The organism is Halopseudomonas pelagia (assembly GCF_009497895.1).
GTDB lineage: Bacteria > Pseudomonadota > Gammaproteobacteria > Pseudomonadales > Pseudomonadaceae > Halopseudomonas > Halopseudomonas pelagia_A.
The window spans coordinates 2,871,509-2,927,185 of the sequence record NZ_CP033116.1 but is presented as its reverse complement, the minus strand read 5'-3'; the positions used below and the strand labels follow the sequence as shown (position 1 = coordinate 2,927,185).

At 57.3% G+C, this 55,677-nt stretch carries 58 protein-coding genes (2 of these 58 only partly in view); 25 read left to right on the top strand and 33 right to left on the bottom strand.

Features of this window, described 5'->3' with window-relative positions; all coding sequences use genetic code 11:
* Window positions 1-1,198, bottom strand: the 5' portion of a protein-coding gene (locus EAO82_RS13705; protein WP_096348129.1) for a DUF1302 domain-containing protein. 617 nt of this gene lie to the left of the window's left edge; only the first 1,198 of its 1,815 coding nucleotides appear in the window; it begins with the start codon at window positions 1,196-1,198; its stop codon lies beyond the left edge, outside the window.
* Between the two features lie 193 nt (window positions 1,199-1,391).
* On the opposite strand from EAO82_RS13705, the gene rmuC reads away from it, so the two are divergent.
* The 10 genes from rmuC to EAO82_RS13655 all read left to right on the top strand — a co-directional run bounded on the left by rmuC (window position 1,392) and on the right by EAO82_RS13655 (window position 10,504).
* Window positions 1,392-2,984, top strand: coding sequence for a DNA recombination protein RmuC (gene rmuC / locus EAO82_RS13700; protein ID WP_096348130.1), 1,593 nt, complete (start codon window positions 1,392-1,394; stop codon window positions 2,982-2,984).
* Window positions 2,985-3,165: 181 nt separating this feature from the next.
* A complete protein-coding gene (locus EAO82_RS13695; protein ID WP_096348131.1) occupies window positions 3,166-4,023 on the top strand; it encodes an urease accessory protein UreD in 858 nt (285 codons plus the stop codon).
* A 13-nt stretch (window positions 4,024-4,036) separates the two neighbouring features.
* Window positions 4,037-4,339 (top strand): urease subunit gamma, encoded by a 303-nt coding sequence (gene ureA, locus EAO82_RS13690; protein ID WP_022962440.1) that lies wholly within the window; start codon window positions 4,037-4,039, stop codon window positions 4,337-4,339.
* A gap of 12 nt (window positions 4,340-4,351) precedes the next feature.
* Complete coding sequence (locus EAO82_RS13685; RefSeq protein ID WP_096348132.1) at window positions 4,352-4,657, top strand: urease subunit beta; 306 nt, start codon at window positions 4,352-4,354, stop codon at window positions 4,655-4,657.
* Between the two features lie 28 nt (window positions 4,658-4,685).
* Window positions 4,686-6,386 carry an urease subunit alpha gene (gene ureC, locus EAO82_RS13680; RefSeq protein WP_096348133.1) on the top strand — a complete coding sequence of 567 codons (1,701 nt, stop codon included), beginning with the start codon at window positions 4,686-4,688 and terminating at the stop codon, window positions 6,384-6,386.
* 9 nt (window positions 6,387-6,395) lie between these two features.
* Window positions 6,396-6,896, top strand: a complete 501-nt coding sequence (ureE, locus tag EAO82_RS13675; protein ID WP_096348134.1) for an urease accessory protein UreE — start codon at window positions 6,396-6,398, stop codon at window positions 6,894-6,896.
* Window positions 6,889-7,569: an urease accessory protein UreF gene (locus tag EAO82_RS13670; protein WP_096348135.1), complete on the top strand. Its 681-nt coding sequence runs from the start codon at window positions 6,889-6,891 to the stop codon at window positions 7,567-7,569. The genes ureE and EAO82_RS13670 overlap by 8 nt, the downstream gene beginning before the upstream one ends.
* A 39-nt stretch (window positions 7,570-7,608) precedes the next feature.
* Window positions 7,609-8,256, top strand: a complete 648-nt coding sequence (gene ureG / locus EAO82_RS13665; protein ID WP_096348136.1) for an urease accessory protein UreG — start codon at window positions 7,609-7,611, stop codon at window positions 8,254-8,256.
* Between the two features lie 2 nt (window positions 8,257-8,258).
* Complete coding sequence (locus EAO82_RS13660; protein ID WP_096348137.1) at window positions 8,259-8,846, top strand: HupE/UreJ family protein; 588 nt, start codon at window positions 8,259-8,261, stop codon at window positions 8,844-8,846.
* Between the two features lie 161 nt (window positions 8,847-9,007).
* Window positions 9,008-10,504, top strand: coding sequence for a TAXI family TRAP transporter solute-binding subunit (locus EAO82_RS13655; protein ID WP_096347736.1), 1,497 nt, complete (start codon window positions 9,008-9,010; stop codon window positions 10,502-10,504).
* On the opposite strand, the gene EAO82_RS13650 is transcribed toward EAO82_RS13655, so the two are convergent.
* Window positions 10,474-11,355, bottom strand: coding sequence for an alpha/beta hydrolase (locus EAO82_RS13650; RefSeq protein WP_410402949.1), 882 nt, complete (start codon window positions 11,353-11,355; stop codon window positions 10,474-10,476). The two genes, EAO82_RS13655 and EAO82_RS13650, sit on opposite strands and share 31 nt — an antisense overlap.
* A gap of 163 nt (window positions 11,356-11,518) precedes the next feature.
* Between EAO82_RS13650 and EAO82_RS13645 the strand changes: the two genes are divergently transcribed.
* The 4 genes from EAO82_RS13645 (at window position 11,519) to EAO82_RS13630 (ending at window position 16,011) form a co-directional block, all read left to right on the top strand.
* Window positions 11,519-12,436, top strand: a complete 918-nt coding sequence (locus EAO82_RS13645) for an AAA family ATPase (RefSeq protein WP_096347737.1) — start codon at window positions 11,519-11,521, stop codon at window positions 12,434-12,436.
* Window positions 12,436-13,407 carry a DUF58 domain-containing protein gene (locus tag EAO82_RS13640; protein ID WP_096347738.1) on the top strand — a complete coding sequence of 324 codons (972 nt, stop codon included), beginning with the start codon at window positions 12,436-12,438 and terminating at the stop codon, window positions 13,405-13,407. Before EAO82_RS13645 ends, EAO82_RS13640 begins: the two co-directional genes overlap by 1 nt.
* Window positions 13,404-15,428, top strand: a complete 2,025-nt coding sequence (locus tag EAO82_RS13635) for a transglutaminaseTgpA domain-containing protein (protein ID WP_096347772.1) — start codon at window positions 13,404-13,406, stop codon at window positions 15,426-15,428. The genes EAO82_RS13640 and EAO82_RS13635 overlap by 4 nt, the downstream gene beginning before the upstream one ends.
* Window positions 15,429-15,546: 118 nt before the next feature.
* The gene (locus EAO82_RS13630; RefSeq protein WP_096347739.1) at window positions 15,547-16,011 is read left to right on the top strand and encodes a DUF3429 domain-containing protein; all 465 of its coding nucleotides are present in this window, start codon (window positions 15,547-15,549) and stop codon (window positions 16,009-16,011) included.
* Window positions 16,012-16,017: 6 nt separating this feature from the next.
* Here EAO82_RS13630 and EAO82_RS13625 read toward each other — a convergent pair whose 3' ends face one another.
* A complete protein-coding gene (locus EAO82_RS13625) occupies window positions 16,018-16,356 on the bottom strand; it encodes a zinc ribbon domain-containing protein YjdM (RefSeq protein WP_096347740.1) in 339 nt (112 codons plus the stop codon).
* Between the two features lie 75 nt (window positions 16,357-16,431).
* Complete coding sequence (locus tag EAO82_RS13620) at window positions 16,432-17,037, bottom strand: DJ-1/PfpI family protein (RefSeq protein WP_096347741.1); 606 nt, start codon at window positions 17,035-17,037, stop codon at window positions 16,432-16,434.
* Window positions 17,038-17,138: 101 nt separating this feature from the next.
* Here EAO82_RS13620 and EAO82_RS13615 point away from each other — a divergent pair, with 101 nt between their 5' ends.
* Entirely contained in the window at window positions 17,139-17,474 is a 336-nt protein-coding gene (locus EAO82_RS13615; protein ID WP_143520367.1) for a hypothetical protein, read from the top strand.
* 58 nt (window positions 17,475-17,532) lie between these two features.
* Here EAO82_RS13615 and EAO82_RS13610 read toward each other — a convergent pair whose 3' ends face one another.
* Window positions 17,533-17,727: a DUF3185 family protein gene (locus EAO82_RS13610; protein ID WP_096347742.1), complete on the bottom strand. Its 195-nt coding sequence runs from the start codon at window positions 17,725-17,727 to the stop codon at window positions 17,533-17,535.
* A gap of 51 nt (window positions 17,728-17,778) precedes the next feature.
* Window positions 17,779-18,570 (bottom strand): pseudouridine synthase, encoded by a 792-nt coding sequence (locus tag EAO82_RS13605; RefSeq protein ID WP_218838662.1) that lies wholly within the window; start codon window positions 18,568-18,570, stop codon window positions 17,779-17,781.
* A gap of 211 nt (window positions 18,571-18,781) precedes the next feature.
* On the opposite strand from EAO82_RS13605, the gene fusA reads away from it, so the two are divergent.
* A complete protein-coding gene (fusA, locus tag EAO82_RS13600; RefSeq protein ID WP_096347743.1) occupies window positions 18,782-20,869 on the top strand; it encodes an elongation factor G in 2,088 nt (695 codons plus the stop codon).
* Window positions 20,870-21,046: 177 nt separating this feature from the next.
* Window positions 21,047-21,910 (top strand): oxaloacetate decarboxylase, encoded by an 864-nt coding sequence (locus EAO82_RS13595; RefSeq protein ID WP_096347744.1) that lies wholly within the window; start codon window positions 21,047-21,049, stop codon window positions 21,908-21,910.
* A gap of 31 nt (window positions 21,911-21,941) precedes the next feature.
* Here EAO82_RS13595 and EAO82_RS13590 read toward each other — a convergent pair whose 3' ends face one another.
* The 8 genes from EAO82_RS13590 to EAO82_RS13555 all read right to left on the bottom strand — a co-directional run bounded on the left by EAO82_RS13590 (window position 21,942) and on the right by EAO82_RS13555 (window position 30,473).
* Complete coding sequence (locus EAO82_RS13590) at window positions 21,942-23,438, bottom strand: tripartite tricarboxylate transporter permease (RefSeq protein WP_096347745.1); 1,497 nt, start codon at window positions 23,436-23,438, stop codon at window positions 21,942-21,944.
* 15 nt (window positions 23,439-23,453) lie between these two features.
* On the bottom strand, window positions 23,454-23,903 hold the full coding sequence (locus EAO82_RS13585) for a tripartite tricarboxylate transporter TctB family protein (protein WP_096347746.1): 450 nt from the start codon (window positions 23,901-23,903) through the stop codon (window positions 23,454-23,456).
* A gap of 17 nt (window positions 23,904-23,920) precedes the next feature.
* Window positions 23,921-24,889 (bottom strand): tripartite tricarboxylate transporter substrate binding protein, encoded by a 969-nt coding sequence (locus EAO82_RS13580; RefSeq protein WP_174958876.1) that lies wholly within the window; start codon window positions 24,887-24,889, stop codon window positions 23,921-23,923.
* Window positions 24,890-24,926: 37 nt separating this feature from the next.
* The gene (locus EAO82_RS13575; RefSeq protein WP_096347748.1) at window positions 24,927-25,235 is read right to left on the bottom strand and encodes a DUF202 domain-containing protein; all 309 of its coding nucleotides are present in this window, start codon (window positions 25,233-25,235) and stop codon (window positions 24,927-24,929) included.
* Window positions 25,232-25,618 carry a YidH family protein gene (locus EAO82_RS13570; RefSeq protein WP_096347749.1) on the bottom strand — a complete coding sequence of 129 codons (387 nt, stop codon included), beginning with the start codon at window positions 25,616-25,618 and terminating at the stop codon, window positions 25,232-25,234. The genes EAO82_RS13575 and EAO82_RS13570 overlap by 4 nt, the downstream gene beginning before the upstream one ends.
* 187 nt (window positions 25,619-25,805) lie before the next feature.
* Window positions 25,806-27,152: a serine hydrolase domain-containing protein gene (locus EAO82_RS13565; RefSeq protein WP_231703209.1), complete on the bottom strand. Its 1,347-nt coding sequence runs from the start codon at window positions 27,150-27,152 to the stop codon at window positions 25,806-25,808.
* Window positions 27,153-27,324: 172 nt separating this feature from the next.
* On the bottom strand, window positions 27,325-28,692 hold the full coding sequence (locus tag EAO82_RS13560; RefSeq protein WP_096347750.1) for a DUF1329 domain-containing protein: 1,368 nt from the start codon (window positions 28,690-28,692) through the stop codon (window positions 27,325-27,327).
* Window positions 28,693-28,706: 14 nt separating this feature from the next.
* A complete protein-coding gene (locus tag EAO82_RS13555) occupies window positions 28,707-30,473 on the bottom strand; it encodes a DUF1302 domain-containing protein (protein ID WP_096347751.1) in 1,767 nt (588 codons plus the stop codon).
* A gap of 172 nt (window positions 30,474-30,645) precedes the next feature.
* On the opposite strand from EAO82_RS13555, the gene EAO82_RS13550 reads away from it, so the two are divergent.
* Entirely contained in the window at window positions 30,646-31,581 is a 936-nt protein-coding gene (locus tag EAO82_RS13550; protein ID WP_096347752.1) for a LysR family transcriptional regulator, read from the top strand.
* Between the two features lie 34 nt (window positions 31,582-31,615).
* Here EAO82_RS13550 and EAO82_RS13545 read toward each other — a convergent pair whose 3' ends face one another.
* On the bottom strand, window positions 31,616-32,776 hold the full coding sequence (locus EAO82_RS13545; RefSeq protein ID WP_096347753.1) for an acyl-CoA dehydrogenase family protein: 1,161 nt from the start codon (window positions 32,774-32,776) through the stop codon (window positions 31,616-31,618).
* Between the two features lie 15 nt (window positions 32,777-32,791).
* The gene (locus tag EAO82_RS13540) at window positions 32,792-34,342 is read right to left on the bottom strand and encodes a class I adenylate-forming enzyme family protein (protein ID WP_096347754.1); all 1,551 of its coding nucleotides are present in this window, start codon (window positions 34,340-34,342) and stop codon (window positions 32,792-32,794) included.
* A gap of 328 nt (window positions 34,343-34,670) precedes the next feature.
* Here EAO82_RS13540 and EAO82_RS13535 point away from each other — a divergent pair, with 328 nt between their 5' ends.
* Both EAO82_RS13535 and EAO82_RS13530 read left to right on the top strand, forming a co-directional pair.
* Window positions 34,671-36,596 (top strand): alpha/beta fold hydrolase, encoded by a 1,926-nt coding sequence (locus tag EAO82_RS13535; protein ID WP_174958873.1) that lies wholly within the window; start codon window positions 34,671-34,673, stop codon window positions 36,594-36,596.
* Window positions 36,597-36,756: 160 nt separating this feature from the next.
* On the top strand, window positions 36,757-37,515 hold the full coding sequence (locus EAO82_RS13530; RefSeq protein ID WP_096347756.1) for an alpha/beta fold hydrolase: 759 nt from the start codon (window positions 36,757-36,759) through the stop codon (window positions 37,513-37,515).
* 20 nt (window positions 37,516-37,535) lie between these two features.
* On the opposite strand, the gene EAO82_RS13525 is transcribed toward EAO82_RS13530, so the two are convergent.
* The 3 genes from EAO82_RS13525 to EAO82_RS13515 form a co-directional block, all read right to left on the bottom strand.
* A complete protein-coding gene (locus EAO82_RS13525; RefSeq protein ID WP_096347757.1) occupies window positions 37,536-38,456 on the bottom strand; it encodes a transglutaminase-like domain-containing protein in 921 nt (306 codons plus the stop codon).
* A gap of 177 nt (window positions 38,457-38,633) precedes the next feature.
* Window positions 38,634-39,782: an endonuclease/exonuclease/phosphatase family protein gene (locus EAO82_RS13520; protein ID WP_096347758.1), complete on the bottom strand. Its 1,149-nt coding sequence runs from the start codon at window positions 39,780-39,782 to the stop codon at window positions 38,634-38,636.
* Between the two features lie 150 nt (window positions 39,783-39,932).
* The gene (locus tag EAO82_RS13515; protein ID WP_096347759.1) at window positions 39,933-40,592 is read right to left on the bottom strand and encodes a glutathione S-transferase family protein; all 660 of its coding nucleotides are present in this window, start codon (window positions 40,590-40,592) and stop codon (window positions 39,933-39,935) included.
* A gap of 162 nt (window positions 40,593-40,754) precedes the next feature.
* Between EAO82_RS13515 and rarD the strand changes: the two genes are divergently transcribed.
* Complete coding sequence (rarD, locus tag EAO82_RS13510; protein WP_096347760.1) at window positions 40,755-41,663, top strand: EamA family transporter RarD; 909 nt, start codon at window positions 40,755-40,757, stop codon at window positions 41,661-41,663.
* Here the strand turns inward: rarD and EAO82_RS13505 are convergent.
* The 3 genes from EAO82_RS13505 to EAO82_RS13495 are packed head-to-tail and all read right to left on the bottom strand — an operon-like array spanning window position 41,658 to window position 44,947.
* Window positions 41,658-42,608: an alpha/beta fold hydrolase gene (locus EAO82_RS13505; RefSeq protein WP_218838663.1), complete on the bottom strand. Its 951-nt coding sequence runs from the start codon at window positions 42,606-42,608 to the stop codon at window positions 41,658-41,660. The two genes, rarD and EAO82_RS13505, sit on opposite strands and share 6 nt — an antisense overlap.
* A 31-nt stretch (window positions 42,609-42,639) precedes the next feature.
* The gene (locus EAO82_RS13500; RefSeq protein WP_096347761.1) at window positions 42,640-43,458 is read right to left on the bottom strand and encodes an SDR family NAD(P)-dependent oxidoreductase; all 819 of its coding nucleotides are present in this window, start codon (window positions 43,456-43,458) and stop codon (window positions 42,640-42,642) included.
* 13 nt (window positions 43,459-43,471) lie between these two features.
* Window positions 43,472-44,947, bottom strand: a complete 1,476-nt coding sequence (locus EAO82_RS13495) for a flavin-containing monooxygenase (protein WP_096347762.1) — start codon at window positions 44,945-44,947, stop codon at window positions 43,472-43,474.
* Between the two features lie 82 nt (window positions 44,948-45,029).
* Between EAO82_RS13495 and EAO82_RS13490 the strand changes: the two genes are divergently transcribed.
* Complete coding sequence (locus EAO82_RS13490; RefSeq protein WP_096347763.1) at window positions 45,030-45,713, top strand: TetR/AcrR family transcriptional regulator; 684 nt, start codon at window positions 45,030-45,032, stop codon at window positions 45,711-45,713.
* Between the two features lie 146 nt (window positions 45,714-45,859).
* The gene (locus EAO82_RS13485; RefSeq protein ID WP_096347764.1) at window positions 45,860-46,453 is read left to right on the top strand and encodes a LysE family translocator; all 594 of its coding nucleotides are present in this window, start codon (window positions 45,860-45,862) and stop codon (window positions 46,451-46,453) included.
* Here the strand turns inward: EAO82_RS13485 and EAO82_RS13480 are convergent.
* The 5 genes from EAO82_RS13480 to EAO82_RS13460 all read right to left on the bottom strand — a co-directional run bounded on the left by EAO82_RS13480 (window position 46,439) and on the right by EAO82_RS13460 (window position 49,293).
* The gene (locus EAO82_RS13480) at window positions 46,439-47,272 is read right to left on the bottom strand and encodes an AraC family transcriptional regulator (RefSeq protein WP_096347765.1); all 834 of its coding nucleotides are present in this window, start codon (window positions 47,270-47,272) and stop codon (window positions 46,439-46,441) included. The two genes, EAO82_RS13485 and EAO82_RS13480, sit on opposite strands and share 15 nt — an antisense overlap.
* 142 nt (window positions 47,273-47,414) lie before the next feature.
* Window positions 47,415-47,747 (bottom strand): SMR family transporter, encoded by a 333-nt coding sequence (locus tag EAO82_RS13475; RefSeq protein WP_096347766.1) that lies wholly within the window; start codon window positions 47,745-47,747, stop codon window positions 47,415-47,417.
* A 66-nt stretch (window positions 47,748-47,813) separates the two neighbouring features.
* The gene (locus EAO82_RS13470) at window positions 47,814-48,251 is read right to left on the bottom strand and encodes an HIT family protein (protein ID WP_096347767.1); all 438 of its coding nucleotides are present in this window, start codon (window positions 48,249-48,251) and stop codon (window positions 47,814-47,816) included.
* Between the two features lie 33 nt (window positions 48,252-48,284).
* Window positions 48,285-48,680 carry a VOC family protein gene (locus EAO82_RS13465; protein WP_096347768.1) on the bottom strand — a complete coding sequence of 132 codons (396 nt, stop codon included), beginning with the start codon at window positions 48,678-48,680 and terminating at the stop codon, window positions 48,285-48,287.
* A 133-nt stretch (window positions 48,681-48,813) separates the two neighbouring features.
* Window positions 48,814-49,293 (bottom strand): DUF2243 domain-containing protein, encoded by a 480-nt coding sequence (locus EAO82_RS13460; protein WP_096347769.1) that lies wholly within the window; start codon window positions 49,291-49,293, stop codon window positions 48,814-48,816.
* A 414-nt stretch (window positions 49,294-49,707) separates the two neighbouring features.
* On the opposite strand from EAO82_RS13460, the gene katG reads away from it, so the two are divergent.
* The gene (gene katG, locus EAO82_RS13455) at window positions 49,708-51,939 is read left to right on the top strand and encodes a catalase/peroxidase HPI (protein WP_096347770.1); all 2,232 of its coding nucleotides are present in this window, start codon (window positions 49,708-49,710) and stop codon (window positions 51,937-51,939) included.
* Window positions 51,940-51,980: 41 nt separating this feature from the next.
* On the opposite strand, the gene EAO82_RS13450 is transcribed toward katG, so the two are convergent.
* Together EAO82_RS13450 and EAO82_RS13445 are read right to left on the bottom strand one after the other, a co-directional pair.
* On the bottom strand, window positions 51,981-52,463 hold the full coding sequence (locus EAO82_RS13450; protein ID WP_096346389.1) for a DUF1456 family protein: 483 nt from the start codon (window positions 52,461-52,463) through the stop codon (window positions 51,981-51,983).
* A 63-nt stretch (window positions 52,464-52,526) separates the two neighbouring features.
* Window positions 52,527-52,775, bottom strand: coding sequence for a DUF3297 family protein (locus EAO82_RS13445; RefSeq protein ID WP_096346390.1), 249 nt, complete (start codon window positions 52,773-52,775; stop codon window positions 52,527-52,529).
* Window positions 52,776-52,923: 148 nt separating this feature from the next.
* Here EAO82_RS13445 and EAO82_RS13440 point away from each other — a divergent pair, with 148 nt between their 5' ends.
* On the top strand, window positions 52,924-53,400 hold the full coding sequence (locus EAO82_RS13440; protein ID WP_218838598.1) for a DUF3010 family protein: 477 nt from the start codon (window positions 52,924-52,926) through the stop codon (window positions 53,398-53,400).
* A gap of 80 nt (window positions 53,401-53,480) precedes the next feature.
* Here the strand turns inward: EAO82_RS13440 and EAO82_RS13435 are convergent, their stop codons facing one another.
* The 4 genes from EAO82_RS13435 to rho all read right to left on the bottom strand — a co-directional run.
* Window positions 53,481-53,972: a GNAT family N-acetyltransferase gene (locus tag EAO82_RS13435; RefSeq protein WP_096346392.1), complete on the bottom strand. Its 492-nt coding sequence runs from the start codon at window positions 53,970-53,972 to the stop codon at window positions 53,481-53,483.
* A gap of 12 nt (window positions 53,973-53,984) precedes the next feature.
* Window positions 53,985-54,638: an SDR family oxidoreductase gene (locus EAO82_RS13430; RefSeq protein ID WP_096346393.1), complete on the bottom strand. Its 654-nt coding sequence runs from the start codon at window positions 54,636-54,638 to the stop codon at window positions 53,985-53,987.
* A 61-nt stretch (window positions 54,639-54,699) separates the two neighbouring features.
* Entirely contained in the window at window positions 54,700-55,317 is a 618-nt protein-coding gene (locus EAO82_RS13425; protein ID WP_096346394.1) for a hypothetical protein, read from the bottom strand.
* Window positions 55,318-55,569: 252 nt separating this feature from the next.
* Window positions 55,570-55,677 carry the end of a transcription termination factor Rho gene (gene rho / locus EAO82_RS13420; RefSeq protein WP_218838599.1) on the bottom strand. 912 nt of this gene lie beyond the right edge of the window, so 108 of the gene's 1,020 nt are visible here — the last part of the coding sequence; its start codon lies beyond the right edge, outside the window; the stop codon is at window positions 55,570-55,572.

The window sequence follows — 55,677 nt, the reverse complement described above, 5'->3', positions numbered from 1 at the left end:
CGCCAAGGGCGGCGCCGACCAGATCATTGGTGCTGATCTGCAGCGGCTGGTTCGGGCGGTAGCTGACTTCACCCGAGACTGACATGCCGCCCAGGTTGGTCTGGAAGCTGACCCCATACAGGCGAATATCCTCGGGATATTCAACGTAGTAGCCGGCATCCACCGGGAGGTCGAATACGTTGGTGTCGTTGTTGAAGCCGAAGCCGGCGAAATTCGGCGCCCCGGTGCCTGCAGTGGTGCTGAAAACAGGATTGCGGCTGTGATAGTTCATTGCGAACAGGCCGAATTCAGTCTGGTTCAGACTGTCTACGTAGAGTCGGAAGGCAACGCCGAACTGGCCGCTGTCGCGGGCTTCACGATTGTCCGTGCGGGGTACGTGAACAAAGGGATTGGCTGCTGAGTTGGCATCCGTTTGTGAGCCGCCAATGCCGACCTGTCCGCAACCCTTGGCGACCGAGTCGGTAAAGGAAAAAAAGGTGCCGCAGTTATCCAGTACGGTCGGATCCCACTCCAGCTGATAGAAGGCTTCCATACCCAGGTTGTCGGTCAGGCTCTGGGAGACAAAGAGCATATTGACCGGGATCAGGCCTTCCTTGATTTCAGCACCTGGACGGCGGAATGCCGCTACGTCGATCGGGTTGATGCTGTTGATACTGTTCTGGATGAAGGTACTCTCACCCCAACTGACTACCTGCTTGCCCACCCGGACCGAGCCGGGGAGGTTGCCGATGTTGTAGTTGTGATAAATGAAAGCGTCGAGTATCTGGCCACCTGAGGATTTGGCGGCCTGGCGCCGGCCACTGTCATTGATGTCGTAGAGCTCGCGGCTGCCGTCCTTGGTTTCGAAGTCGTACCAGTACTTGCCGCGGACGAACACACCGGTGTCCTCATACTGCAGGGACAGGTCATGGGTACCCTTGAAGATGGTGGAGAAGGCTTCACCCTTCTTGAAGTTCAGTCGTCCATCGTCCGAGTTGGCGGCGTTGGCGTTCCCGCCGTTATTCACCCAGACCAGGTCATCGTCGATTTCGCTGGTGCCGATACTGGTGCCGACCGAGATCTGCGAGTCAAACTGGCCCTGGATTTCACCTATATCAAAGCGGGCGGCATTCGCGGGAAAGCTGGCCAATACCGCGACGGCTACGGCCAGCGGCTTGAGCAGCGTATTCAATGGAGGGTTTGTTATTATTCTGGTCATGGTATTCCTCGCGCGCCTGCGCTTTGTTGTTATTGGGAATCCTTGGCTGATGCAGATGGCCAGCATTGCACCCCGACCGACACTATTCCCCTGCAACCAAATGATGCACCCCCCTAATGGGGGAGAGCCCGCTGCGGGTTACAAAGCATCGCCAACAAAGCGATAATGCCGCATCACTGAAAGGAGAGATTTAATGCCCGTATCTGACGTGCAAACCTTGTTGGCCGGTATTTCGCTGGTGTTGTTGCTGGGCTGGGCCGTGACCGCCTGGTTGGCGGTGCGCCGCGCTAACCAATTGCAGCAGGAGCTGGCTCTGAGCCGCCAACTGCTTGAGTCACAGCGACATGAAACTCAGCAGCTGCAACAGGTAATACATCAGCAGCAGGCACGTCATGCCGGTTTGGAAGTGCGCATGGAGCATCAACAGGAGAGCCTGGATACTCTGCGCCAGCAGCTTGAACAACGCAGCACTCAGCTGACCCAGTTTGAACAGCAGAGCCATGATTGGCAGCTGAAAGCCGAGCGAGCGCAGACGCTGAGTCAGGAGCAGGCGCGGCAGATCGATGAACTGCGTCAAGAGCGGCAGGGGCTGAACGAACGCCTGCTTAGCTTGCAGGGCACCCATGAGCAGCTCGGGCTGGAGCACAGCACGCTGAAAAACACACTGGAGCACCGCCAGCAGCATTTCACCGAGCAGCAACAGCTGCTGAAAGACAGCCGTGATCAGTTGAAGATGGAATTCGAGCAACTGGCCAGCAAGATTTTCGAGGCCAAAGGGCAGGCGTTCTCGCAGCAGAGCCAGCAGTCGCTGGATAGTCTGCTGAAACCTTTCCGCGAGCAGATCGATCAGTTCCGCGCCAAGGTCGAGGATATTCACCACAAGGACACGCAGCAGCAGGCGACATTGGCCAGCGAACTTAATCACCTCAAGGAGCTGAATCGACAGATTACCCAGGAAGCGCACGACCTGAGCACCGCCCTGCGTGGCCAGAAGAAAACCCAGGGCAACTGGGGCGAGCTGATTCTGGAGAATGTGCTCGAGCGCTCCGGTCTGATTGCCGGCAAGGACTTCAAGCGCGAGGTCAGCATGACCACCGCCGATGGCCAGCGTCAGCGGCCAGACGTGCTGGTGTACCTGCCGCAGGAAAAGCATCTGATCATCGACGCCAAGGTCTCGCTGAATGCCTATACACGCTACATCAACAGCGAAGACGAGACCGAGCGCCGGGTTGCGCTGGCCGAGCATGTGCAGGCCATCAGTCAGCGGATTCGGGAGCTGTCAGATCGCAACTACTTCGAGTTGCCGGGGCTGAATGCACCGGAAATGGTCTTTATGTTCATCCCGATCGAATCTGCCTTTGTCGAAGCCTTGAAGGCAGATGAGGGCCTGTTCCAGAAGGCCATCGAGCAGAACGTGCTGGTTGCCACTCCCACGACCTTGCTGACCAGCCTGAACATTGTCCGCCAGCTCTGGCGCTTTGAAGATCAGAACAAGCATACCGCTGAACTGGCGGAGCGTGCTGGCAAGGTCTATGACAAGTTGCGCACCTTTCTGGGTAGCATGGATGGCATCGAGAAGAGTCTGGAGAAGGCCACCGATGCTTATCAAAAAGCGCGCGATCAACTGGTTAACGGGCGTGGAAATCTAGTTAAACAGATCACTGATTTCAAGGATTTAGGCGTATCTGTTAAAGCAGAGTTGAACGAAGACTGGACCGATCGCGCAGCGCTGGAACTAGGGCATCAGCGCAGCGATACGGCCGACCTGCCAACCGAGGATCGCTAGAGCCTCTCACGGATTGCGCTCATCGCAAATGCACCATAAAAGCGCACTTATTTGATTGATCTTGATCGGCGCCCTGAAACAGGGCGCTCGATTGCGGTGCATCCCCCTAACTCCGTTGGTCCATGCTGGCACGTCATTTGCTCAGGTTTTACCAGATAAACCGGTAAAGGATAGGCAGAGCATGACTGCCGCTTGGCATCTTGAACAGCATGACAGCGCCATCAACTGGCAGGCAGGTCTGAACCTTGGCGTGGTCCGTCGGGGTGGCCGCTCTGTGCTTGAGCATGTCAGTCACCGTGGACCTTTGCGCATTCAGCGGCCGCTGCTCCCTGAAGGGGCAGACTGCCCGCATTTGTACATTCTGCATCCCCCAGGAGGCATGGTCAGCGGCGATTCATTACGCCTGCAGGTCTCAGCCGGCGAGGGCAGCTGCGTGCTGCTGACCACGCCGTCGTCCGGCAAATTCTATCGAGCGCGCGACAACGGCACTCTGCAGGTGCAGCACAACCGTTTCAGCGTCGGCTCTGGTGCCAGCCTGGAGTATCTACCGCAGGACACGATCGCTTTCGAAGGCTGCAACGCACGGATGATTACCCGCATCGATATGGCCAAGGACTCACGCTTCTGCGCTTGGGATCTACTTTGCCTGGGCCGACCGGCGTCCGGCGAAGGCTTCCAGCGCGGCCGGGTAGATCAGCACCTGGATGTGTGGCGTGACGGCAGGCCGCTGTATATCGAGCGCAATCGTTTCGAAGGCGGTGACGCGCTGTTATCTGCTCGCTGGGGTTTGGGTAACGCCGGTGTCAGCGGCACCTGGCTGGCCACGCTGACACTGGATCGCGATCAGCTCGACAGGCTGCGCGAGGATTTTGCAGACTACCCGCAACTGGCTTTTACCCAACGCCATGGTTTGTTGATCGCTCGTTATATCGGGCAACACGCCGAACATGCGCGAAACAGTTTTATTCGTCTGTGGCAGCAGCTGCGACCGTTGATCAACGGCCGGGAAACCTGCTTGCCGCGTATCTGGACTACCTGACAGGAGTGTTTGCATGGAGTTGACTCCCCGCGAAAAAGACAAGCTGCTGCTGTTTACCGCAGCACTGGTGGCCGAGCGGCGGCTGGCTCGAGGCGTGATCCTCAACTACCCGGAAGCCGTGGCCTATATCAGTGCCGCGATCATGGAGGGCGCCCGTGACGGCCGCAGCGTGGCGGAAATGATGAGCTATGGCCGCACGCTGCTGACCCGTGAACAGGTAATGCCAGGCGTACCGGAAATGGTCGCCGAAGTGCAGGTGGAAGCGACTTTCCCGGACGGTACCAAGCTGGTCACCGTTCACAACCCGATTCCCTGAGAGGAGCTGACCATGATTCCCGGAGAAATCCAGACCCGCCCCGGTAGCCTGACGCTCAACGAGGGGCGCGAAACTATCACTATCAGTGTGGCCAACAGTGGCGACCGGCCGATCCAGGTCGGCTCGCATTACCATTTTGCTGAAACCAACGCCGCCTTGCACTTCGATCGCGATGCCGCGCATGGCTTTCGCCTGAATATTGCCGCCGGCACCGCGGTACGCTTCGAGCCCGGCCAGAGCCGCGAGATCGAGCTGGTGGCCCTGGCCGGCGAGCGCAAGGTCTACGGTTTTCGCGGCCTGGTTATGGGCAGCCTGTGAAGTGCGAACAGTGAATAAGGAGCGCTAGATGGAGATCAGCAGAGAAGCCTATGCCGAGATGTACGGCCCGACCACGGGCGACCGCGTGCGCCTGGGCGATACCGAGCTGTGGATCAGCGTCGAGAAAGACCTGACCCGCTACGGTGAAGAGGTCAAGTTCGGCGGCGGCAAAGTGATTCGTGACGGGATGGGTCAAAGCCAGCGAGTACGCGCAGAGACGCCGGACACCCTGATAACCAACGCCCTGATTCTGGACTGGTGGGGCGTGATCAAGGCCGATGTGGCGATCAAGGACGGCATGATCAGCCAGATCGGCAAAGCCGGTAATCCGGATATTCAGCCGGGCGTGGACATCATCGTCGGGCCCGGTACCGAAGTCATCGCCGGGGAGGGCATGATTCTCACTGCCGGCGGCATTGATGCGCATATCCATTTTATCTGTCCGCAGCAGATTGAAGAGGCGCTTACCTCCGGCGTTACCACCATGCTTGGCGGCGGCACTGGGCCGGCGACAGGCACCAATGCGACTACCTGCACACCAGGCGCCTGGCATATCGCCCGGATGCTGCAGTCGGCTGAATCCTTCCCGATGAATCTGGGTTTTCTCGGCAAGGGTAATGCCAGCCTGCCGGATGCGCTCGAGGAGCAGTTGGAAGCGGGAGCGATGGGTCTCAAATTGCACGAGGACTGGGGTACCACACCGGCAGCCATCGATTGCTGCCTGAGTGTGGCCGAAGCCTATGATGTGCAGGTGGCGATCCATACCGACACCTTGAACGAGTCCGGTTTTGTTGAAGATACCCTGGCGGCGATCAAGGGCCGGGTAATCCACACCTACCACACCGAGGGCGCTGGCGGCGGTCACGCACCGGACATCATCAAGGCCTGTGGCGAGCCGAATGTACTGCCCTCGTCAACCAATCCGACCCGGCCCTACACCATCAATACCGTGGACGAGCATCTGGATATGCTGATGGTCTGCCACCACCTGGACCCGGCGATTGCAGAAGACGTGGCCTTTGCCGACTCACGCATTCGCCGCGAAACCATTGCCGCCGAAGACATCCTGCACGATCTGGGCGCCTTCAGCATGATCTCGTCCGACTCCCAGGCCATGGGCCGGGTCGGTGAGGTGGTCACCCGTACCTGGCAAACCGCGCACAAGATGAAAGTGCAGCGTGGGCCGTTACCCGAGGACGACGATTGGTCGGACAACTTCCGCGCTAAACGCTACATCGCCAAGTACACCATCAATCCGGCGATCACCATGGGTATTTCTCATGTGGTCGGCTCGATCGAGGTCGGCAAACTGGCTGATCTGGTGCTGTGGAAGCCAGCCTTCTTCGCCACTAAACCCAGCCTGATTCTAAAGGGCGGCTCGATTGCTGCGGCGCCCATGGGTGATCCGAATGCGTCCATTCCCACGCCGCAGCCGGTGCATTACCGTCCGATGTTCGGCGCCTTCGGCAGCGCCATGAACAGCACCTGCGTCACCTTCGTCAGCCAGGCTGCGCTGGATGCCGACATTGGTGGCAAACTCGGGTTGAAGCGCAGATTGGAAGCCGTCAGCAAGACGCGCACCATCAGCAAGGCGGATATGAAACTCAACGATTACCAGCCAGTGATCAGCGTTGATTCGCAAACCTATGTGGTCAAGGCCGATGGCGTCGAGCTGCTATGCGAGCCGGCCGAATCCCTGCCGCTGGCCCAGCGTTATTACCTGTTTTAGGAGTATTTGATGATCGAATGCCATCAATGGCTGGATGAGCCAGGCCCAGCCCAGCATGTGCTTGAGCTGACCTATGAGTTGCGCACTCGCAGCCGCTTGCTTGCGCAGACCCAGGGCGGCGTCGAGATTGGCCTGTTTCTGCCGCGCGGACGAGTACTTGCCGAAGGTGACCGGCTACAGGGTGACGACGGCAGCGTGGTGGTAATCCACGCCGAATCCGAGTCGCTGTCGCGGGTGTTCTGTGATGACGCCTTGCTGTTGTCCCGTGCGGCCTATCACATGGGCAACCGCCATGTGCCGCTGGAGATCCAGCCGGGTCAGTTGCGCTATCTGCGTGACCACGTACTGGAAAGCATGCTGCGCGGCTTTGGTCTGGAGGTGGAAGAAATCTTTGCGCCTTTCAATCCCGAGCCCGGTGCTTATCACAGCCACGGGCACAGCGTTGCAACGCCAGCAGGCCCACTACAGTCGGCACCCTTTCTGCGCCTCGGTGGCCACGAGCATGGCTGATATTGCCGATGCAGCACTGTTGAGAGTGCTGCAACTGGCCAGCCCGGCGTTGCCGATTGGCGGCTATGCGTATTCCCAGGGACTGGAGTACGCCATCGAGCAGGACTGGGTGACCGACCTGGACTCCGCCGCTGGCTGGCTGACGGCCCTGGCCTCGCGCTCGCTCGGACGACTGGACATTCCGCTGTTGCTGCGGCAATACGCGGCGCTCGAGCAGCAGGATGCAACCGGTTTTGCCGCCTGGAATGACTGGTTGCTGGCCAGCCGCGAAACCGCCGAGCTGTATCTGGAAGACAGTCAGCAGGGCGGGGCGCTGCTGCGCTTGATGAAGTCGCTGCTGATCCCGGCGGCGCAGGACTGGCCAACCGGTGAGCCGCTGGCGCTGATCAGCGCCTTCGCCATGGCCGGGCAGCATTGGCGTACCGGGCCCAGCGCGCTGGCGCTCGGGGTGCTCTGGAGTTGGCTGGAGAACCAGACCGGCGCTGCGACAAAACTGATTCCGCTGGGCCAGACCGACGCCCAGCGTTTGCTTGACCGCTTGCTGCCGGCGCTGCCGCCGATCGTCGAACTGGCTGCCGGCCTGGCTGATGAGGAGCTGGGTGCGGGCCTGCCGGGGCTGGCCTTTGCCAGCGCCCGGCATGAACACCAATACACACGATTGTTTCGATCCTGATCCGATTTACTTATTCGATTTTCAACAAGGAGTACCACAATGAGTTCCAAACCAGCCCTGCGCGTCGGCATCGGCGGCCCGGTCGGCTCCGGCAAGACCGCATTGGTGCGCATACTCTGCGAGCGCCTGTACCCGCACTACGATCTGGCGGTAATTACCAACGACATCTACACCCGCGAGGATGCCGACTTTCTGCTGCGCCATGAGGCATTGCCGGCAGACCGTATTCTCGGCGTGGAAACCGGCGGCTGCCCGCATACCGCGATCCGCGAAGACGCTTCGATGAATCTTGCGGCGATCGCCGAACTGCAGGAGCGCTTTCCGGCGGTGGAGCTGATCTTCGTCGAAAGCGGCGGCGACAACCTGGCGGCGACCTTCAGTCCCGAACTCTCGGACCTGACTCTTTATGTTATCGACGTGTCCGCCGGCGACAAGATTCCGCGCAAGGGCGGGCCGGGCATTACCCGCTCGGATCTGCTGATCATCAACAAGACTGATCTGGCACCACTGGTGGGAGCTGATCTGGGCGTGATGGACCGCGACGCAGCGAAGATGCGCGGCGAGCGGCCGTTCGTGTTTTCCAATCTGAAAAGCGGCAAGGGTGTCGAGGACATCATTGCCTTTATCGTTCGTCAGGGCATGCTCAAACCGCTGCCCGAGAACACTCAACAGGCGAAAGGAGTTTGAGCATGCACGGGTTTTCAAGTCGTTTGATGTTACTGGTCGGCGTGTTCGCCATCCCGGGGCTGGCCCACGCGCATCCGGGGCATGAGAACGTGAGCGGGCTGCTCAGTGGCTTGGGTCATCCGCTGTTTGGTCTTGACCATCTGCTGGCGATGGTCGCCGTCGGCCTGTGGGGCGCACAGCTGGGCGGCAAGGCTCGCTGGTTACTACCGGCGCTGTTTGTTGGCGTCATGCTGGTAGGTGGTGGCCTGGCCATGATTGGCCTGTCCGTGCCTGCGGTGGAGCCGGGTATTGTCGCCTCTGTTGTAGTGCTGGGTTTGTTCCTGCTCTGGGCGCGCCAGGTTCCGCTGCTGATCAGCGCCGCCCTGGTATCGATCTTTGCGCTCTTCCATGGTGTTGCACACGGTGCGGAAATGCCCCTCGCTGCCAGCGCCTTGACCTATGCGCTCGGCTTCGCCGTTGCTACTGCTGCCTTGCATCTGTCGGGTCTGCTGGCCGGTGCCTGGCTGCAACAGCGCTCCTTGCCGGTGGTTTCCCGGGTCATGGGCGCAGTCATCGGTGCTATCGGTTTGAGCATGGTTGCAGGTATGTAAGAGCTGTCTCAGTAATGTGGGAGCGCCGGCCCCGGCGCGAATGCGGTGCAAGCACTTCGCGCCGAGGCCGGCGCTCCCATAAATTGGTGTAAGTCCTTACATAGCTATGAACTCTTCCGCCGTTTAGACTCAAAGTAGTATTACAACGTCGGAGGATCCGCATGCATGTTCTGAAACAGGCCGGTCTGTTTGTTCGCGCCAATCTATGGATAATCCCGCTGGTCGCCCTGTTTGTCTGGGTACTGTTTCGCTTCCTTGATCCCGCGCCGCCACGCTCGATAGTCATGACTACCGGCACCGAGAACGGTGGCTATCACCAATTCGGCTTGGCGCTAAAGGAACGTCTGGCTGAAGAGGGGCTGGAGGTAAAGCTGGTGACCAGCCGCGGTTCGCTGGATAACATCGAGCGGTTGACTGACGGTTCCGGGGATGTGCAGCTGGGTATCATTCAGAGTGGCATTGAGAAACTGGTCGACCGGCGCGAGCGCGATCAACTGGAAGGCCTGGCAACGCTTTATCACGAGCCGCTGTGGCTGTTTCAGCGCACTGACGCGGAGCCGGTTTCCAGCTCGCAGACTGATGCTCAGGCCGATGTTGTAGAGGACCAGAATAGCAGCGATGAAACGACTGACGGCGACGCCGATACTGCCAATAGTACTGCTAGTACCAGTACTACTAGCAACGTTACCGAAATCCGTCGCCTGACTGATCTGGTCGGCCGACGCGTGTCCTTGGGTAGTGAGGGCAGCGGCACCTGGGCGGTGGTCAGAAGCCTGTTCCAGGTCCAGGGCGATATGGCCAGCTGGGATTCCCAAGGTGACGGGCAATGGCAAACACTGGCTGGTCGCGCTGCGGCGGATGCGCTTTATGCCGGTGAGCTGGACGCAGCCTTCTTCGTATTGCCAGCGGACAATGCGCTGATTCGCGAGCTGATCAACGCACCGAACGTGGAGCTGGTGCATTTGAGCCAGGCGCGCGCCTTCGCCGCACGCTTGCCCTACCTTGAAGACCTGACCATCCCCGAAGGTTTGCTGAATATCCGCCGCAACGTGCCCGATCAGGACATCAGCCTGCTGTCGCCGGTCGCGACCCTGGTGGGTAACGAACATTTCCATCCGGCCCTGACCGCGCTGGTGCTCAGCGCGGCCAAGGAAGTGCTGCGTGACGGCAATCTGCTGGACGCGCCTGGTCAGTATCCTGCGGCCTTGCCGATGGATCTGGATATGAGCGCCGAAGCCGAGTATTACCATGAGAGTGGCACGCCGTTTCTGCAGCGTTATCTGCCCTTCTGGATTGCTTCCATCGTCGACCGCTACATCGTGCTGGTGATCCCGCTGATCGTGATCATGATGCCGCTGATACGCAGCATGGGCCCGATCTATATCTGGCGCATTCGTTCGCGGGTGTACCGCTGGTACGAACAACTACGACGCATTGATCATCTGATCGTCAAGGGCGAGATCAAGGACCGCCTGGACCAGGAGATTCAGGGCCTGCATGAGCTTGAAGACGAGCTGACTCGTGTCGACGTGCCCTTGTCATACGCCCACGAGCTGTATGAGCTGCACCTGCATATCCGCTACATGATCAACCGCCTCGAGGCGATGCGTCCCGAGGGGCAGGATGATCAGTCAGACGGCACTGTGGTGCCGGTCTGACCGAAGGTGAACGCCTGTACGCGCTGGACGATTGGCTCCCAACCCTGAAAGGGCCGAGCCATCGCCAGCAGTATGGTGTAGTGGTTGAGAGACTCGAAGGTATCCGTTTCTACACTGACGCCGTCATCGCGAAGTTTGTTCGCCAGTTGCAAAGTGTTGCGCTGCGGGTCGACCAGTTTGTCCGGCGTCCCGGCCAGCAACAGCGCTGACGGGCTATTGGCGCTGGCATGAAACAGCGGCTGTGAATCTTCAGGGGTGTCCGGGTGGTGAAATACCGGCTTTACCTGCGGGTTAACAATCGGCAGGAAGTCATAGGGGCCGGACAGACCGATCCAACCGTTGAGAATATCCCTCGACAGACCCTGCTCCACCAGCCAGCGGTCGTCCAGCGCCAGCATGGCGGCATTGTAAGCGCCGGCGCTGTGGCCCATCACGAACAGCGGCTGCGGTTGGTCTTGCCACTGCTGGCGCTCTTTCTCTACCCAGGCAACCGCTGCGGCGCTATCCTGCAGAAAGGCCGGGTAGGTGATCTCCGGGTAGACGCGGTAGTCCACCACCACCGCGATCATGCCATGCGCAGCCAGGGCCTCGCCGACAAAGGCATAATTGCCGCGTTCACCGCCGCGCCAACTGCCACCGTAGTAGAACACCACCACCGGCGCGCTCTGGATATTCTCTTTTGGAAAGTACACGTCCAGCTTCTGACGCTGGTTGTCGCCATAGGCCTGGTCCGCCAGCAAGGTGTAATGCTTGTCGGAAATCACGAAGTTCAATGGCGCCAGCGGCGAACAACCCACCAGAGCGAATGCCATCGCGGCGAGAATCAGACTCTGTTTTACAGACGGCACGATAAAAGGCATGGGCTGGGTTCCAGAAAAGTAAGCATCGATGATGCCGTAAGCGCCGGCGAGTAAAAACCACAAGCTGTTACAAGTCGTTGCATTTCGCTTTCGTGCGCGCGCCGTAGAACCTAACATGCCTGCATAAGCTGTTAAGAGCAGACAAGGGGAAAACATGAAGGATGTGCTCAATCGTGCATTGGACGCAGTGGATCAGGTTCTGCTGGGCAAACATCACGCGGTCAAGCTCGCGGTAGCCTGCATTCTGGCACGGGGGCATTTGTTGATTGAGGACTTGCCGGGTATGGGCAAGACCACTCTCTCGCAAGCGCTGGCGCGGGTCATGGGTATGAGCTACCAGCGTATTCAATTTACCAGTGATCTGCTGCCCGGCGACATTCTGGGTACCTCGGTATTCGATCGCAACACGGCACAGTTCGTGTTTCACCCGGGTCCTATCTTTGCCGAGTTGATCCTCGCGGACGAGATCAACCGCGCCACACCGAAAAGCCAGAGTGCGCTGCTGGAAGCGATGGAGGAGGGCCAGGTCACCGTCGACGGCTCCACCCGACCGCTACCTAATCCATTCTTTGTTATTGCCACGCAGAACCCGGTGTCCCAGGCGGGTACTTTTGCGTTGCCCGAGTCGCAACTGGACCGTTTCCTGATGCGCCTGTCGCTGGGCTATCCGTCACCGGCCGCCGAGAAATCACTGCTGATGGGCGAAGACCGCAATACCCGGCTGGATGGCATCGAGGCCGTGCTTAATCGCGATAACCTGCAGGCGTTGCAGAAGGGTGTGCCGGAGATCACCGCCAGTCCGGCGATCATCGATTACATCCTGCGTCTGGTTAACCGCACGCGGGAGAGCCAGGTCTGCGCCTGGGGTTTGTCACCGCGTGCCAGTTTGGGCCTGCTGGCCGCTGCGCGAGCCTGGGCGATGTTGGAACACCGGCATTATGTGATACCCGAAGATGTGCAGGCGGTCTTGCCCGCGGTAGTCAGCCATCGCCTGCGTGCCAGTGAGGATCCCGCCGGCCACGGTGGTGGCGGCCTGGCGCAGTGGCTGCTCAACGAGGTAGAGGCGGTCTGATGAGGCCGTCCGGCGTGCAAGCAGGCGGTCGCGCCTCCGGCCTGTTTCAGCGCTGGCTCAAACGCCGGATCCCGGCGGCGAGCCAGGTGCGCCTGAATCACCGACAGATCTTCATCATTCCTAGCCGCGCCGGCCTGGCGCTGCTGCTTTTACTCGGCGTGATGCTGATCGGCGCGATAAACTATCAGAACAGCCTGGTTTACGCAGTGACCTTCCTGCTGGGAAGTCTGTTCTGGGTATCTCTGCATCACACCTATCGCAACCTCGCTAGCCTGGAACTGCATGCGTCCGGCAGCCACGCGGTATTCGCCGGCGAAGCTGCGCCTCTGCATATTCGCCTGTTGGCTCCGCGCCATGAACACCAGGCGCTGACCCTCGGTTGGCCGCAGACCCAGCCGCAAAGGCTGGATGTGGGCAAGGACAGCGACACTCGCGTGGATCTCTATCACCCCACGCAGCAGCGGGGCTGGTTCAGCCCTGGGCGCCTGAGGATAGAAACCCGCTATCCGCTGGGCTGGTTTGTTGCCTGGAGCCTGGTGGATCTGGATTGGAAAGTGCTGGTCTACCCCAAGCCGTTAAGTGTGCCGCTACCGCCGAGACGCCGAGCGGGTGCCGAGGAGGGCGACCAGCCGTTGGGTGAGGGTGTGGATGACTTTCAAGGGCTGCGCAATTACCAGCCGGGCGATTCACGCAGGCGTCTGGACTGGCGCGCCTATTCCCGCGGTCAGGGCCTGCACAGTAAAGTTTTTGCCGAACCGGTCCAGGACACCCTGTGGCTGGATCTGGAGCAGACGCCGGGAGCTGACCTGGAGCAGCGTCTGAGCTACCTGTGTGGATGGGTGATGCAGCTTGAGCAACAGTCGCGGCCCTATGGATTGGTGATTGGCGGCACCAGCTTCGGCCCGGCAGTCGGTGAGCAGCAGCGGGATCAATGCCTGCGCGCACTGGCGCTGTACGGCAGGCCAGCATGAGCGCGAACGCACTGATTCCGCGCAACAGCCTGGCCTGGCTGTTGATAGCGCAGATTGTGGTGTTGCTGCCACAACTGCCGCGGCTGCCGATCTGGGTCGCGGTCCTGTGGCTTAGCTGCGCGCTATGGCGCGTACAGATTCAGCGCATGCGCTGGCGCTACCCGGGCACGATATTTAAAGCCGCAGCCATTGGCCTGACGGTATTGGGCGTATTCACCTCCCAGGGCACGTTGATTGGTCTTGATGCGGCGGTAATGCTGCTGCTACTGCTGTTCATGCTCAAGCTATTGGAAATGCGCAACCCGCGTGACGCCATGGTCGTGATCTACCTGGGCTTTTTTATCGTCGCGACCGCTTTTCTGTTCGACCAGAGCATCGTGCTCGCGCTCTATCAGTGTTTTTCCCTGCTGGTGCTGGTTGCGGCGCTGGTCGGTTTGCATCAGACGCCGGGGCGCAATGATCCGGCTCGTGCATTCAAAACCGGTAGCGTACTGCTTATGCAAGCGGTGCCGCTGATGCTGGTGCTGTTCCTGCTGTTTCCGCGCATCGGGCCGCTGTGGTCGGTCAACGCGCCCGGCCAGAATGCCGCGACCGGGTTGGCAGAGAGCATGGCCCCGGCGGATATCGCCAACCTGGCACGCTCCGGCGAGTTGGCCTTCCGGGCCAGTTTTAGCGGGGACATCCCAGCCCACAGCGATCTTTACTGGCGCGCGCTGACGTTGAGCAACTTCGATGGCCGGCGCTGGAGCCATTCCAGCCTGGCATCCAATGGCGGCGCTGGCGAATGGACCCAGCAGGGTGAGGCGGTCGAGTATCAGGTCATGACCCGAGCCACCCAACAGCCCTGGGTTTTCAGCTTGCGCGGCGCGACTACCGAAGATGAAGACTTGTGGCTCACGCGCGACTTCATGCTGCAGTCCAAGCGCCCAGTGAGCCAGACCACCAGCTATACGGCGGTTTCCTATCCTGACAGCCTGATGCAACCCAGCGAACTGGATCCGCTGCAGTTCAGGCTATATACCGGGCTACCCGAAGGCTTTGACCCGCGTAGCCGTGCCTGGGCTGCGGAACTGCGCGCGGAATACCCGAACGATAGCGATCTGGTTCAGGCGCTGCTGCAGCATTTCAACCGTGAGCCTTTCCATTACACCCTGCGTCCGCCGACTCTGGGTGAGCACAGTAATGATGAGTTTCTGTTTGATAGTCAGCGTGGCTTCTGCGCGCACTTTGCCGGCGCCATGACCTTTGTGCTGCGCGCCGCCGGTATTCCTTCTCGCGTGGTGGCGGGGTACCAGGGTGGCGAGTTGAACCCGCGCGGCAACTATGTACTGGTGCATCAGTTCGATGCCCATGCCTGGGTCGAAGCCTGGTTGCCGGGACAGGGTTGGGTCTCGGTGGATCCGACCTTTCAGGTGGCACCGGAGCGCATCGAACGCGGCTTGCAGGCCGCCATGCAGGAAGAGGGCAGCTTTCTTGAAGACTCGTTGATGTCTTCGGCGCGCTATCGCAACATCAGTTGGATCAATGCATTGCGCCTGGGATGGGATGATGTGAACTACCAATGGCAGCTGCGCGTGCTCGGCTTTGAAAGCGAGCGGCAGATGGCATTCTTCCAGCGCTGGCTGGGTACCACTGACTGGCAGCGTGTTGGCGTTATTCTTCTGCTTGCGGCAGCGCTGGTGATGATTCCGCTGGCGCTCTGGACCTTGCGGCCGGGCCGGATGCATCGCGACCCGCGTCAGCGTGCCTGGCAGTTACTGGATCGCAGGTTGTTACGTCTGGGGCTGAATGCCCAACGTGGCGAAGGCCCGCGTGCCTGGCAGGCGCGTCTGGAAATCGCCTTGCCCAACCAGCGTACAGCCTTGGCCGCATTCTTTGACGAGTATGTCGAGCAGATGTATGTGCTGGGCGCTGAATTGCCTGATCGTCAACAGCAGGTTCGATTACGCGGTCATCTGCAGACCCTGATCCGGCAACTGCCGCGCAAACGCCCAGCCAGAGCGGGGGTATTGCTGGAATAGCTGGTTTGTCGGGCGCATCAGTACGCCTATAATGACCGTGCCAGACTGGCTGTGGCTATACTGACATCGCCGGTAGCCCTGATTAACGCTTTTTTACCCTGACAGTCACGGAGTTTCCATGCATCCTTTCAGCGCAATTCGACCACCCCCTCTGGCTGTGGGTCTTGGCATTGCAGGATTGGTGCCCTTTGTTGGCGGCGCTCTGGGCTTGTGGGTAATACCCGATGCCTGGCGTGGACGCGTGATGGAAGAACTGCTGAGCTACGCCGCGGTGATTCTGGCATTTATGGGCGCCATCCACTGGGGGCTGGCCATGCGCGCCGATGAGTCGAGTGACAAGGCGCCGATACAGCTGGGCTTGTCGGTTATTCCGCCATTGCTGGGTTGGTTTGCACTCAGTCTGCCGATCAATCTGGGCTTGCCAGTATTTTTTCTGGCCTTTGCCTGTCTGTATTTCGCTGATCTGTGGGCGGTAAACCACGGTCTGGCGCCGGTCTGGTATCCGGCATTGCGCAAACCGCTCAGTATTGTCGTAGTGCTCTCGCTGGCGGTGGCCTGGGTGGCCACCTGGATCGAGCACTGAGCGGGTTCAGGATTTCTTGACGAATTCCGATTTGAGCTTCATTGCCCCGATGCCATCGATCTTGCAATCGATGTCATGGTCGCCATCCACCAGGCGGATGCTTTTGACCTTGGTGCCAACCTTGACCACCAAAGACGAGCCTTTGACTTTCAGATCCTTGATCACGGTGACGCTGTCGCCGTCCTGCAACGAATTGCCATTGGCGTCCGTTACCACCTTGGCGTCACCGGTGGTTTCAGCCTCGCCAGATTTTGCCCACTCGTTGGCGCATTCCGGGCAGACGAACATCTCGCCGTCCTCATAGGTAAATTCCGAGTTGCATTCGGGGCAGTGGGGCAATGTCATAACGAGGCCTTGTTTGAATTACAGTTGAATGTTGATTTCACGTGGTTGATCAGCAAGGCGCGGAATGATGCCGCCTCAGTGATTCTCTGTCCAATCAAACTCCATCTGTCGTGCGGTCAGTTCGGCCAGTTCGCGACTCGCCAGCCGCTCTACCAGGTGCAAACTCATGTCGATGCCGGCGGAGATGCCGGCAGAGGTCACTATTGCATCCTGGTCCACCCAGCGTACACCCGTGACCACCTTGACGTTGGTGAACATGCTCTGCAGTTCCGCGGTGTCTTCCCAGTGGGTGGTAGCACTAAGCCCGTCCAGCAAGCCAGCCTTGCCCAACAGCATGGAACCGGTACACACCGACGCCGTCAACTGGGTACCGGCGTTGGTACGCTGAATCCATTTGATCACCTTCGGGCGCGCCAACTCGGCTGAGACCACGCCGCCGGGAATCAGCAGCACATCAATCAGTGGCTGATTGTCAAAGCTGTAATCCGGTTGCACTACCAGTCCAGCCCTCGCTTTGATGGGTTTGCCGTCGCGGCTGATGGTAAATACTTCGAACACCCGGGAATTTTCGCCCTGGCTCGCCTTGGCTACGCGGGTAGCGGTAGTGAATACCTCATAGGGCCCGGCAAAATCGAGTACTTCCACTTGATCGAATACATAGATGCCAATGCTGATGGTCATGAGGTCTTCCTGTATGAACTTTGTGGCGGGCTATTTATCAGAACTATTACCAGGCAGGTATAAGACAAGCTACAAGCTGATATTACTCCAGGGAGCACATAATGAAGCGCATTCGATTATTACCTTCAATTCTCATGTCCGCCACGCTGGCTGTCGCCACACCAGCGGTGCTGGCCGCCGACAATCCCGCAGCAGGCTCCAACAGCCCACGTCCTTCAGCAGGGCAGCCTACGGGGCAGCAGGGCACAGCGGCCAGTACCGGGAGCTCAATGCGTAGCACTCCGCGCACCAGCCCGAGTAGTAATAATGATGGTGGTTACAGCAATGACTCCACCGTGCACCGCACGGGGCAGGAGAAACGGACTAATGCCGACGGGAGTGATTTCGAGACGGGGCAGGATGACGGACCGGATAACACTACTTATCCAGGAGACTGATTCGAATTCAGCGCCGGGCATTAGACTGCCCGGCGCTGCGTCAATCAGCGATGACAGTTTACTTGCGAACAAAGGTCATGAACGCGCCAGCGGCAAGGGCGGCAGCACCGCCAATGATCATGAACATGGTCCCGTCAGTAAAACGACCAGTGAAGGTTTCAGTTACCTGGTCACCCAGTGACTGGGACGACTGAAAGCCAAACACCAACAGCAACACACCTACTACCAGTAATACGATCCCGAGTGGTTTCATAGCATCTCCTTGTTATCTTCTTATTGTTCCGCACTGCCAGAGTAATCCCCTCTACAGTACAAAATCCAGTTTTGCGCTTGTCAGGTCGGCATCGTCAAAAGCTGACAGAACGCGCATAAAACTGACCTCCGGTTTTGCCCGCAGTTCCAGAGCCTCGCCCGTAACCGGGTGGGTAAAGGCCATGGCTGTGGCGGCCAGCATCAACCGGCCTTGGTCAAACCGCAGAGCAAAATAATGATTGTGTTTGGTCCGCCCATAATTGGTGTCGCCAATAATAGGGTGGCTGATGTGCTGCATATGCCGACGCAATTGGTGTTTGCGCCCGGTTGCCGGGTGCAAGGCGACCAGGCTGTAGCGGCTGACCGGGTAGCCCTCTATCGCCACCGGAATTTCCGTGGTCGCCAGCCGGTGGTAATGGGTAAGCGCCTCGCGAATCGGCTGCGGCTCATCCTTGCAGCGCTTGTCCGTCGGGTGTTCGCGCAGCGGGTGGTCAATCACACCTTCTTCTTGCGGCCAGCCGCGCACCATCGCCAGGTAGGTCTTGCGCACTTCACCGGCCATCAGCGCTTTGCCGAGGATGCTCGCCGTGCCTGGGTCGCGGGCAAAGACCAGTAGGCCTGAGGTGGGCCGGTCCAGCCGATGTACGGGGTAGACATGCTCTCCGCCATTCAATGCCCGCGCGTACTGCAGCGCAAACTCGGTTTCATGCCGGTCGATCGGGCTGCGGTGTACCAGCAGGCCTGCGGGCTTGTGAACCGCCAGCAACCATTGGTCGCGGTAGATCTCGGTCAGCGGATTGGCAGCATGAGCAGGGCAGGGTGCGGGCAGATCTGGATCGGACACTGGAGCTCCTGAGAAGGCTGCTGTTTGCCGTATTTATGCGGCCAGATGGGCTTTATACCAGTTAGCGAAGGCACCGCAGTACCAGTAACTGCTGCAGGCGCAACATTATCCGGCGATGCTGGCCATTTTCGCTGCTTATTCTTTGGCCAAATCCAGCCACAATCCTGTATAGTAGCGGCCTATTTCCAACCCGGCTTATGCAGAGAGCGCTATGACTGACCTTAATCTTTACAGAAACATCGGTATCTTCGCCCACGTTGATGCTGGCAAGACCACCACAACCGAGCGTATCCTCAAGCTGACCGGGCGTATTCACAAACTCGGCGAAGTTCACGAAGGCGAATCCACCACCGACTTCATGGAACAGGAAGCCGAGCGCGGTATTACCATTCAGTCAGCGGCCGTTAGCTGCTTCTGGAAAGGCCACCGCTTCAACGTCATCGACACCCCCGGTCACGTTGACTTCACCGTAGAAGTTTATCGTTCGCTGAAAGTACTCGACGGCGGCATCGGCGTATTCTGTGGTTCTGGCGGTGTTGAGCCCCAGTCAGAAACCAACTGGCGTTACGCGAACGACTCGAAAGTATCCCGTCTGATCTTCGTCAACAAGCTGGACCGTATCGGTGCCGACTTCCTGCGTGTAACCGCTCAGGTCGAAAAAGTACTGGGCGCCAAGCCGCTGATCATGACTCTGCCCATCGGCCGTGAAGACACCTTCTCCGGCGTTGTCGATCTGCTGACCCGTAAAGCCTACATCTGGGACGAAACCGGGCAGCCAGAGAATTACACCATCACTGACGTACCAGCCGATATGGTTGACGACGTAGAGACCTACCGCGACCGTATGGTCGAAGGCGCTCTGGAGATGGACGACGAGCTGTTGATGGCCTACATGGAAGGCGAAGAAGCTTCCATTGAAGACATTCAGCGTTGCATTCGTAAAGGTACTCTGGAACTGGCATTCTTCCCGACTTACTGTGGTTCTGCGTTCAAGAACAAAGGCATGCAGCTATTGCTGGACGCCGTTGTCGATTACCTGCCTGCGCCACACGAAGTTAACCCGCAGCCGCTGACCGACGAAGAAGGCAACGCCAATGGCGAATACGCTATCGTCTCCGCTGAAGAGCCCTTCCGCGCGTTGGCGTTCAAGATCATGGATGACCGTTTCGGCGCCCTGACCTTCGTTCGTATCTACTCCGGTACCTTGAGCAAGGGTGACACCATCCTCAACTCGTTTACCGGCAAATCCGAGCGTGTCGGCCGTATGGTTGAGATGCAGGCCAACGAGCGTAACGAACTGAGTTTCGCTACCGCGGGCGACATTATCGCCATCGTCGGCATGAAGAACGTGCAGACCGGTCACACCCTGTGTGATCCCAAGCACCCTTGTACTCTGGAAGCGATGGTATTCCCTGAGCCCGTTATCTCCATCTCGGTTACCCCGAAAGACAAGGGTTCCACTGAGAAGATGGGCGTTGCTATCGGCAAGATGGTTGCTGAAGATCCTACCTTCCGCGTTGAAACCGATATCGATTCCGGCGAAACCATCCTGCGCGGCATGGGCGAACTGCACCTGGACATCAAGGTCGACATCCTGCGTCGCACCTACGGTGTTGATCTGCTGGTTGGTCAGCCACAGGTTGCCTACCGCGAAACTATCACCAAGGATGTGGAAGACAGCTACACGCACAAGAAGCAGTCTGGTGGTTCCGGTCAGTACGGTAAGATCGACTACGTCATCAAGCCCGGCGAGCCGAACACTGGCTTCACCTTCAAGTCCACTGTTACTGGCGGCAACGTTCCCAAGGAATTCTTCCCGGCCATCGAGAAGGGCTTTGCCTCGATGATGGGCATCGGTCCTCTGGCTGGCTTCCCTGTACTGGACGTTGTAGTCGAGCTGAAAGACGGTGGCTTCCACGCCGTTGACTCCTCGGCCATCGCGTTTGAAATCGCGGCCAAGGGTGCCTTCCGTCAAACCATGCCAAAAGCGGGTCCACAGCTGCTGGAGCCAATGATGAAGGTTGACGTTTATGCGCCGGAAGATCACGTAGGTGATGTGATCGGTGACCTGAACCGTCGTCGCGGCATCATCCTGGGTCAGGAAATCAGCGCCACTGGCGTACGCGTCAAGGCCGATGTTCCGCTGGCAGAAATGTTCGGCTACATCAGCACCTTGCGTACCATGACTTCAGGCCGTGGTCAGTTCTCGATGGAGTTTGCTCACTATGCGCCTTGCCCGGCGAACGTGGCTGAAACTGTAATTGCCAAAGAGAAAGAGAAGAAAGCTGCCAAGGCCTAAGTTGTCCTTGCAGTGAAAAAACCCCGCCAGTGCAAGCTGGCGGGGTTTTTTATTGCCGTTATTACAACATCTGCTACTAATTGATCAGCCTGGTTGACAGCTGCCAGCAAGCCAGTTGGTGTAATCTCGAACTTCAACTTTCCCGTCAGCTGACCACCTGTTCCCAGGAGTAAAGGTATGGCAACGCCGTCACAACATGATCTTCGCAAGGATTTGCGGGCCTTAATGGCCAGTAATCGCTGTTATTACACGGCTTCGACTTTCGACCCGATGTCCGCACGCATCGCTGCGGATATCGGTTTCGAGGTAGGTATTCTCGGCGGCTCGGTAGCGTCACTGCAGGTGCTGGCGGCGCCGGATTTCGCTTTGATCACCTTGAGTGAGTTCACCGAGCAGGCCACGCGTATCGGTCGGGTCGCGCGACTGCCGATCATCGCCGATGCCGACCACGGCTACGGCAATGCCTTGAACGTGATGCGCACGGTGACCGAGCTTGAGCGGGCAGGGGTGGCGGCGCTGACGATCGAAGACACGCTGCTGCCAGCCAAATACGGCCACAAATCCACCGATCTGATTTCCCTGGAAGAGGCCGTCGGCAAGATAGAAGCTGCCTTGGACGCGCGTATTGACCCGGTGATGTCGATTTTTGCCCGCACCAACGCGGGTCAGCTGAGCATTGAGGACACCATTGCCCGGGTCAAAGCTTATCAGGCTGCCGGTGCCGACGGCATCTGTGTGGTGGGTATCCGCGATTTCGAGCATCTGGAACAGATCAGCCAGCATGTTTCCATCCCACTGATGCTGGTCGCTTACGACAACCCCGAGCTGCGCGATCGCGAGCGCCTGGCAGCCAATGGCGTGCGCATTGTGGTAAATGGCCACGCTGCCTACTTCGCCGCAATCAAGGCCACCTACGACTGCCTGCGCGCGCAGCGCGGCATTGCCGAGGGCACCCTGACTGCGTCTGAGCTATCGACCAAATATTCCACGCTCGAAGAAAACCGCGAATGGGCAGTCCGGTTTATGGATGTGCATGATTAAACCGGGTCATCAGGTGCCGACCCGGTGAACACTAGATTGCCACGCCACTGCCGTTCTTGCGATTTTTGGCTAGACGCCAGGTCAATACGATTGCTAATAGAATGAAAGCCAGCGCAATGGGACGATCAAGTAAATAGCCCAGATTGCCGTCAGCGAGCAAGACGCTCTGTCTGATGTTCAGCTCGAACATCGGGCCAAGGATGAAGCCTATGATGAAAGTGACGAAGGAAAAATCCAGCGTGCGCATCATGAACCCGAGCGCGGCAAAGCCGATCACCAACCAGGCGCTGAAAAAGTTGCTGGAAATGATGATACCGGTGACGGACAGCAACACCACACAGGGCAGCACGATCTGCAACGGCATGCGGATGACCTTGGCGAACAGGCGCAAGGTGAACAGACCAAAAAACAAGTTGCACAAAGTACCAATTACCATCGCGCCGAAAATGCCGTAGATCAGCCGGGTATGGTCCGTGAACAATTGCGGGCCAGGAGTAATGCCATGGATGACAAACCCACCCAATATCAGCGCTGCGGCCAGGTTGCCTGGAATCCCGATAGATAACAGCGGGATGAAACTGGCGCCGGTAACTGCTGTATTGGCAGATTCAGTGGCGGCCACACCGCGGATATCGCCCTTGCCAAAATCATCCGGGTTTTTGGCTGAACGCTTCGCTGCTGCATAGCTGATAAAGGCGGCGGCAGTGGAGCCTGGGCCAGGGATGGCGCCAATCAGTACGCCTATGCCACTGGATCTGAGAATGGTAGGCCCAATATGCCGGAAGTCGCTCCAGCCGAATCGGTTGTTTTTCGCCTCTCCCAGGCCAGCATTTGTGGCGGTGTTGGTCATGGCGTTCCTATACAGGATCGCCTGGCGAAAGATTTCTCCCAACGCCAGGATGCCTATACCAACTGCGCTGATCGACAAGCCATCCATCAGCTCCGGTATGCCGAAAGACATACGTTCTCCGGCGGTTTCAGGGTCAGTGCCGACCATGCTCAGGAGCATCCCGAAGGCGGCAGCGATGAGCCCTTTGAGTACAGAGTTGCCGACCAAGGCGCCAAGTACAACAAAGGCAACAAGAACCACCGAAGCCGTCTCCAATGGCCCCATTTTCATGGCTACATAGGCCAGCGGCACCGATACCAGAAACAGCACCAGGTCACCGATCGCATCTCCGCTGACCGAAGACACGTGGCTGGTTTTGAGCGCCTTTAGCCCCTGGCCCCGCAGTGCCATGGGGTAGCCGTCGAAGGTCGTCGCGGTCGACTCAGGTGAGCCAGGTGTATTCATCAGAATGGCCGCTACCGAGCCACCCAGAGTGCCGCCTTTGTTGATACCGATCAAAAAGCCAATTGCGGTAATCGGGCTCAAATAAAAGGTAAAAGGCACTGCGATGGTTAGCGCCACAAGCGCGCTGACGCCCGGTGCAGCTGCGAATGCCTGGCCGATCAGAACGCCAGCAGCCACGTACAGCATGTTGGTTAATGTGAAGGCGTCGGAGAGCCCCAATAGAATTTCATGCATGATTTGAATTCCTTGTTAGTTCAGAGGGGTTCCCAGTACAACGCCAAACAACAGCCACATCAGTAGCGGCCATATCACCGCCGTAGGCACAATCCAGCTGATCCTTCGCTCACCCATCGCCAGCATGAAGGCGGCTACAAGCACCATGGCACCTACCAGATAACCAACCAGGCTCATCAGCAACAAGCCCAGCGCCATCACTCCCATGAACAGAAGCAGCGGGAGGAGGGTGGAACGGCTCAAGTCAATTCTGTTTTGTTCCATCTCAGAATTACGCAGCCGGCTGAAGAACAGCAGCGCGCCAAGTGCGGTAATGGCGCCGAGACACAGGTACGGGAAAAACTGGGGAGAAAGACCAAATCCGAATCCGGAGCCAATATGGTTTGGCACCAGATAGAAGATGCCGATCAGACCGGCGACGGTAATCGTCAGGCCAGCCCAAAGGTTAAGATTTCGTTCAAGCATGGTTACACCTGTTGTTGTCAGTACAGTTCGTCTGCGGCCTGGCGATAAGCCTCGGAACCATTTTGGATAAATTCTTCAAGCTCCTCGGCGGTCAAAACGATATTGGGAAAGCCCATGCGTTTTTCTGCGAGCATCGCCACGTTCTCAGCCTTGCTGGCGCGATATAACGCCGTAGACAAACGCTCGAGAATCTTCGGTGGAATGCCCTTTGGCGCGGCGAGCATAAAATAGCTGGTGTAATCGACGGGGTAGCCAAGTTCCGTGATCGACGGCTGCTTCGGTGAAGTGCGCAGGCGGGTCTTGTTAAGCGAGGCGATCACCTTGATCTTGCCGTTGCCGAGGAAAGACTGATGCACGCCAGCACTCCAGGCAATATCGATGTGGCCACCAATCAGATTGTTCATGGTTTCCAGACCGCCGCGCATGGGAATGATCCGAATGCGTATGCCTTCTTTCTCCGCGACCATATTGATAAACAGGCGGGTGATCGGGGAGATCGAACCATAAGTAAGGCCATGCTCACGGCCGTAGGCGATCATTTCTTCCCAGGTGGAGAAGGGTGCATTGCCGCTGGCAACCAGGGCGTTTTGAAGCTCGCTGACAGTGGTCAGATAGCTGAAGTCGTCAGGCGTGTAGCGCAAGTCAGTCAGCCATGGCATACCGTCAAAGGCTGCGTTCGCCGCCAGGCCAATGGTGTAGCCGTCAGCCGGCGCGAACTTGAGGCTGGTGGCCATCACGATTCCACCGCCGCCAGCAATATTTCTGACCACTACTGGCTGCTCAAGCTCGTTCTGTAGCTCACGTGCGACCAGCCGCGCCAGGGTATCTGCGCCACCACCAGGGCTGAATCCGACCAGCAGGTTGATCGGTTTGGTTGGCCAGTCCGAATCAGCCTGGGCTGGCGTAGTTATCAATGCTGCAAGCAGCAGCGCTAACAGCAACTGAAGCGGACGGGCATTCCCGCGTCGGGCGAGGGCAGGGGGCATGAAAATCACCTTCATCATCATTGTTTTTGGAGGTAGTTCAGATTGCGAAAACAGCTATCAAGGCCAGGGCACTGACGCCGATGCCAACACTCATTACTGGCAAAATTGAAGGATGACCCTGCTCAGCTATGAGCATGTCCCTCTGGCGTTGAAAACGACGACGTTGCCCGCAGTACAGTGCGAGAGATAACAGCAGCGGCAACAGGGCCATGAATAATGCGCTGGCATGATGCAGATCCAGCCAGTGCAGCGTCAGGCCGGCAAACACGCCCAAGCCAATCTGGGTTCTCACCCAGGCCAACAGGGTACGTTCTACCTGCAGGCCGGTATCTGTTACCACACTCATGTAAGGCTCCAGAACACCAGGGCACTTATCACGCCCATGGAGGCCACGGCCAGGGTCAGCAGGGGAACCAGCTGCGATACCTTCAAAGGCTGGCGGTGCCGCAATGCACGTTCGACCTTGAGCCAGCGCCAGCATGCGCCTGCGCTCAGGGTGGCACTGAGACTGATCAACATGGTCGCCAACCAGGTGCGTAGTACTGGCTCAAGCAAATTGACAGTGAAAGCTTCCACGGCAACACCTCCGCCCAGCAATGCCAGGGCAGTGCGTATCCAGGCCAGGAAGGTGCGTTCATTGGCTAACGTGAAACGGGGGTCGGGCGCTTCTCCGTCGCTCAAGCTCAAATGGCTGAACGATTGGCGCAGGAGTCTAAGGCTAGAGGTCATCACTGGCTCCTATCTTTCCAGCATTCACGAGCATTTCCCTGTATTGGTTGTTGTTTGCAGGCGATCCTACAGGCACAGGTTAATAGCCTGCCAATACAACAAGTTGATGGTGGGTATTCTGGATTGGTATAGGGTGCGTGCAGCTCATATTGCTAACCTGGGTCGAGTGAGAACGTTAATGTGAAACTCAGTGCGGTCGGTGGGGCAATTGGCCGTGCACTGCGCTGACCAAATTGTTAAACGTGGCCGCCGAACCGATAGCACTGGTGTCGACACGGTCCTCGGCGCTAGCGCTGGATGCCCGTTTGGCTCGGTCCGGCGTGGTTGCGAGCTGAACAATGACCAGCTCACGCTTAGGGTTTATGTAGATTTTTTGGCCAAAGCGGCCGCTGGCCTCAATAGAGTTGTCGCCGTCGTTTTTCTGAAACCAATAGTTTCGATATGAGTAGCCTGGACGCCCAGCCGCCAGGTTTCCGCCTGCGAAGACGGCAGGGTCGCCTGGATCGGCAAGGCTGTGTACAGCCTGGTTGAAGCTATCTTCGGATTTCTCTCTGTTGAGTTCCAGGCGCACCAATTCGGCGAAACGCGCTGTGTCTCGCAGATTGGAACTGATCCCACCGCTGGCCATTTCGGTCCCCAGCTGATCTATTTGAACGTACGCGTCTTCTTCCGCGAAGCGTGACCAGATGCGTTTCTCCACCAATTCCGCCCAACTTTTTCCGGAAATGCGTCGCAAGGCCCAAGCCAGGGCTTCGGGCGAGCCGTTCTGATAAAAGAATCGCGCTTGTTGACCACTGTCCCCGTCCGAATATGCCATTTTCAGAAAACTATATATGTCTTCTGGCATGCCAGGTCGGCGCGGTATCAGACCTGTTGCCGCGAACAGGCCCAGATCCGGTGGCACGTTTTCTGGATATGCTACTGGTACCATCATATCGAGGTTGAAGCGCACGCTGCTCTCGCCAAAGGGGGTGCCTTCAAGTTCAGGCACGTAACTTGCCAATCGTGCCTGCGGGTCGAGTTTACCCTCAGCTATGAATTGAGCGGCCAGCAGGCCGGTAACCGACTTGGTCATTGAAGCCCAGATGTGCGGCTGGCGCTCACTGAAACCATCCAGGTAACGCTCATAAACCACCTGTCCCCGGTGCATTACGATCAGGCCGTTCGTCATGGATTCCTGCAGGTAGCGGTTGAGCGTAATAGGTTCCTCTGCAACCTTGAATGTCATTCCGTCCAGATCTATAGGCGGACCGGCAGGCAAAGACATAGGCGTTTTTGCTCTCGCTAGATTGCGGGTGGGAGAAAGCTCACGGGCGTGAGTCATGGACCAGCGCAGGTATGGCGGTATGAATGCGTTGGCTTTGGTCACCCGGCGCTCCGGGTCAGGTGGGAAACCTTGCATAATGCTGGAGCTCTCGGCTTCAGTGCTTGCGTCTGCCGGTTGGATTGCTGAACAAGTCAGCAGAGCGACACCCAGCAGCATGCTCAGGGCGCTTAGCGGGCCTGACAATTTTGGATGGCGGCTTGGAGTCATTGTTGTTTTCCTGTTATTGAAAACTGACGGGGGCAAAGGATCGCCGTAATGCGCCAATCGCAAACCTTTGATCCCCCGGGGTTTGCGAAGCATCTGGCCAGGTGCGTTGACGAGGACTGCAATGTGCGACGGCGACAGCGGATAGTGCTCGCGCCGGGCAGGAACCTACTGCTCAGCGCACACCCCTGCTGCGCAATGCCCCTGGAGAGTAATCAGAGGTGCTGGCGCGGTAGTCGAAGCGGTAGGCTTCACGCTGCTCGTTGGTCAGGTTTACCGCCAGGTAACGGCCGTTCTGCAGGTCGTGGATTACGTCGGCGGCGCTCAGCAGCGCTTGCTGCGCATATTGATAATAGGTGTGGCTCTCAGCGATCCGCCAGAGTTCGCCACGGGTGTCGTAGTGATCAGCTTCGATGATGGCCCAGCTATCTTCATCAATATAGAAACGGCGCTGTGAATAAATATGACGTTGGCCGTCCTTCAGCGTGGCAACCACTTCCCAGACCCGGTGACGCTCATAGCGGGTATGGTCTGCTGCCAGATGGCCTGGCTGAACCAGCTCTTGGTAACTGACCTCGGGCGAAGCCAGACGGTAGCTGTTGTAGGGGATCAACAGCTCTTTTTTGCCGATCAGCTTCCATTCATAGCGATCCGGTGCGCCGTTGTACATGTCTAGTCCGTCGGCAGTGCGCAGGCCGGCAGTGGCTGGACCGGCTGCATCGTAGGCAATGCTTGGTGCTCGGCGCACGCGGCGTTGACCAGCAGTGTAAAGCCAGGTGCGGCGCGGACTTGCTACCTGATCAATCGTTTCGTGGACTAGAAGAACCGAGCCTGCCTGACGAGCCGGTGCGGTGATCTTGTGGCTGTAGTAAAACAATACTTCTGCCGCATCCTCAGGTTTGAAGTCGGTGGTCTCCGTCACCGGAGTAGAGCGCGCTTCTATGGTGGTAATTACATAGTCGCCATTGGGCTGGGGCGCAACGCTGTCCGTTGTGCTCAGCTTGCTTCCTCCGCGGTAACGGGTCAGGTGGTTCCAGACGACTTCCGCGCCATTGCGTGGGATCGGGAACGCGATATTGCCTTGGAAGTCGGCCAGACCGTTGCCATCGTTCACCAGGTTGGTGTGAGTGGCGTTGCGCGCTGCTTCCGCGGCCACCTTGTCAGGGATGCCAACACTGCGGTGGGTCGGATAGACCGGCAGGCGATAGCTGTCTGGGTAACGATTTAGCAACGCGACCTGGCCGTCGGTCAGCAGTTCGCGGTACCGCTCGTAGTTGCTGGCATCAACGGTGAATAGCGGCTGCTCATCGGCGAATACATCGCTCGGCGTGCCGTTGGCCAGCATGGTGCCGACGTCTTTTGGCAAGCCGCCGGCCCAGACCGGGATGCTGCCATCCGCATTACCGGCGCGCTCGGCACCGATCGGCGTCAGGTCTTGGCCGAGGTTAGCGGCTTCTTCAGCAGAGACAGCAGCTTGGGTTGCTGGAGCAAGCATTGCGACGCTCAGCAGGCTGAGGGAAAAAAAACGAGTATATTGGTTCATCAGGTTGCTCCGAATCAGAAGGTGACGCCAACGCTCAAGGCAACAAAATCACGGTCGCCTTTAGTGCCGTAGTCACCGTCGAAATAATTGGTGTAAGAGAGGTTGGCACTGTAGGTGCGATTGAATTCCGCCCCCAGGCCAAGGCTGATGGCGGTGGAGCCTTCACTGAAAGCGGATGCTACGTTAGGGCCGTAGCCCTCGACATCGTGGGACCAGGAGACGCTGGGTTTCAGGTCCACACCGGCCAGTGCGTTGGCATAGTTCCAGATACCGCGGGCGCGATAGCCCCATGAAAAGTCGGTAACGAAGCCTTCGTCGTTACAGTGTTCGGGTGTCTCGGAGTTGGCCAAGCAAATGCTGTTGTCAGCCAGCTCGCCCTGTCCGAAGGTGCTGCTGCGGTCATAACGCGGTCCGAAGCGACCCTCCAGCCCGCCCACGAAGGTGGCGCCGGCCTCACCGACCAACACGAATTGATCTGCACCCATTACCTGACTGAACGAGTGTGTGGCGGTCATCTGTAGCTGGGTGACTTCCTTGCGACGATAACCATTGGAGCTGGCGCCGTTGATGCTGGGGATGGCGCCGCTGCTGACCAGCGGTGAGCGGCTTGGGTCGTTCAGCGCCGCCTGGGTCATGTCGGTGCCATTGAACTGCAATGGCAGGTTGGGTCGGTAGCTGATCTCGCCCTGCAGCGCAGTACCGGTACTGAGGTTGGTGGCGAAGGTCAGTCCGTAAAGCTGGATGTCTTCCGGATAGTCGACGTAATAGCCGGAGGTGCCCAATCGGAGCGCCCCAGTCAAGGCGCCGAGATTGACGCCCCCGGTCATGTAAGGGCTGTTGATCACGCTGCTATAGGGCATGCGGCTGTGATAGTTGGCAAAATAGGCACCAAATTCAGTGTCCAGCGGCTCGAAGAACCAGCGCATGGCGAGACCCCACTGGCCGTCATTTCGGGCGTCGTTGTCACCGCCCCGCTTGACCTGGATTCCCTGGGGATCCAGGTTGACGCCATAGGTAGAGAGTAGGGCTATTGCGGCTGCGTTACCCGACAGATCAGGGCCGACGAAACGAGCGTCACAACCTTCGGGAATCGAGTCGTTGCCGCTCATGAAGGCGCCGCAGTTATCCAGCTTGGTCTGCTCCCAGTCGAGCTGATAGAAGCCCTCTACCGAAACGTTGTCGGTGATGTTCTGGATGCTGTAGAGCATGTTGACCGGCACCAGTCCTTCCTTGACCTCCGAGCCGGGGCGACGCAGAGCACTGAGATCAAAAGGATTGATCACATTAAGGCCGCCCTGAATAAAGGTGCTTTCGCCCCAATTGACTACTTGCTTGCCAAGGCGCAGGGTACCTGGCTGACCGCCCAGGTCGTAGTTGTGGTAGACGAACGCATCGAGCAGCTCGATGCCGGCTGATTTCATTGAGGTCTTGCGGCCGGCGTCTTCGATGTCGATAAAGCGCTGGCTTTCATCACGCACGGCGTAGTCGTACCAGTAGCTGCCGCGAAGAAATACGCCACTGTCGCCGTAGCGTAGTTCCAGATCGTGGGTTCCCTTGAACAGCTTGGAGTAGATATCGCCCGCGCGGTAGTTGCGGCGACCATCGTCGGCGCTGGCGCCCCGCATCAGGTCTTCGTCGGGGTTCTGAGTCGAGATGCTCATGCCCAGACTCAACGCAGAGGTCAGTTGACCATCAATCTCGCCCCACTGGAAACTGGATGCATTGGCTGCCGGAGCTGCAATACAGGCGACAGAAATAAGCAGCAGGCGAAAGGGGGGCATAGCGCCCGTTCTATTGTTGAACACGTTGAACCTCTTTTTATTATAAGTAGGTTTTATGGAGTATTTATGCTTGTTCGTGATGGTACTCATACTAAGTGGAGGAAAAATGGCTCACAAATACAGTATTTCGATATACTCCATGCCGTTTTGATATGTCAGTAACGGAGCTGTCATGACCCTGAAACAACTGCGTTACCTGATCGCTATCGCCGAGGCGGGCAGTTTCTCTGCAGCTGCGCGCAATGCTTACATCGCTCAGCCGGCACTCAGCCGCCAGATCGGCATGCTTGAAGAGGAGTTGGAGATGCGTCTGCTGCAGCGGCAGCACGACGGTGTGGTGTTGACGGACGCAGGTCGGCGCCTTTACGAGGTCGCTCGCTCGGTAGTGCAAAAGATCGACTCGGTTAAAGACGAGCTGGTGTCCACCAAGGGCGATCCAAAGGGCCAGGTATCAATTGCGGTGCCGGTGGCGGCCTCGGCATTGCTGTTGCCGCAAATCATCATGCAGGCACGTGAGAAGTTTCCGGGTATCGATCTGCAGGTTCGTGATGGGTTAAGTAGTGAGGCTGGGCAGGCTATAGAACTTGGCAAGGTGGACTTTGGCGTAGTGCCGAATGCTGAGGAGCTGGAGCACGTGCGTGCGGAGCCGGTATTGATAGAGGAGCTGTGCTGGTACGGCCGGGTTGAAACCGCCACCCAGGGCGACACCATCAGTTTTGCCGAGGCGGCCGCTACTCCGTTAGTAATGGGACCACGCCTGCTGCATCTGCGTCGGCGTGTCGAACAGGTGGCCATGGAGCAGGGGATAACGCTGAACATCCGCTATGAACAGCATTCCGCCCAAGGCATAAGTAGCCTGGTAAGAAGCGGGCTGGCAGCGACCATCACCAGTTGGCCGGCGCTGGAGGAGCAATTTCATCCGCAGGCGCGGCGCATTGTCGAGCCAAGCATCCGGCGAACAGTCTCCATTGCCTATTCAGTGCACCGACCATTGACCTTCGCAGCCTCCTGTATGCGAGACCTGGTGCGCAATATTCTCATTGAGTTGGCCCAATCGGGCCGGTGGCACGGTGAACCAGTACACCCCAGTCCGGCGCTAGACGACTAGGCTATCGCAGGCGCCGGAACAGCAGGCAGGCGCGTCAGGGCATGAGGATGCCCTTGGCAATGGTATTACGCTGGATCTCGCTGGTACCGGTCAGTATGCGCATCATGCGGCTGGCGCGGAACAACAGTTCAACCGGATGGCCCTGAATCAAACCAGCGCCGCCATGCACCTGGACCGCGCGATCGATAATGCGGAAACTGGTCTCTGAAACGAACAGCTTGCACATTGATGCCTGGGTGCGAATGTCCCCGCCAGCGTCGTACTGGGCTGCGGTGGCATAGACCAGACTGCGGGCGGCGGCCAATTCGGTCGCCATATCGGCAATCATGTGATTAACCGCCTGGAACGCCGCGATCGGTTTGCCGAACTGCGAGCGTGAGCGTGCGTGCTGCATGCTCAGTTCCAATGCCAGTCCGGCCATACCGAGCATGGTGGGACAGTGCAGCAGCCTGTTCAGCGTAATCCGCCCCATGGCCAGTTTGAATCCTGCGCCTTCGCTACCAATCAGGTTAGCTACGGGTACGTTAACGTCCTCAAGGAAGATATCGCCGTGGCTGCCCTTGCCAGACATCACTCCGTAATCAGAATCTACCCTGACGCCTGGCGAATTCAGATCCACGTAGAACGCGGAGATGCCCGCTGCCTCGCCGTCGCGCTTGGTCTGCGCGAGCAGAATGGCCGTATCTGCGTATGAAGCGCCAGAAATGTAGCGCTTGCTACCATTAAGTCGGTAATGGTCGCCCTGCAGCTCAGCGGTGGTTTTCAACGCCGAGGCGTCCGAGCCGGCGTCGGCTTCCGTGAGCGCAAAGCAGACAGATCTGTCTGCCCTGCAAATGGGCCGCAGAAACTCTTCAACTTGATATTCACTGGCGACCTTGAACAGATGGCCAATGCGTGGTGGCCCGCTGAGTTCGCCGAGAATGTGCGGCGCCAGCATCGTGCCGCTAAGTACCGTGGCTTCCTTGATTGCACATAGATCCACCACGTTCAGGCCGGCGCCGCCCAGCTCTTCAGGCAGCATGACGTTATAAAAGCCGAGCTCGCAGGAGCGTTTCCAGACTTCTCGCAATAGAGTTTTGTTTGGGCCATCGCCCCAGCGCAGGCCCTCACGCTGCTCCAACGGCTTTATTTCTTCATCGACAAAGGCATTGATCTGCGCGATCAACGCGTTGGCTTTTTCACTGGGTTGAATCATGTAGTACTCCCGAAGTCAGATTTGGCGCTCGGCTTTTTGCCAATAGGAGTCACGCACCAGACGGCGCACCACCTTGCCGTTGGGGTTTTTGGGTAGTTCGCTGACAAAGTCCACGCTTCGCGGTTTCTTGAATCCGGCCAGGTGTTCAGCGCAGTACTGGATAATCTCCTCGGCACTGATCTGCTGCTCAGGCTTGAGCACTACAACCGCCTTGATCGCCTCACCCCATTGCTCGTCAGGCACACCCACCACGGCCGCTTCAAAAATCTGCGGCAGTCTGTAGAGCACCTGTTCAACCTCGGTTGGGTATACGTTAAAGCCACCTGAGATGATCATTTCCTTTTTCCGATCAACGATGAAGATGTAGCCAAGCTCATCAACCGTCGCCAGGTCACCAGTTAGGTAATAACCGTCCTTCATCACCTCGGCCGTCAGTTCCGGTGCCTGCCAATAGCCCTGCATGATGTCGTCGCCCTTGGCAACGATCTCGCCAATTTCGCCTGGCTGTACGTCCTCAAACTGCTCGTTAACCACGCGTAAATCGGTGTCGAAATAACAGCGTCCGCATGAGGCGAGGCGCTTTTCATCGCCTTTGAGGCTTCTGATATGGTCGCTCTCGGTCAGTACGCTGACCAGCGAACAGGTTTCGCCAGCACCGTAACCCTGGGCGAGAATCGGGCCGAAAACGTCCATCGCACGTTTCACCAGAGTTGGCGCCATGGGCGCCGCACCGTACAGCACCAGATTCAGGCTGCTGAGGTCGAATTGTTCTACACGGGGATAATTCACCAGCCGGTTTATCATTGCCGGCACCAGGAAGAGTCGATTAACCCGTTCGCTCTGAATAGTCTCCAGCAAACGGCGGTCATCGTACTGTTCAATCAGCAGATTGCAGGCGCCTACCGACAGCAGCGGCATGATCTGCATGCCGCTGGCATGCGTGACAGGGCCAACATGGGCCATGACGTCACCTGGCTGCGCCCGGCGGGTAGGGCTGTTACCGCTTTTGCGAATCAATGCCTTGCGATTACCGAAACTGAGCATCGCCGCTTTTAATACGCCTGAACTGCCGGAGGTGTAGTGCAGTACCGCCAGCTGGTCGTCAGCAGGGTCCGTGTGAACAGGCTCAGGACTGCCCATGTCCAGGATGCGCTGGTAACCGACGTCGCCGACGTCCTCGTCCAGACAGATAATCCATTTGAGCAACGGCAGACAGTCACGCTGCTGTTGTAGCGCTCTGGCGAAAGCCGGAATGGTAATGACGGCCTCGCTTCGAGAGTCCTCAAGAACACGCACGATCTCCTCAACTGCCAGCCTGGCATTGATGGGCACCTTGACCATGGCGGCCTTGTAAAACGCGACTTCGGCTTCCACCAATTCGACCCGATTGGGTGCAAGGATCGCAATGTGGGCCCCGCTGTGCAGACCCAGATTGAGCAGCCCAGACGCCAGGCAGTTGGTCCGGTATTCCAGTTCGGCATAGGTGAGGCGTTGACGGGAATCGATCACCGCCTTGTATTCCGGCCAGTATCGAGCGCTCCGGCTTAGTATTTTTCCCAGATTCACGGGGATTCACTCCATCGGTTGTTGTTTGGCGGTATCGTACAAGTGAGGTCGAAAGACCAGCCAATACTACAAATCGATAGTTCTTATGCCGTTTCGGCATAGCAGAGCCGCGGATTGGGTGAGGGCGTTGGAATGGGATGTTACTGATGGCCAGCCAAGTCAGATGAAGCCGAGCAATATGCAACGGTTGTCATCACAAAAATGAACGAACGATCATTCATGTTTAGCATCGTGCTATTTCATTGAATGGTCACTTTCGTACTATGTCTCCAGTGCAAGCCGAAATAAGGGTTTGCCCCTTAGAATAAATCCAATAATGAGGCATATGATGAACAAAAACCTCCCACGTACCAGCAGCGCCTGGCGTCTGGCTGGACTACCTTTGCTGGGTCTGGTCGCGGCGATGAGTGCCGGATGTTTTTCCGGATCCGGCTCCAGCTCTAGCTCCGATGAATCCTCCGATGTCCAGCAGGGCTCTTTCGTCGACAGCCCCGTGGCTGGGCTGCGCTACGAAACCCCCAGCCAGGAGGGCGAGACCAATGAAACCGGGCGCTTTCAGTACCGCGAAGGCGAGATAGTCAGTTTTCACCTGGGTGAGCTGAAACTGGGCGAGGGGATGGGTGAGAGCATCATGACGCCGACCAGTCTGGTGACGGATGCGACCGATTCCAGCGACCCTGCTGTGCTGAATATTTCCCGTCTGCTACAGACGCTCGACGCCGATGGCAACTTGAACAATGGTATTGAGCTGACTGATGCGATCGTTGAACAGACCAACCAGTACCTCGCCGACAATCCCGGTACCAGCATTGATTTTACGGACACCGCCGCGTTTGATTCGGCCCTGGCGTCGCTGCTGGCGGCGTTGAATGAAACAGCGGTTTTCGCTGAGAACGCCGATGGCAAATCGCGCGTCGCCCGCAGTACATTGCAAGCCTGGCAACACCTGCAGGACTCGCTCGATGCTCTGGATGGCCGGGACATCGACTACGATGTGCGGCCAGTGGTGTTTATTCACGGCGGTGCAGGATCCGCTTCCCAGTTCGAGTCACAGGCTCAGCGGTTTATTGCCAACGGCTACCCGCGAGACTATCTGGCGACCTTTGAGTACGACACTTCCGCCATCGACAGCGATGAGTATCTGGCACTGACCGACGCGCGCAATGCCGGTATCGACGCCATCATTGATCAGCTTTTAGCTATCTCCGGCGCGGACAAGGTCGACCTGATGGGGCACTCCAACGGTACCCGCGTTAGTCTTACCTATCTGAGTGATCCGCAACGAGCCGCCAAGGTCGCCAACTACATCAGCATCGATGGCACGCCCGCGGCCAGCCCGCCAGGTGGTGTGCGCACTTTAGCGCTCTGGGGGCAGTACATTGATCGGGAAGTGGTGGGTGCCGAGAACGTTTATCCGCCGGTGGAAGCTCCGGTCGGGCATATCGAAGTCGCTACCTCGGCCAGTTCCTTTGAGCGCATGTATGCATTCTTCAATGCGCAACCTCCCGCCGTCGTTCAAGTGCCCCAGGCGGAGGGCGCAGATGTTTGGGTTGCCGGGCGAGCGAGTATCTTCCCGCGCAATATTGGGGCAGAAGGTGCCGAGCTACGGATCAGTGAAATCAGTCCGGACACCGGCGCGCGTCTGAGTGATACCCCGAGCTACCAAAGGGTCCTGGACAGATCTGGCCAATGGGGTCCTGCGCGCCTGAACAAGGGTGGCAGTTATGAATTTGCGCTGGTTCGTGAAGGTGCCGGTAACGACCATTACTTCTACCGCGAGCCGTTCACCACTGATAGCTACAATGTGCGCTTGAACACTTCATTGCCCGGTAGCGGCGTGGGCGCATTGCTGACGCGCAGCGCAAATCACAGCAACATCGGTATCAGCCGTGACAAGGAGTTCTGGGGTTATCTGGAAGAGGGTAGCGATATCCTGAAAGTGAAGGGTACTAACGTCATTACCGAGCAGACAGCGCCGCTGCTCAAGCGTCTCAGCTCGCTGTTCCTGCATGATCGGGGTGCGGACGGCGTAAGCAATTTGGGCGCGCCAGACCCGGTGCTCAGCCGGATCCCGTTTATCTCCGGGCTGGATATGTATCTGCCGGCTGCGGGCGGGCCAAATGGAGTCATCAGCCTTGAGCTCACTCCGCGCGGGGAAGAGGGCAGTGACACCACGCAGATAGTCAATGTACCCAACTGGCCGTCTGACCAGATCCGCACGATTTCGGTTCATTTCAAGGACTATGTGGACTGACCATCAAATTATCGTGCAATAGAAGGCCGCCACGAAGAGCGGCCTTTTTTATGCGGCACGGGTTCTGATTGATACATAATGAACCTTTGTCTCATGCGCTTTTCTCACCAACAGGACCTATCGTTGTACGCCAGTCGTTCTACCTTTGCAGGAGAGAAATATGAAGAGCTTCACATCATTCGACGGCGTCGAAATATGCTATCGACAGTGGAATAGCAGAGCTAAAGGCGTGCCCGTTATCCTGCAGCATGGTTATATCGCCAATGCCCGGGTGAATTGGGTCCTGCCGGGTATCGTCTTCAGATTGACCATGACGGGCCACCGGGTAATTGCTCTGGATGCGCGCGGCCACGGGCGTTCCGACAAACCGCAGGATGCTGAAGCCTATGGCGAAAGCCGCATGGCGCGGGATGTCTCCTGCCTGATAGACGAGCTCCGGCTGGAAGAAGTGGATCTGGTCGGCTATTCCATGGGCGCGACAGTGGCTTTGCTCGTTGCCGCGCAGGACCAGCGCATTCGCAAATTGGTTATTGGCGGCATCGGCGCCCATACGCTTAGTCTCGGGCGCTCACACAACAGCCAGGTAAAGAAGAAACTCGCTGCAGCCTTGCTAACGCCTAACCGACGGTCAATAAAGCATCCGGCATTACTTGGCTTTCGATTATTCGCCGACTTCATGCGCGCGGATCGCAACGCAATGGCTGCCCAGGCGTTAGCTTTTCATTCCAGGAAAATTCCGTTTGAGCGCATCACTAACCCGACATTGGTAATCGCCGGTCGCAACGACCCGCTGGCGATTCACCCCGAGAAACTTCAGGCCGCACTACCTGATGCACAGCTATGCATTACGCCAGGCAACCACAGCACGGCGCTGATGAGTTTGCAGTTCAAGTCGGCTCTGGTGACGTTTCTCTCCTGAGCTGAGATCAAATGCCTTTTTTAACGTTGGGCGGGTGCATCTACCGCCTCATCAGCGGCAGCAAAAAGTGTTTCAGGCGCGCCCGCGGTTGATAACGCGTTGGCCTGATGCACCGGCAGCACAAGCCCGTGCTGCGGGTCTTCGATAGCCTCAATGGTAATCACCGGTATCGCTGAAGTGGCAGCACCAAATATATTGGCGAAGGACACATCTGCCGCGTCCCTGCCGGTACCGAGGCGTAGTAGCCCCATTGTTGGCGATACACCGCTAGGGTCGAACAGATACCAGCGGCCACTTAAAAATACCTCAACGTAGGCATGGAAATCCGATGGTCCCATCGCAGGGTCCGCGCCGTAATCAATGCCCGAAACAAAGCGCGCAGGCATATTCAGCGCCCGGCATGTGGCAATCATCAAATGGGCAAAGTCGCGGCATACCCCGACATGATCGGTGAGCGTATCCAGCGCCGAGGTGCTGGCACCGGAGCTGCCCGAGGTGAATTTGGTCCTCTTGTTGACCCAGTCCCGGATAGCGACAACACGGTTATACCCGGGGGGCATTTCACCGAACTCGTGGTTCGCCAACGCCTGAAATCGGTCTGACTGACAATACCGGCTGGGGTAGATATAGCAGAACAGATCCATCGGCAGGTCGGCCATCGGCGTCTCTTCCAGGGCGGCAGGCTGAGCCACGGTATGGCAGATCTCGACAACACCGTCATAACGAACTACCAAGGGCCCATTGTTGCCGCGGATCTTCAGCCACCGCGTGCCATCATCCTTTTGCACAAACAAGTGCTGTTCCACCGGTTGGCTGATGGTTACCGTCTCACTCACCACATGCTGGCTTTCCGTCAGAGCAGGATGGATGTTGAACAGGAAATCACATGAATCATCCAGAATGGTATAGCCCAGCTCTATCGAAAACTTTAATCGAACCATGATGGCGTAGTCTCTGTTAATACAGAAAAGTAGGCGGTGTTTAAACGCCGTGCAGCAACTGGCCATCCGTGACTCGGATGGCGCCCTCAGGTGGATAAGGGAGTATAGATAGGACTACGGCATGCGCTGGGTGTTCAAAAGCGTACGGGAATTTAGGCGTCCGCAATGCCCGCTGGTTCAGTCGTCGGACTTGCCTTCTTCAATAACGTCTTCAGCTTCTTTCTCATCGCCCGCATCTGGCTGCGGCTCGTCGTTTGCCACGGACGCTTCTGGATCGAAATCAAAGACCACGAGCAGGGGGAAGTGATCGGATCCGATGTCAGGAAGAAGCTGTAGCTCTGCTAAAAGAAAATGCTCGGAGGCGAAGGTGTGATCCAGCGGATAGCGCAGCAGACGGTTTCTGGTGTCGTAGGTATTGAGCAAGCCCCGGCCAACCCTTGGATCGAGCAAACCGCCGGTCCGTTGGAATAGATGTGTGGTATGCGACCAGGCCACGTCGTTGAAATCGCCAGCGACGATCACCGGAACGTTCCCGAGCTCCTTCACCTCTTTGGCAACCAGCATTAATTCAGCGTCACGCTTGCCCGAGTCTTCGCGTTCGTCGTCATCCTCATCCTCCTGCGCAGCGTCGCCATTTTCTGGAGGTTTGAGGCCCGGCGGACGTGGATGCACACCGTAAAGGGTCACCAGCTCCCCCGAACGTAAGCGCACCTGGGCGCGTATGGAAGGGACCTCTGACTCAATCAAAAAACGTATCTCTGGATTCACCAACTCCAGCCGGGAATATAGCAGCAGCCCGTAATTGTTCTCCTGAGGCTTCTGTAGGGTATAGGGGTAGTCGTCCTCCAACCCGTCCAGCTGTTCAAACCACCACTGGTTAGGTTCACTTAGCAGGATGACGTCTGGGTCGGTTTCGCGGATGAGTACGCGTAGCGCATCCACTTCACGATTGTCAGCGAGCACGTTGTATACCAAGAGCGATATGCGGTTGGAATCATCTTCCGTGTTGCTGGACGCCATTTCTTCCGGGTAGTAAGCCGTGTAGGGCGCTATCGAAATAATCTGCCAAACCAGCGCAAGCCCAAGCAGCGTAGCAAGCGCGTATTCCCAGGTTCGCAATCGCCAATATATACGCAGCGCCAAATAGCCTGCGAACGTGAGCCCTATCAGTACAGAAATCTGTATGCGCGGAAAGTCGAAGACGCGAATCCACCAGGCCTCGGTACGCAGCAACGGGATGGCGGTAGCGCATATCAAGGCAAACGAGAAAAGGCCGACAGCGATCCGACAGAAAAGGTGCGTCTTACTAATGGATTTTAACGACATAATGCAGGCAAAGCAGAATAGGCCCGATGGTCAAAGATGGTCGCTAAGGTTTTGATTTTCATTGTTATACCTGATAGTAATCGGAAATATTTTGCTTACTTCCGTGCAGTATAACGTTCTTGTGCGGCAGAGTTTAAGGGCAATGCTCCGTTAATTGGGCTGTTTAGGCGGCTTGCCAATGAACGCTGCCAGCTGTGCATCATAGGCACGTCTGAAGGCCGGCCGCGCTTCACCGCGGGTGATGTAGGCACAAAGGTTCGGGAACTCTCCCAGCACGTTCGAGGTTTTCAGCCTACGCAGCACTTGCACCATCATCAGGTCTCCGGCGCTGAAGGCTTCCTCCAGCCAATCGGCTTTTCCAAGCCGGCTTGATAGTTGGTGTAGTCGCACGCGAATGCCATCTTCGAGAATAGGCAGGCGCTTCTCATACCAGGTTTTGTCGTGTTCCATGTACATGGCGATTTCGCGCTGAACGATCGGCGGCTCTACTGTGCTGAGCGCGGCAAACATCCACATGATGGCGCGCGCCCGGCCATTGGGGTCTGCTGGTAGGAGGCCCACATGGTGCTCGGCAATATGCAGCACGATTGCCCCGGATTCGAACAACGCAAGATCGCCTTCTTCATAGGTCGGGATCTGTCCAAAAGGGTGGAGGGCCTGATGTGCCGGCTGCTTGGTCGCATTGAGAGAAACCTGTCTGACCTCATACGCCTGACCCACTTCTTCAAAGGCCCAGCGCACGCTCATGTCCCGCGCCAGCCCCTGGCCTCGATCGGGTGAGTGTTCAAAGACACTGATGGTGGGAATCATTGGCAAACTCCGGCTCGCTCTGCGCAGAGCAGTCGATTAAAAATATAGCAAAGGTCTGGCGCAGGTGCGTTCCTCAGACTCCTGGCGGCGTCGGGTTGGGGGGCTGTAGAATTGGCAGGGCTTTGCACCCCTTAAACAGAACCGTTCCGAACCGAGCGTCTCATGCCCGCAAAACTTACCGAAAACAGTCAGGGCATTGCCTACGGCGTCAGTGCCTACATGATGTGGGGCTGCTTTCCGCTGCTCTTTGCGTTGTTCCAGGGCGTGCCGGCCTATGAAGTGCTGGTTCACCGCATTATCTGGTCCTGCGTATTTCTAGCGCTGGTTATTACCTTGATGCGTCGCTGGGCGCCGGTCAGGGGCGCGCTGGCACATCCGAAGCGGTTGGGCAGGGTGCTCGGATGCGCGGTGTTGATCGCGCTCAACTGGGGCGTATACATCTACTCGGTTGAGACCCACCACGTGCTTCAGGCCAGCCTGGGGTACTTCCTGACGCCGCTGATCAATGTCGCGCTGGGCATGCTGATTCTGCGTGAACGCATGGCGCGCTTGCAGTGTGTCGCCGTGGTCTTGGCTGCGGCGGGCATCATGGTGCAGCTGGTGTTGCTCGGAACCATGCCCTGGATTGCTCTGATTTTGGCATTGAGTTTTGGCACCTATGGCTTGCTGCGCAAACAGATACTGCTTGATGGCTTGTCAGGGCTGTTTGTCGAAACCTTGCTGCTGTTGCCGCTGGCCTTGCTGGCCCTGGCGGCCATGGCCCAGCTGGAGCTATCAAACTTCACGCAGGATTCGCGTACGGTACTGCTGCTTATCGCCAGTGGCGTGGTGACTGCGATCCCGCTGCTAGCGTTCGCCGGGGCGGCCCGGCGTTTGCGCCTGGCCACCGTGGGCTTTCTTATGTACATCAATCCGAGCATGCAGTTTCTGATTGCGATCTTTGTCTTCAAGGAAGCAATCAACGCTGTTCAGCTCGCCAGCTTTGCACTGATCTGGCTCGCGCTGGTGCTGTATTCCTGGTCCGCCTGGCGGACCTTGCAGAATTCCAGAAGCCGCCGGGCTGCGTTATAGCGCCGCGCGGCGCCGGATAAAGTTAGCGGTTACGTCTGGCTGGGTAATCGGCAACATATGGCCGCCATCGATCAGCTCCAGCTCGGCGGTGGGTGCTACATCAGCCAGGCCCTGGCCCTGCTCAATATGGTTTAGGATGCGGTCCTGACGACCATAGAGCACAGCAACCGGTAGTGTCAGCGTCGGGTATTGCTGCTGCATCATCGGCAAGGTATCCGGCAGGGCGTTCATGTCGGCCGATGCGCTGATGAACTGGCTGGGGCGCAGCCCCAGCAGGCCGCCGCCGCGTATGGGAAAGTCCTTGGGTACGCTTTCGGGACCAAAGACAATATCCATCACCTTGTCCTTCTGCAGGATCGACATGGGTGTTGCCAGCGTCCAGGCCACCAGCTTGCGCAGCCACGGCCAGGTGATGCCCAGAGCAGCAAACGCCTTGGGTGTATCTTTCGGCATATGCGTGAGCGGCGCGACCAGCGCCAGGCCGGCGACTTTGTCCGGGTGGCGCAATGCAGTCGCCAGCGCGACGGCGCCGCCGAGGGAGTGGCCGACAATCAGTGGCTTGCCCAGATTAAGAGCGTCGATCACGCCAGCGACGACATCGGCCTGCACCGCAAGCGATGCGGATGAGCGTGGGTGGCGCTCGGAATAGCCGCTACCGGGGCGGTCGATCGCGACCACCCGGTGGTCTTTGGCCAGTTGACCGAGCACGCTATAGCTAAAGTTCTGCGACACACCGCCCAGGCCGTGAATCATCAGAATGGTCGATTCGCTATTCTGCTTTTTCCCCTGCTCAAGGTAATGAATGCGGTTACCCATCACGGTCACAAACCGGCCTTCGGCAGGCAGACCCATCTGCACGCGCATGGTGATAAACAGCGTGAACAGAAACAGCCCACCGAGAAACATGAACAGGCCAATCAAGATTGCGCTAAAGAAGTAATTCACCGTGAAATTCCTTTTAGGGCTGGAAGGGTGATCAATTGGTTTTCTGCGTAGCGATGCCGGGCAACAGACGCCAGTAGTTGACCGGCATCAAGCGCTCCAGCCACGATAATATGCGTGCATCATTACCAACAACCACTCGCGGCTTGTCACGCTCGATACCGTTGAGAATAATCTCGGCTGCTCTGGGTGGCGGCATGCGCAGCAGCTTTTCAGCCTGTTTCAGTTTGCGCGCATGCTCTGCCTCGTCAACGCCTGCCGGCGGCCGCGCGCTGGTGGCGATAGCCGTGGCGACGCCGCCCGGATGTACCACGGTGACGCCGACCGGGCCGCCTTGCAGCTCCAGGCGCAGCGCATTGGAGAATCCACGCACGGCGAACTTACTCGCGCAATAGGCGGTTTGCCCGGCTGGCGTGATCAAGCCGAACAGGCTCGACACGTTGACGATTCTCGCCGCCTGACGCTGTTTGAGCAGCGGGAGGAAGGCGCGGGTCATGCACACCACAGCGTCGAAGTTGATCGCCATCAACCAGTCAAAATCTTCTGTCTTGACCTGATCGAAGTTGCCACCCAGCGCGACGCCAGCATTGTTGATCAGCAGATCAACCTGGCCGTGCTGAGCCATGACGGCCTGGGGCAGGGCGGCGACGGAAGCGCGGTTGGCTACGTCCAGCGGATGCTCGCTCACACGCACCCCATGCACGCGCGCCTGCTCGGCCGTTTCTGTCAGCGCTGCTGCATTCACATCGGCCAGAGCCAAGTGGCAGCCGCGCTGCGCCAGAGCCATGGCCAAAGCCCGGCCTATGCCACTGCCGGCGCCGGTCAATACCGCAACGCAATCATTTACTTGCATGTTGTTATCCTTGTTATTGAAATTGCATTACGCCGTCATCGACCCGGCCGTATTGAATGGTCAGCTTGTCCTGCAGGTAATTCTGATGCACCTGCCAGGGTTTGCGGTCGCCCTGTTTTGGCAGCATGCCTTCGGCGCGTTGCACGTAGCCAGAGGTAAAGTTGAGGAAGGGCTCATCCTGCACCTCCGCACCACGGCGGGGTACCGCCACCTTGTAGCCCTTGCTGTCCATATAACGCAGCAGGCGGCAGGTATAGTTGGAGGTCAACTCAGCCTTTAATGTCCAGGAAGCGTTGGTATAACCAAAGGTCAGAATCAGGTTGGGGATATCGCTGAGCATCATGCCTTTGTAAGCGGTTTGCTCACCAAAGGCGATCGGCTTGCCGTCGACACTCACCTGCACGTCTCCAAGGGCATTCAACTTCAACCCAGTGGCGGTGATGATGATATCTGCCGGCAGTTCCTCGCCGGACGTCAGGCGAATGCCGTTGGCGGTGAAGCTTTCAATCGTATCGGTTACCACGGAAGCGCGCCCGGCACGCAGATCGTGGAACAGGTCGCCGTCCGGCACAGCGCACACACGCTGATCCCAGGGCTTGTACGCCGGGGTGAAGTGCTTCATATCCAGCTCGGGGCCAACCTGGGTCTTGACCATATGCAACAGCCGCTGGGCGAACATGTCCGGCTTGTTCCGGGCGATGCGATAGAAGAATGAACCCAGTAGCACGTTCTTCCAGCGGGTGAGGGAGTGCGCCGCTGACATCGGCAGCCACTTCTGCATCTTTTGGGCAAAGCCATCTTCCAGCGGGCGAGACACTACATAGCTGGGCGAGCGCTGCAGCATGGTCACATGCGCGGCAGTTTGGGCCAGCGCCGGCACCAGCGTTACCGCGGTCGCGCCGCTGCCGATAACCACAATCCGCTTGCCGCTGTAATCCAGATCCGTTGGCCAGAACTGCGGGTGAACAATCTGACCCTTGAAGTCGGCCTCATTAGGGAAGTCCGGGCGGTAGCCTTCGTCGTAACTGTAATACCCAGCGCAGACAGACAGCATGCGCGCCTGGGTGACTTCCTCATGCTCCTGCCCCTGCGAGTCTGTCGCCAGTGAAGTCACTGTCCAGAGTGCCTGTTCGCTCGACCAACTGGCGGACACCACTTTGCGCTGGAAGCGAATGTGGCTGGTGATGCCGGATTCTTCAGCAATGTCTTCGATGTAGCGCTTGATGTCCGCACCATCAGCGATTGCCTTGCGGTGAGTCCAGGGTTTGTAGCTGTAGCTCAGGGTGTACATGTCCGAATCCGAGCGAATGCCGAGATACTGGAACAGATCCCAGGTGCCGCCCATGGCGGCGCGGCGTTCAAGAATCTGGTAGCGCTTGTCCGGGCATTGATCGGTCAGAGCGCGGGCAGCGCCAATGCCGGAGAGGCCGGCGCCGATGATGAGAACGTCCAGGGGCGTGGGTTTGAATTGTTGTTGTGCTGTGCTCATGCTCATATCCCGACAATGGGTGGTGGTGACAATCTAAATTGTCATATAAGATTTGGCAATCCCTATTGTCAGAATTAAGTTGATGAATACGACAACCACCAAGCCGGGCATTACCCCTAGCAGCAAAGCGGCTAAAATCCCGACTGCCGCAGCGGCCACGCCCGAAAGTAAAAGGCGCTATCGTGGCTCGGCGGTTGAAGAACGCCGGGCGCAACGCCGTCAACAGCTGATTGATGCGGCCATTCAGGTCTACGGCGAGAACGGCTACCGCCACTCCGGCGTCAAGCAGGTATGTGACGCAGCAGGCCTGACCCAGCGGTATTTCTATGAGTCCTTCGGCCACAGCGATGAGCTGCTGATCGCCTGCTACGAGCAGGCCGCAAGCTGGATGCGGGAAAACAATATGGCGGCAGCCAAAGCGGCAGGGAAGGATCAGGTATTGCGCAGCCGGGCGATGTTGCGAGCCTTTTTCCAGGCCCTGAAAGAAAACCCCACCATCGGCCGATTGCTGCTGATTGAAATTCGCGGTATCAGCCCAGCGGTAGACCAGGCAATCGAAAAAGCACTCAAAGCCACCAGCGATGACATCGCCCGCGTACTCGCTCGGCCCGGCAAACATTTTGATGAGTTACTTCAGGCCGGCATCCTCGGTGGTGTCATCCACATCGCTTTGCACTGGATGGCCAATGGGTACAGCACGCCGGTGGATGTAGTCACGGATACTGCGCTCAAGCTGGGCGTGTCTTTGCTTGATGCTAACGACTAACTGACTCCTCACTGTCTGCTTGAGTGAGCACCGCTGACCGGTCGCATATCCTCCACCAGGGGACGTTCGACAGCGCAATTTTGTGCAATAACCAAGTTGGTTATTACCGCAGACTTTGGCCATTGCCCACCCTCAAGAGAATGACAATGAGCCTTTCGATGATTCTGCCAATGTCGGCATTCGCCCTAGCCGCATCCATTTCACCAGGCCCGGTGAACCTCGTGTGCCTGAGCAGTGGTACCCGCTATCGCCTTTCCCAGGGTTTGATCTTTGTCAGCGGCGCCACCCTGGGCTTTATCGCGCTGTTTATCGCTATCGGCCTGGGGCTATATTCGGCAATGACTGTTATCCCAGGCTTGCAGGCGCTACTGCGATGGACCGGTGTCGCTTTTCTAGTCTATTTAAGTTATCGACTGGCAGTAGATGATGGCCGGCTGACAGAAGGGAATACCCACAAAGCACCTGGCTTTATGACCGGTGCGGTGATGCAGTGGCTCAACCCAAAGGCGTGGCTTGCGTCGGCGTCGGGCATAGGCGCTTACACCAGCGGAAACGACCTGCAGCAGGTCCTGATCTTCGCGTCGCTTTATATGCCTATCTGTTGGTTGTCACTGGCCAGTTGGGTGTATGCCGGCGCTTTTCTTCGCCGGTATGTACAGCGTCCACAAGTTCACAAGGCAATCAACCGGATACTATCAGCGTTATTATTGGCCAGTTGTGTGTACCTAGTGCTTGAGTGAAGCTTGTTGATACTGCCTCGGTGTGGCCGCTACCAAGCGTTTAAAGGTGCGCTGGAAGTGCGGTTGATCGGTAAAGCCGGCATTCAATGCGGCCTCGGCGATGGGCTTGCCAACTTTGAGTTCAAGTTGACCAAGCTGGATGCGGCGGTTGATCAGGTAAGCATGCGGGGTGAGCCCGAAATGTTGCTTGAAAGCACGAATGAGGTGCCCGGGGCTGTAACCTGAGCGCTCGCATAATGCGTCCAAGGAAATCTCCTCGGCGGCGTTGCCATCCAGATAGGCAGCCAACTCCTGCAGAATGCCAGGTGCCTTGGTAAATGACAGGGCTGGCTGTCCAGCCAAGTTGAGCATCAAGGCGGAGAGGTATTCGACCACTTCCGATTGCTTTTCGAGCAGACTGCTTTGTGGGTCCAGCAAACAGGAAACCATCCGGAGGTACCCGCTATACCAACCTGCATTTGAGATCACGGCGGTCGAGATATCTTGCCATTGGACCTCATCCAGCAATTCCGCCTCATACCGCAGTCGGCTCAGCCAATCAGCATCGACGTATAGCATCAAGTAAGCCCAAGGCTGGTCATCGATAGGATTGCAAGCGTGCACCCAGCCTGGGTTCATAAGCACCAGGGTCCCGGCATTGATCTGATACTGATCTTCGCGATAGGTGAACGTACTCTCACCCTCAGTGATTGCACCCAGAGACCAGTGGGTATGGCTGTGAAGCGCATAACAAACTTTGCGCCCGTCCACCACTTTGCGCAGTTCCAGGTGCGGCATACGCGGGTCACGCCAGAAGATGGGGCTGCTTGGTTGTGTCATGTATGCTTCCGCCGAGAGGTATAACCTGATGTGGGCTTCTTGTCGCGATACCGCTAATTATATAAAGGTCTTCTCCGTATGGCCTGATATTCGGCGTCTTTAGCGGAGCGTTCCATGTGCTCAATTGGAGCCGAGTTAAATGCTAATGGGCACTCACCTTAGAGTAGACATTGATCACCACCACGCCAGTAATAATCAATGCCATGCCAATGATGCTGGGCAAATCCAGCTTCTGGTTAAATATTAGCCAGCCGGCCAGCGAGATCAAGACGATTCCCAAGCCCGCCCAGATGGCATAGGCAATACCAATCGGGATGGTCCTTATGGTCAGCGACAGGCAATAGAAAGCGATCGCGTACTCCAGAACGACGAGAAGGCTCGGCCAGAATTTTGTAAAGCCGGCGCTGGCTTTCAGGCTTGAAGTTGCAATCACTTCAGCAAAAATAGCAACGCCAAGAAACAGCCAATTTTTCATTTCCAAGCCCTCCAACAAAACGGGAAGCCGAATTTTACTTGAAGAACTAGCGGTGGTCCGTTTCGGTTATTTTTCTTCTCTTAAAGTGCGTGCTATTTCATCCATTTGATCACGTGAAGGTACAGGCAAATTATCGAAACCGAATCTGACTTCACCATCCTTGATATAAGCCATTTTTCTGAATACAACATCCATCGGATGGTTCTGTGGAAAGACGTTGAAGTGGGCATGGGGAACACCATATCCATGCACCCCCATGCCCATGCGTCCTGGCTGATACTCGCTCATGATCTTTTTGCTCAGGTCGAAGCCGACGCTCATAACATGCATGGCTATATCCTTGGGCAGGTCAGTAAAGTGATCAATATGCTCCTTGGGGAAAACCAGCGCTGATTCTGGGTATGGCGCATGAAGAGGCACGATGGCCAGAACCAGATCATCCTCATAAATGACACTTGCTTCGAGATTGCCTTGGATAATCTCGCAAAAAGGGCACTCAGCCATAGGTAGACCTCGGTTACACGGGGCAGTCAGGTACTACTGCATTGAATGAAAGCCGATCAGATTGCCTTCGGTATCCTTGGCCAGTGCGCAGAAGCCGTGTTCTCCAATGGCTGTTTTTTCCTGGGCTACACTGCCCCCAGACGCTGCAGCCCGGGCAGCCTGCACGCCGCAGTCATCGCAGCCAAAATACACCAGCGTGCCACCGCCGCCTGGAGTGAAACCTTCCATCTTGACCAGCATGCCGCCTGCGCCGTAGCTGTTCATCCCCGTCTCTTTGTCCATAGGGAAGAACCACATATCCATCTCGACCTCAGGTGTCGGGTTGGGCATTTGCTCAAGCCTGGTATCAAGCATTGCCTCATAAAACGCCTTTGCGCGTGTCATGTCTTGTACGTAAATCTCGAAATGAACTACAGGATTGCTTTTCATCAGACGTCTCCTGTGGGAAGCGGGTGGTGTTGTCCACCATTTACTGTAGACGCGAGGGAGCAAAGCGGCGAGATCGGATAACGCATTGTTCGATAAGCTTCGCGCGGGTCCTGTTAGATAAACCTATAGGTTGTCACTGGTCGGTTCCAAGCTCATTCTGCTCTCGGGCGAGTAGCCATCCGAGGGCAATCAAACCAAAGCCACCGATCAATAAGAAGGCGTAATCGTAGGCGGGCAGATGTACGGGTATGTCACGCACGTGGTGCAGTTGAAGCAGGTGGTGATTAATTACCCCCTCCACGAGATTGAACGTGCCCCAGCCGATGATAAGCAGCCCGATAAACCAACGCCCGGGTGGGAAGTGTGCGCCTTGGCGCGCTGCGCGATAAAGAAGCAATACACCCGCCAGGGTGAACATGAAGACCGCAGCGTGAAACCAACCATCCGCCCGCATGTTGAGCATCATCGTGTCCATGGTGGTTGGCGGTACCTTAGCTGAAAGCATATTGTGCCACTGCGCAATCTGGTGCAGGGCTATCCCGTCAACGAAACCGCCCAGTCCTACCCCAAGCAATATCCCAGCAGTCCGCGTCTGCTTTGAATGGTGAGTCATAACACCACTCCGAGAGTGGGCAGCCGAATGATCATCCAAGCCAGCATAGATCACACGTCTCGGTCGAGGGTTTTGAAATGTCGGGTTCGACAGCAGGAATAGATGTCTATTCTTTCCATACTCAAGGAACAGCCGCACATCCTTGCCATATTCGGCCGTTTACAAAGGCGTTGTTGCGACCGGATTAGCGCGGCCTATCGTGCCTATAAATAAATACCATGTATGGACGTTAGGTTGTTTTTTAACCGCAGCCAGTTGCGCAACCCCCTTTGATTGCTGCGTTTGCAGCGCAAACGAGAATTCAAGACCCGCTAATCGGCTGGGCGTAGGGCTTTTGTCGAGTCCGCATCTCGGTGCTAACTTCAATGTAGCGGCGCCTGACCGCAACAATGACAATCATATGAGGAACAGAACATGAGCGCTGAATCTGGAGAAAATGCAGGTGGTGGATGCCCGTTTGGTCACGACGCCGGTAAACCCCGCAAACGCCCCGGAAACCGCGATTGGTGGCCGGAAGCACTTAGCCTGACGTCACTCAACCAACACTCACCCCGCTCCAACCCGTACGGCGGCGATTTTAATTACGCGGCCGAGTTCGAGTCACTCGATCTGGACGCAGTCATCGCCGATCTGCATGCCCTGATGACCGATTCGCAAGACTGGTGGCCGGCGGATTTTGGTCACTACGGCGGGCTGTTCATCCGGTTGGCCTGGCACAGCGCCGGTACCTATCGCATCACCGACGGCCGAGGTGGCGCTGGCGGCGGTCAGCAGCGCTTTGCACCACTCAACAGCTGGCCGGACAACGCCTCCCTGGACAAGGCTCGGCGCCTGCTATGGCCAATCAAACAGAAGTACGGCCGCAAGCTTTCCTGGGCTGACCTGTTCGTACTGGTCGGCAACGTCGCATTGGAATCCATGGGCCTGAAAACCTTCGGTTTCGCTGGCGGCCGTGCCGACACCTGGGAGCCGGAAGAATTGTTTTGGGGCCCGGAAGGCACCTGGCTGGGTGATGAGCGCTACAGCGGCGAGCGGCAATTGCACCCCGGTCTGGGCGCCGTGCAGATGGGCCTTATCTACGTCAACCCTGAGGGTCCGAACGGCGAGCCTGATCCCAAAGCCTCGGCCAAAGACATCCGTGAGACCTTCGCCCGCATGGCGATGAACGATTATGAAACGGTTGCGCTGATCGCCGGCGGTCACACCTTCGGCAAGACGCACGGCGCGGGTGATCCGTCATTCATAGGGGCGGAGCCGGAAGCGGCCGTTATCGAAGATCAGGGCCTGGGCTGGCGCAGCAAGTTCCAGAGCGGTATAGGTGCCGACGCTATTACCTCGGGCCTGGAAGTCATCTGGAGCCAGACGCCGACAAAATGGTCCAACTTCTTTTTTGAGAACCTGTTCAACTTTGAATGGGAACTGACCAAGAGCCCAGCCGGCGCTTTTCAGTGGGAAGCCAAGGACGTGGGAGAGATCATTCCTGACCCGTTCGACCCGAACAAGAAGCGCAAGCCGACCATGCTCACCTCTGACCTGGCGCTGCGCTTCGACCCAGTCTACGAGCCAATTTCGCGCCACTTCCTGGAAAACCCGGAGGAATTCGCTGATGCCTTTGCTCGGGCGTGGTTCAAACTCACCCATCGCGACATGGGCCCCACCGGCCGCTACCTGGGGCCGCTCGTGCCCAAGGAAAAGCTCATCTGGCAGGATCCGATCCCCGAGTGCGACCACCCGGTGATTGACGATGCAGACATCTCCGCGCTCAAGCAGCAGATACTGGACATGGGCTTTTCCGTGCCTGAACTGGTGTCAGTGGCCTGGTCTTCCGCGTCTACCTTTCGCGGCTCGGACAAGCGTGGCGGTGCCAATGGCGCGCGCATCCGCTTTGCGCCGCAGAAGGATTGGGATATCAACAATCCGGCCTTGCTGGCGCGCGTGCTGGAAAAGCTGACTGACATACAGCAGCAGTTCAACGGCTCGGCCACCGGTGGCAAAAAGCTCTCCATGGCAGACCTGATCGTGCTGGCTGGCTGCGCCGCTATCGAGAAGGCTGCGCAGGATGGCGGGGTCACTATCGAGGTGCCGTTCACGCCAGGGCGGATGGATGCGGAGGAGGAATGGACCGATCCGCAGTCGTTTGAAGCGCTGCGTCCGGTCGCAGACGGTTTCCGCAACTACTACCACGAGTCGCATTTCATGGCGCCGGAGGAAGCACTCGTCGACAAGGCGCACCTGCTACGCCTCAGCGCGCCGGAAATGACCGTGCTGGTGGGTGGCATGCGCGTGCTGGGCACCAACGCTGATGGCAGCCAGGATGGCGTCTTCACCAACCGCGTGGGTACGCTCTCGAACGACTTCTTCATCAACCTGCTGAACATGCAGAATGAATGGGTCGCGACCGAGCACAAGAATCGCTTCCAGGGCCTGGACCGCAAAACCCGTCAACCGACCTGGACCGCTACCCGCGTGGACCTGATCTTTGGCGCGCAATCGGAGTTACGTGGGCAGGCTGAGGTCTACGGCATGGCCGATGGTAACGAGAAATTCGTGAAGGACTTCGTGAAGGCCTGGGACAAGGTGATGAACGCCGACAGAATGGACATCGGCAAACCGGAGGATAATTTCAGTCAGAAACTCTCGGCATAAGGTTCGCGGCGGCGCCCTTTGGGCGCCGCCGACGCTGAGCTTTACTCCAACTCTGGGTCAGCCTCGCCGGGCCGTGCTTGCAGTTGCATGCCGAGCAGGAACTTGCGCAGGATCTGGTCTTTGCATTCCCGATAATTGTTGGCGCCGGGTTTGCGGAAAAAAGCACTTAACTCATGCTTGCCTAGACGGAAGTCGGCCAGCTCCAACAGGTGCAAAACGCCCTCAGCCTGTAAATTAAGAGCGATCTTCAGTTTTTGCAGCACCATATTATTGTTGAGACGTTCTTCCCGTGGCGGCTGCGCGCCATCACGCTTGCCACGCTTGAAGTTAATAAAGCCGTTCAGAAAAGCGACCATTTCAACGTCTTTCATCTTCAGAAAGCCATCGTCGTCCTCTCGCTTCAACCAGCCAGCGACCTGTTCTGCGGTCACCTCGGTATCGGCAAGGGCAAGTATGTCGATCACAGTGCTGTCTTTCAGATCAAAGGTATAGCGTACGCGGCGTAAAATATCGTTGTTGGTCAAGGTGCAATTCCTGGTTTCAGATAAGCCAAACGTCTTCAAAATCTAACGGGGTATGGGTTTTACTTATCTGTAAAAAGCTTCAACCGTGCCCTTCAGTGTGATCAGCAGTGGCTGGCCGCGGCGATCCAGTGCTTTAGGGGAGGGGGTCTTTATCCAACCTTCGCTAATGCAATATTCCTCGACGTTGGTGCGCTCCTTGCCGTTGAGCATGATGCCTACATCATTCTCGAAAATCGCTTCTACGTAATGTGGGCTACGGGGATTGCTCGAGAGTCGATCCGGTAGAGGAGGTAGCGATTTGGTATCGGTCATGCGGTGGCCCTGAGTTGGAAATAAAGGCGACCATCTTAGACAGTAAAGAAACTGCACTCAAGAACGGCCGCAAGGTTTTCAGCGCCCGCAATAACGCTGGGCAGCGTTTTGCTGGCGACACCCTAATGCCCAGGCATTTTGCGCTACAATGCGCGCATCTAGCCAAATCGGGTGCTCTATGAAAGTGTGTGGTGTTGAAATCAACAGTAATGATGTGAATGTATGTTTGTTGTCGCTGACAGACGAGATTTTTGAGCTGCCTGATTTTCGCTCCCGGCGGCTGACGCTGACAGACATCAACAGCACCCGCGAGCTGCGCTATTTCCAGCAGACCTTTGCCAAGCTGATGCAGGATTACCAGGTGGACAGGGTGGTTATCCGCCAGCGACCAATGAAGGGTAAATTTGCCGGCGGCGCGGTTGGTTTCAAGCTGGAAGCGGCCATTGAACTGATCAGCGATCTGGACGTTTTCATCATGTCCACGACTGACATCAAGGAATCATTGAAGCGCAACCCGATCCAGATTGACTATGCCGAGACGGACCTCAAGGTTTATCAGGAGGTTGCGTTTAATACGGCCTATGCTTATTTGATGAAAGATAAATACGCCGCCAAGGACGCATAAGCTTTAGCAGTGCGGTTGCGAGGTGCTAGCTGACGTAGCCGCGCTAGCTCGGCGGGGCTCAAAAGCTGCCGCGTGTTGTGTCAGGTGCTTTCCAGGGACTTTTGCCAAAACAAGGCCTTACCCAACGTAGGGTCAAGTTCATACCCGGCGAAACCGTATTTCAAATAGGCTTGTTGGGCCGCGATATTACCCTCTAAAACTTCAAGTGTGATTTTACAACACCCTTTTTCCCTAGCGATGCGTTCTACCTCAGCCAGCATAAGCTGGCTAATCCCATAACCACGAAACGTATCCAACACGACGATATCATGGATATTTATCAAGGGCTTGCATGAGAAAGTGGAGAAACCATAGAAGCAGTTGATGAGCCCTGCTGGTTCTTTCCCGACATAGCTAATTAAACTGAACGCATAAGAGAGCTTGGCTAATTGAGCAACGAGGTTCTCTTTTGTATACGAAGAAAGCGATTCACCACCCCCCATGGGGTCTTCAGCATACGCATTCAATAAAGTAACAATATCAGTCCCATGCTGCTTGTTCAGATAGTCAGCGACGACTACTTCAATGTTCATTGTTCCTCCCAATCAGCGTCTTAACGAACTAATGGCATCCAGCACAGGCGTGTTGCCGTTGGTCAACTCGATGATCTCGCAGTTAATCTCAGGCGAATCAATTAATGCGGCCAGCGTCGCAGCCACATTGCCTCGCGCCACCTTGCCGTACGGGATTGCCCGGCTGGCGTTCACTAAACCGTTGCCATCCTCGCTGACCAGTGTGCCTGGTCGAAGAATCACCCATTCCAGGTCGGAGGCCGCCAAGGCATTGTCGGCCTCTCTCTTCATCTTCATGTAGTGCTCAAAGCCCTCTTTTGGAGGTTGATCTCGCAGTGCGTCCAGAAAAACCGAGACAAGATAAAAACGGGATATTCCGTTGGCTTTGGCCGCCTCTATCGCTTTGATCGGCCCGTTTCCATCAATAGCAGTGGTTCGATCCGCTCCGCTGCCGGCTGCGCCTGCAGAGAAGACAATGACATCATGGCCCTTTGAGGCCTTGGCGAGTTCATCTGCGGTCATGTCCATGATGTCACCATGGCAAGGCTGAACTCCCGACGCACGCAGGCTGTGTGCCTGTTCGGGCTTGCGGTGCAGGCCCGTTACGGTGTGGCCTGCCGCAATGAGCATTGGGCCGAGCCTGGAACCTACGCCTCCAGTGGCACCAATAATGAATATGTGACTCATTTTTCCTCCAGAGATTTGTTGAGTTAGTCGATAGAATGCAGCTTGTGAAGCTAACGCGAAGCTAAGCCGCTGGCCCCGAAGCGCCAGCGGAGGTGCCGGTAGGCTTGAGCGCATTGTTGGACGCAAGCGCCTGAATGCAAGCTTCCCGCAGCGCCCACGCATCATCAAAGGATAGGCCGCTTTGTTTGGCCCAGGATGCAACGGCTTGATGGTGCAACGTTTTCTTCTTCTCCGTAAGTCGTTTGGGGCATATGACATGCTCTGACAGCAAGGCGCTGAAAGGGGACGTGCTTCCTGAACTTAAACCAGTAAAGTCGTACCGTTGTTTCGCGAGTCGCAAATAGCAGTGAGCTTCTGGAATAGAATCGAAGCCTGCACGGTTCAGCGTAACACCAACGCCCGGGGTATTTTGCTCCGACATCGCATAGAGCCCGACGACCAGTTCGACATTCGAATTTCCACATTCATGTGCTACTGCAGCAAGTAGGCGGTGCTTGAAACTACATGTTCCTCGCCTCTCCTTGAGAATCGCTAAAAAATCCTCGCAGTTCGAAGGGCGACCGTAGGGCAACTGACTTACATGCTTAGCCAGAGCAAGAAAGCGATCGAAACCACGCCGTCTGACCTCTTCGACAAGAGGTCCGTGCTTACTCAGCTCAAAATCAAGCTCTGAAGACACGTATTCTCCTTAAGGCGTCCAACGCTGAGCCTTGACGCAGCGAAGCGGGGGAAGTCCAGCGCGTAGCTGATTGACTTGTTAGATTTATAAATTTTTAAGCACTGCTCTGAGCCTTTGGACAAGAAGGATCTCTTTTATCCTCAGGTATTTCTGAAAAACAAATCATGTTTGGAAGGCCGGACATAGTGAACTAGCCCCGGTTTTCCAAATGATCAGTCATTAGAACGCCTAACGCCAGCAGGCACCACGGAATCAATCGATTGGCGACCCGGGGATGTTTTTCAGAAGCTCGGCATTTGTGGGGTACTTCTCAAGCAGCTCAACCAGCTTTTTTGTGCCCTCTAGCGGTTTGAGACCGCT

Excerpts from the sequence above, each read along its gene's own strand:
- rmuC (WP_096348130.1), top strand. The coding sequence starts at position 1,392 with ATGCCCGTATCTGACGTGCAAACCTTGTTGGCCGGTATTTCGCTGGTG.
- EAO82_RS13695 (WP_096348131.1), top strand. The coding sequence starts at position 3,166 with ATGACTGCCGCTTGGCATCTTGAACAGCATGACAGCGCCATCAACTGG.
- ureA (WP_022962440.1), top strand. The coding sequence starts at position 4,037 with ATGGAGTTGACTCCCCGCGAAAAAGACAAGCTGCTGCTGTTTACCGCA.
- EAO82_RS13685 (WP_096348132.1), top strand. The coding sequence starts at position 4,352 with ATGATTCCCGGAGAAATCCAGACCCGCCCCGGTAGCCTGACGCTCAAC.
- ureC (WP_096348133.1), top strand. The coding sequence starts at position 4,686 with ATGGAGATCAGCAGAGAAGCCTATGCCGAGATGTACGGCCCGACCACG.
- ureE (WP_096348134.1), top strand. The coding sequence starts at position 6,396 with ATGATCGAATGCCATCAATGGCTGGATGAGCCAGGCCCAGCCCAGCAT.
- EAO82_RS13670 (WP_096348135.1), top strand. The coding sequence starts at position 6,889 with ATGGCTGATATTGCCGATGCAGCACTGTTGAGAGTGCTGCAACTGGCC.
- ureG (WP_096348136.1), top strand. The coding sequence starts at position 7,609 with ATGAGTTCCAAACCAGCCCTGCGCGTCGGCATCGGCGGCCCGGTCGGC.
- EAO82_RS13660 (WP_096348137.1), top strand. The coding sequence starts at position 8,259 with ATGCACGGGTTTTCAAGTCGTTTGATGTTACTGGTCGGCGTGTTCGCC.
- EAO82_RS13655 (WP_096347736.1), top strand. The coding sequence starts at position 9,008 with ATGCATGTTCTGAAACAGGCCGGTCTGTTTGTTCGCGCCAATCTATGG.
- EAO82_RS13645 (WP_096347737.1), top strand. The coding sequence starts at position 11,519 with ATGAAGGATGTGCTCAATCGTGCATTGGACGCAGTGGATCAGGTTCTG.
- EAO82_RS13640 (WP_096347738.1), top strand. The coding sequence starts at position 12,436 with ATGAGGCCGTCCGGCGTGCAAGCAGGCGGTCGCGCCTCCGGCCTGTTT.
- EAO82_RS13635 (WP_096347772.1), top strand. The coding sequence starts at position 13,404 with ATGAGCGCGAACGCACTGATTCCGCGCAACAGCCTGGCCTGGCTGTTG.
- EAO82_RS13630 (WP_096347739.1), top strand. The coding sequence starts at position 15,547 with ATGCATCCTTTCAGCGCAATTCGACCACCCCCTCTGGCTGTGGGTCTT.
- EAO82_RS13625 (WP_096347740.1), bottom strand. The coding sequence starts at position 16,356 with ATGACATTGCCCCACTGCCCCGAATGCAACTCGGAATTTACCTATGAG.
- EAO82_RS13620 (WP_096347741.1), bottom strand. The coding sequence starts at position 17,037 with ATGACCATCAGCATTGGCATCTATGTATTCGATCAAGTGGAAGTACTC.
- EAO82_RS13615 (WP_143520367.1), top strand. The coding sequence starts at position 17,139 with ATGAAGCGCATTCGATTATTACCTTCAATTCTCATGTCCGCCACGCTG.
- EAO82_RS13610 (WP_096347742.1), bottom strand. The coding sequence starts at position 17,727 with ATGAAACCACTCGGGATCGTATTACTGGTAGTAGGTGTGTTGCTGTTG.
- fusA (WP_096347743.1), top strand. The coding sequence starts at position 18,782 with ATGACTGACCTTAATCTTTACAGAAACATCGGTATCTTCGCCCACGTT.
- EAO82_RS13595 (WP_096347744.1), top strand. The coding sequence starts at position 21,047 with ATGGCAACGCCGTCACAACATGATCTTCGCAAGGATTTGCGGGCCTTA.
- EAO82_RS13590 (WP_096347745.1), bottom strand. The coding sequence starts at position 23,438 with ATGCATGAAATTCTATTGGGGCTCTCCGACGCCTTCACATTAACCAAC.
- EAO82_RS13585 (WP_096347746.1), bottom strand. The coding sequence starts at position 23,903 with ATGCTTGAACGAAATCTTAACCTTTGGGCTGGCCTGACGATTACCGTC.
- EAO82_RS13580 (WP_174958876.1), bottom strand. The coding sequence starts at position 24,889 with ATGCCCCCTGCCCTCGCCCGACGCGGGAATGCCCGTCCGCTTCAGTTG.
- EAO82_RS13575 (WP_096347748.1), bottom strand. The coding sequence starts at position 25,235 with ATGAGTGTGGTAACAGATACCGGCCTGCAGGTAGAACGTACCCTGTTG.
- EAO82_RS13570 (WP_096347749.1), bottom strand. The coding sequence starts at position 25,618 with ATGACCTCTAGCCTTAGACTCCTGCGCCAATCGTTCAGCCATTTGAGC.
- EAO82_RS13565 (WP_231703209.1), bottom strand. The coding sequence starts at position 27,152 with ATGACTCCAAGCCGCCATCCAAAATTGTCAGGCCCGCTAAGCGCCCTG.
- EAO82_RS13560 (WP_096347750.1), bottom strand. The coding sequence starts at position 28,692 with ATGAACCAATATACTCGTTTTTTTTCCCTCAGCCTGCTGAGCGTCGCA.
- EAO82_RS13555 (WP_096347751.1), bottom strand. The coding sequence starts at position 30,473 with ATGCCCCCCTTTCGCCTGCTGCTTATTTCTGTCGCCTGTATTGCAGCT.
- EAO82_RS13550 (WP_096347752.1), top strand. The coding sequence starts at position 30,646 with ATGACCCTGAAACAACTGCGTTACCTGATCGCTATCGCCGAGGCGGGC.
- EAO82_RS13545 (WP_096347753.1), bottom strand. The coding sequence starts at position 32,776 with ATGATTCAACCCAGTGAAAAAGCCAACGCGTTGATCGCGCAGATCAAT.
- EAO82_RS13535 (WP_174958873.1), top strand. The coding sequence starts at position 34,671 with ATGAACAAAAACCTCCCACGTACCAGCAGCGCCTGGCGTCTGGCTGGA.
- EAO82_RS13530 (WP_096347756.1), top strand. The coding sequence starts at position 36,757 with ATGAAGAGCTTCACATCATTCGACGGCGTCGAAATATGCTATCGACAG.
- EAO82_RS13525 (WP_096347757.1), bottom strand. The coding sequence starts at position 38,456 with ATGGTTCGATTAAAGTTTTCGATAGAGCTGGGCTATACCATTCTGGAT.
- EAO82_RS13520 (WP_096347758.1), bottom strand. The coding sequence starts at position 39,782 with ATGTCGTTAAAATCCATTAGTAAGACGCACCTTTTCTGTCGGATCGCT.
- EAO82_RS13515 (WP_096347759.1), bottom strand. The coding sequence starts at position 40,592 with ATGATTCCCACCATCAGTGTCTTTGAACACTCACCCGATCGAGGCCAG.
- rarD (WP_096347760.1), top strand. The coding sequence starts at position 40,755 with ATGCCCGCAAAACTTACCGAAAACAGTCAGGGCATTGCCTACGGCGTC.
- EAO82_RS13500 (WP_096347761.1), bottom strand. The coding sequence starts at position 43,458 with ATGCAAGTAAATGATTGCGTTGCGGTATTGACCGGCGCCGGCAGTGGC.
- EAO82_RS13495 (WP_096347762.1), bottom strand. The coding sequence starts at position 44,947 with ATGAGCACAGCACAACAACAATTCAAACCCACGCCCCTGGACGTTCTC.
- EAO82_RS13490 (WP_096347763.1), top strand. The coding sequence starts at position 45,030 with ATGAATACGACAACCACCAAGCCGGGCATTACCCCTAGCAGCAAAGCG.
- EAO82_RS13485 (WP_096347764.1), top strand. The coding sequence starts at position 45,860 with ATGAGCCTTTCGATGATTCTGCCAATGTCGGCATTCGCCCTAGCCGCA.
- EAO82_RS13480 (WP_096347765.1), bottom strand. The coding sequence starts at position 47,272 with ATGACACAACCAAGCAGCCCCATCTTCTGGCGTGACCCGCGTATGCCG.
- EAO82_RS13475 (WP_096347766.1), bottom strand. The coding sequence starts at position 47,747 with ATGAAAAATTGGCTGTTTCTTGGCGTTGCTATTTTTGCTGAAGTGATT.
- EAO82_RS13470 (WP_096347767.1), bottom strand. The coding sequence starts at position 48,251 with ATGGCTGAGTGCCCTTTTTGCGAGATTATCCAAGGCAATCTCGAAGCA.
- EAO82_RS13465 (WP_096347768.1), bottom strand. The coding sequence starts at position 48,680 with ATGAAAAGCAATCCTGTAGTTCATTTCGAGATTTACGTACAAGACATG.
- EAO82_RS13460 (WP_096347769.1), bottom strand. The coding sequence starts at position 49,293 with ATGACTCACCATTCAAAGCAGACGCGGACTGCTGGGATATTGCTTGGG.
- katG (WP_096347770.1), top strand. The coding sequence starts at position 49,708 with ATGAGCGCTGAATCTGGAGAAAATGCAGGTGGTGGATGCCCGTTTGGT.
- EAO82_RS13445 (WP_096346390.1), bottom strand. The coding sequence starts at position 52,775 with ATGACCGATACCAAATCGCTACCTCCTCTACCGGATCGACTCTCGAGC.
- EAO82_RS13440 (WP_218838598.1), top strand. The coding sequence starts at position 52,924 with ATGCGCGCATCTAGCCAAATCGGGTGCTCTATGAAAGTGTGTGGTGTT.
- EAO82_RS13435 (WP_096346392.1), bottom strand. The coding sequence starts at position 53,972 with ATGAACATTGAAGTAGTCGTCGCTGACTATCTGAACAAGCAGCATGGG.
- EAO82_RS13430 (WP_096346393.1), bottom strand. The coding sequence starts at position 54,638 with ATGAGTCACATATTCATTATTGGTGCCACTGGAGGCGTAGGTTCCAGG.